At 71.2% G+C, this 57,671-nt stretch carries 41 protein-coding genes, 1 tRNA gene and 2 pseudogenes (2 of these 44 only partly in view); 17 read left to right on the top strand and 27 right to left on the bottom strand.

What is annotated here, in order from left to right; translation table 11 throughout:
- Positions 1-4,056, top strand: partial view of a TIR domain-containing protein gene (locus KIS93_RS55095; RefSeq protein WP_080040975.1) — the 3' portion only. 1,506 nt of this gene lie to the left of the window's left edge; the window shows 4,056 of its 5,562 coding nt (coding positions 1,507-5,562); the start codon falls outside the window, past its left edge; it ends in the stop codon at positions 4,054-4,056.
- A gap of 12 nt (positions 4,057-4,068) precedes the next feature.
- On the opposite strand, the gene coaE is transcribed toward KIS93_RS55095, so the two are convergent.
- Complete coding sequence (gene coaE / locus KIS93_RS55090) at positions 4,069-4,671, bottom strand: dephospho-CoA kinase (protein ID WP_080040976.1); 603 nt, start codon at positions 4,669-4,671, stop codon at positions 4,069-4,071.
- Between the two features lie 33 nt (positions 4,672-4,704).
- On the opposite strand from coaE, the pseudogene KIS93_RS69590 reads away from it, so the two are divergent.
- Positions 4,705-5,016: pseudogene (locus KIS93_RS69590) on the top strand (Clp protease N-terminal domain-containing protein); the annotation flags it as partial.
- A 265-nt stretch (positions 5,017-5,281) separates the two neighbouring features.
- On the opposite strand, the pseudogene KIS93_RS55085 reads toward KIS93_RS69590, so the two are convergent.
- From KIS93_RS55085 to polA, 6 genes and pseudogenes are all read right to left on the bottom strand, one after another.
- A pseudogene (locus KIS93_RS55085) lies at positions 5,282-5,751 on the bottom strand (GNAT family N-acetyltransferase).
- Between the two features lie 13 nt (positions 5,752-5,764).
- The gene (locus KIS93_RS55080) at positions 5,765-7,474 is read right to left on the bottom strand and encodes an alpha/beta hydrolase (protein ID WP_186405025.1); all 1,710 of its coding nucleotides are present in this window, start codon (positions 7,472-7,474) and stop codon (positions 5,765-5,767) included.
- 330 nt (positions 7,475-7,804) lie between these two features.
- Positions 7,805-8,938, bottom strand: coding sequence for an epoxide hydrolase family protein (locus KIS93_RS55075; protein ID WP_080040979.1), 1,134 nt, complete (start codon positions 8,936-8,938; stop codon positions 7,805-7,807).
- Between the two features lie 144 nt (positions 8,939-9,082).
- Positions 9,083-10,564, bottom strand: a complete 1,482-nt coding sequence (gene rpsA / locus KIS93_RS55070) for a 30S ribosomal protein S1 (protein WP_080040980.1) — start codon at positions 10,562-10,564, stop codon at positions 9,083-9,085.
- Between the two features lie 192 nt (positions 10,565-10,756).
- Positions 10,757-11,881, bottom strand: coding sequence for a polysaccharide deacetylase family protein (locus KIS93_RS55065; protein WP_080040981.1), 1,125 nt, complete (start codon positions 11,879-11,881; stop codon positions 10,757-10,759).
- Between the two features lie 108 nt (positions 11,882-11,989).
- The gene (gene polA / locus KIS93_RS55060) at positions 11,990-14,680 is read right to left on the bottom strand and encodes a DNA polymerase I (protein ID WP_080040982.1); all 2,691 of its coding nucleotides are present in this window, start codon (positions 14,678-14,680) and stop codon (positions 11,990-11,992) included.
- Between the two features lie 131 nt (positions 14,681-14,811).
- Here polA and KIS93_RS55055 point away from each other — a divergent pair, with 131 nt between their 5' ends.
- The 6 genes from KIS93_RS55055 to KIS93_RS55030 all read left to right on the top strand — a co-directional run bounded on the left by KIS93_RS55055 (position 14,812) and on the right by KIS93_RS55030 (position 20,166).
- Positions 14,812-15,156, top strand: a complete 345-nt coding sequence (locus KIS93_RS55055) for a PaaI family thioesterase (RefSeq protein WP_080047014.1) — start codon at positions 14,812-14,814, stop codon at positions 15,154-15,156.
- Between the two features lie 587 nt (positions 15,157-15,743).
- Complete coding sequence (locus KIS93_RS55050) at positions 15,744-16,883, top strand: branched-chain amino acid ABC transporter permease (RefSeq protein ID WP_230466395.1); 1,140 nt, start codon at positions 15,744-15,746, stop codon at positions 16,881-16,883.
- 16 nt (positions 16,884-16,899) lie between these two features.
- The gene (locus tag KIS93_RS55045) at positions 16,900-17,901 is read left to right on the top strand and encodes a branched-chain amino acid ABC transporter permease (protein ID WP_080040984.1); all 1,002 of its coding nucleotides are present in this window, start codon (positions 16,900-16,902) and stop codon (positions 17,899-17,901) included.
- Positions 17,888-18,901 (top strand): ABC transporter ATP-binding protein, encoded by a 1,014-nt coding sequence (locus tag KIS93_RS55040; protein ID WP_230466396.1) that lies wholly within the window; start codon positions 17,888-17,890, stop codon positions 18,899-18,901. The genes KIS93_RS55045 and KIS93_RS55040 overlap by 14 nt, the downstream gene beginning before the upstream one ends.
- Complete coding sequence (locus KIS93_RS55035; protein WP_080040985.1) at positions 18,898-19,692, top strand: ABC transporter ATP-binding protein; 795 nt, start codon at positions 18,898-18,900, stop codon at positions 19,690-19,692. Before KIS93_RS55040 ends, KIS93_RS55035 begins: the two co-directional genes overlap by 4 nt.
- Before the next feature lie 63 nt (positions 19,693-19,755).
- Positions 19,756-20,166 (top strand): hypothetical protein, encoded by a 411-nt coding sequence (locus KIS93_RS55030; protein ID WP_080040986.1) that lies wholly within the window; start codon positions 19,756-19,758, stop codon positions 20,164-20,166.
- A 48-nt stretch (positions 20,167-20,214) separates the two neighbouring features.
- Here KIS93_RS55030 and KIS93_RS55025 read toward each other — a convergent pair whose 3' ends face one another.
- On the bottom strand, positions 20,215-21,510 hold the full coding sequence (locus tag KIS93_RS55025; RefSeq protein ID WP_080040987.1) for an ABC transporter substrate-binding protein: 1,296 nt from the start codon (positions 21,508-21,510) through the stop codon (positions 20,215-20,217).
- 336 nt (positions 21,511-21,846) lie between these two features.
- On the opposite strand from KIS93_RS55025, the gene KIS93_RS55020 reads away from it, so the two are divergent.
- Entirely contained in the window at positions 21,847-22,566 is a 720-nt protein-coding gene (locus KIS93_RS55020; RefSeq protein ID WP_186405024.1) for a hypothetical protein, read from the top strand.
- 323 nt (positions 22,567-22,889) lie between these two features.
- On the opposite strand, the gene KIS93_RS55015 is transcribed toward KIS93_RS55020, so the two are convergent.
- From KIS93_RS55015 to KIS93_RS55005, 3 genes are all read right to left on the bottom strand, one after another.
- On the bottom strand, positions 22,890-24,200 hold the full coding sequence (locus KIS93_RS55015; RefSeq protein WP_080040989.1) for an ABC transporter substrate-binding protein: 1,311 nt from the start codon (positions 24,198-24,200) through the stop codon (positions 22,890-22,892).
- Positions 24,201-24,439: 239 nt separating this feature from the next.
- Positions 24,440-25,732, bottom strand: a complete 1,293-nt coding sequence (locus KIS93_RS55010; protein WP_080040990.1) for an ABC transporter substrate-binding protein — start codon at positions 25,730-25,732, stop codon at positions 24,440-24,442.
- Between the two features lie 152 nt (positions 25,733-25,884).
- Positions 25,885-26,469 carry an ANTAR domain-containing response regulator gene (locus KIS93_RS55005; protein WP_230466397.1) on the bottom strand — a complete coding sequence of 195 codons (585 nt, stop codon included), beginning with the start codon at positions 26,467-26,469 and terminating at the stop codon, positions 25,885-25,887.
- Between the two features lie 90 nt (positions 26,470-26,559).
- Here KIS93_RS55005 and KIS93_RS55000 point away from each other — a divergent pair.
- A tRNA-Leu gene (locus KIS93_RS55000) sits at positions 26,560-26,633 on the top strand.
- A gap of 131 nt (positions 26,634-26,764) precedes the next feature.
- Here KIS93_RS55000 and KIS93_RS54995 read toward each other — a convergent pair.
- Positions 26,765-27,523, bottom strand: coding sequence for an SDR family oxidoreductase (locus tag KIS93_RS54995; RefSeq protein ID WP_080040992.1), 759 nt, complete (start codon positions 27,521-27,523; stop codon positions 26,765-26,767).
- 71 nt (positions 27,524-27,594) lie between these two features.
- On the opposite strand from KIS93_RS54995, the gene KIS93_RS54990 reads away from it, so the two are divergent.
- The 3 genes from KIS93_RS54990 (at position 27,595) to dapD (ending at position 30,430) form a co-directional block, all read left to right on the top strand.
- Complete coding sequence (locus tag KIS93_RS54990) at positions 27,595-28,482, top strand: LysR family transcriptional regulator (protein WP_080040993.1); 888 nt, start codon at positions 27,595-27,597, stop codon at positions 28,480-28,482.
- Positions 28,483-28,900: 418 nt separating this feature from the next.
- Positions 28,901-29,323, top strand: coding sequence for a pyridoxamine 5'-phosphate oxidase family protein (locus KIS93_RS54985; protein WP_080040994.1), 423 nt, complete (start codon positions 28,901-28,903; stop codon positions 29,321-29,323).
- Between the two features lie 141 nt (positions 29,324-29,464).
- On the top strand, positions 29,465-30,430 hold the full coding sequence (gene dapD, locus KIS93_RS54980) for a 2,3,4,5-tetrahydropyridine-2,6-dicarboxylate N-succinyltransferase (protein WP_080040995.1): 966 nt from the start codon (positions 29,465-29,467) through the stop codon (positions 30,428-30,430).
- Between the two features lie 277 nt (positions 30,431-30,707).
- Here dapD and pyk read toward each other — a convergent pair whose 3' ends face one another.
- The 6 genes from pyk to KIS93_RS54950 form a co-directional block, all read right to left on the bottom strand.
- Positions 30,708-32,138 carry a pyruvate kinase gene (pyk, locus tag KIS93_RS54975; RefSeq protein WP_080040996.1) on the bottom strand — a complete coding sequence of 477 codons (1,431 nt, stop codon included), beginning with the start codon at positions 32,136-32,138 and terminating at the stop codon, positions 30,708-30,710.
- A gap of 35 nt (positions 32,139-32,173) precedes the next feature.
- Entirely contained in the window at positions 32,174-32,524 is a 351-nt protein-coding gene (locus KIS93_RS54970) for a DUF2784 domain-containing protein (protein WP_080040997.1), read from the bottom strand.
- Complete coding sequence (locus KIS93_RS54965; RefSeq protein ID WP_186405023.1) at positions 32,521-34,221, bottom strand: S8 family peptidase; 1,701 nt, start codon at positions 34,219-34,221, stop codon at positions 32,521-32,523. The genes KIS93_RS54970 and KIS93_RS54965 overlap by 4 nt, the downstream gene beginning before the upstream one ends.
- Positions 34,222-34,447: 226 nt before the next feature.
- Positions 34,448-35,923, bottom strand: a complete 1,476-nt coding sequence (locus KIS93_RS54960) for an MDR family MFS transporter (protein WP_080040998.1) — start codon at positions 35,921-35,923, stop codon at positions 34,448-34,450.
- Between the two features lie 87 nt (positions 35,924-36,010).
- On the bottom strand, positions 36,011-36,592 hold the full coding sequence (locus KIS93_RS54955; protein WP_080040999.1) for a TetR/AcrR family transcriptional regulator: 582 nt from the start codon (positions 36,590-36,592) through the stop codon (positions 36,011-36,013).
- 151 nt (positions 36,593-36,743) lie between these two features.
- Entirely contained in the window at positions 36,744-37,805 is a 1,062-nt protein-coding gene (locus KIS93_RS54950; RefSeq protein ID WP_080041000.1) for an aldo/keto reductase, read from the bottom strand.
- A gap of 91 nt (positions 37,806-37,896) precedes the next feature.
- On the opposite strand from KIS93_RS54950, the gene KIS93_RS54945 reads away from it, so the two are divergent.
- Positions 37,897-38,742 (top strand): helix-turn-helix transcriptional regulator, encoded by an 846-nt coding sequence (locus KIS93_RS54945; protein WP_080041001.1) that lies wholly within the window; start codon positions 37,897-37,899, stop codon positions 38,740-38,742.
- Positions 38,743-38,965: 223 nt separating this feature from the next.
- Here KIS93_RS54945 and KIS93_RS54940 read toward each other — a convergent pair whose 3' ends face one another.
- Together KIS93_RS54940 and gltB are read right to left on the bottom strand one after the other, a co-directional pair.
- Complete coding sequence (locus KIS93_RS54940; RefSeq protein WP_080041002.1) at positions 38,966-40,444, bottom strand: glutamate synthase subunit beta; 1,479 nt, start codon at positions 40,442-40,444, stop codon at positions 38,966-38,968.
- Positions 40,445-40,459: 15 nt separating this feature from the next.
- Positions 40,460-44,965, bottom strand: coding sequence for a glutamate synthase large subunit (gene gltB / locus KIS93_RS54935; protein ID WP_186405022.1), 4,506 nt, complete (start codon positions 44,963-44,965; stop codon positions 40,460-40,462).
- Between the two features lie 259 nt (positions 44,966-45,224).
- On the opposite strand from gltB, the gene KIS93_RS66745 reads away from it, so the two are divergent.
- Positions 45,225-47,042: a bis-aminopropyl spermidine synthase family protein gene (locus tag KIS93_RS66745; protein WP_230466398.1), complete on the top strand. Its 1,818-nt coding sequence runs from the start codon at positions 45,225-45,227 to the stop codon at positions 47,040-47,042.
- A 305-nt stretch (positions 47,043-47,347) separates the two neighbouring features.
- Here the strand turns inward: KIS93_RS66745 and KIS93_RS54925 are convergent, their stop codons facing one another.
- The 6 genes from KIS93_RS54925 to KIS93_RS54900 form a co-directional block, all read right to left on the bottom strand.
- The gene (locus KIS93_RS54925; RefSeq protein WP_186405021.1) at positions 47,348-47,896 is read right to left on the bottom strand and encodes a hypothetical protein; all 549 of its coding nucleotides are present in this window, start codon (positions 47,894-47,896) and stop codon (positions 47,348-47,350) included.
- A 556-nt stretch (positions 47,897-48,452) separates the two neighbouring features.
- Positions 48,453-49,163: a hypothetical protein gene (locus KIS93_RS54920; RefSeq protein WP_080041004.1), complete on the bottom strand. Its 711-nt coding sequence runs from the start codon at positions 49,161-49,163 to the stop codon at positions 48,453-48,455.
- 1,607 nt (positions 49,164-50,770) lie between these two features.
- Positions 50,771-51,475, bottom strand: coding sequence for a VIT1/CCC1 transporter family protein (locus KIS93_RS54915; protein WP_080041006.1), 705 nt, complete (start codon positions 51,473-51,475; stop codon positions 50,771-50,773).
- Positions 51,476-51,494: 19 nt separating this feature from the next.
- Positions 51,495-52,568: a prolipoprotein diacylglyceryl transferase gene (lgt, locus tag KIS93_RS54910; RefSeq protein ID WP_335673944.1), complete on the bottom strand. Its 1,074-nt coding sequence runs from the start codon at positions 52,566-52,568 to the stop codon at positions 51,495-51,497.
- 110 nt (positions 52,569-52,678) lie between these two features.
- Positions 52,679-53,443, bottom strand: a complete 765-nt coding sequence (locus KIS93_RS54905) for a DsbA family protein (RefSeq protein WP_080041008.1) — start codon at positions 53,441-53,443, stop codon at positions 52,679-52,681.
- Positions 53,443-53,919 carry a MauE/DoxX family redox-associated membrane protein gene (locus tag KIS93_RS54900; RefSeq protein WP_080041009.1) on the bottom strand — a complete coding sequence of 159 codons (477 nt, stop codon included), beginning with the start codon at positions 53,917-53,919 and terminating at the stop codon, positions 53,443-53,445. Before KIS93_RS54900 ends, KIS93_RS54905 begins: the two co-directional genes overlap by 1 nt.
- Positions 53,920-54,114: 195 nt before the next feature.
- On the opposite strand from KIS93_RS54900, the gene KIS93_RS54895 reads away from it, so the two are divergent.
- Positions 54,115-54,720, top strand: a complete 606-nt coding sequence (locus KIS93_RS54895; RefSeq protein WP_080041010.1) for a TetR/AcrR family transcriptional regulator — start codon at positions 54,115-54,117, stop codon at positions 54,718-54,720.
- Entirely contained in the window at positions 54,717-55,364 is a 648-nt protein-coding gene (locus tag KIS93_RS54890) for a VC0807 family protein (RefSeq protein WP_080041011.1), read from the top strand. Before KIS93_RS54895 ends, KIS93_RS54890 begins: the two co-directional genes overlap by 4 nt.
- Here KIS93_RS54890 and KIS93_RS54885 read toward each other — a convergent pair.
- On the bottom strand, positions 55,351-57,671 hold the 3' portion of the coding sequence (locus KIS93_RS54885; protein WP_222108028.1) for an endo-alpha-N-acetylgalactosaminidase family protein. 1,537 nt of this gene lie beyond the right edge of the window; the window shows 2,321 of its 3,858 coding nt (coding positions 1,538-3,858); the start codon falls outside the window, past its right edge — the gene reads right to left on this strand; its stop codon occupies positions 55,351-55,353. The two genes, KIS93_RS54890 and KIS93_RS54885, sit on opposite strands and share 14 nt — an antisense overlap.

The raw sequence follows: 57,671 nt of genomic DNA, 5'->3' as shown, positions 1-57,671 counted from the left end.
GAGCTGCTGCTCGACCGCATCACCGAGGTGTGCGAGGCCAGGCACGAGCGGGCGAAGATCCGCAGGTTCGACACGCACCTGGTGGTCACGCAGGCGGAGGACGGGTTCGTCCGCCAGACGATGATCGGCGCGCACGTGGGCCCGCTGGACGAGCGGGCCGCCTCCGCGTTCGCCCGGCTGGCGCACGCCGGCGGCCTGGCCGCCGAGCTGGTCTACCAGGGGCCGCCGGCGCCGCGCTCGCTGCGCGACGACCTGATGCGCATGGGCGTGCGGCTGCGCAGCTTCACCGAGTTCCAGGGCCTGCTCGACCTGAGCGGGTACGTCGCCGAGCAGACCGCCAGGCTGACCAACGACCGGCGCTACCCGCCCGCCCTGTACGTCCCGCAGCGCTACCGCGAGCTCGACCGCCCCGGCAGCCAGGTCCAGCAGGGCCTGACCGACGAGCTGATGCGGCTGCTGGCCGCCGACCACGGCCGGTTCCTGCTGCTGCTGGGCGACTTCGGCCACGGCAAGACGTTCGCGCTGCGCGAGCTGGCCCGGCGCATCCCGGCCGAGCTGCCGCACCTGACGCCGATCCTCATCGAGCTGCGCGCCCTCGACAAGGCGCACTCGGTGGACGCGCTGGTCGCGGCCCACCTGGCCAGCCACGGCGAGGAGGTGATCGACCTCAAGGCGTTCCGCTACCTGCTGCGGCAGGGGCGCATCGTGCTGCTGTTCGACGGGTTCGACGAGCTGGTGACCCGGCTGACGTACGAGCGGGCGGCCGACCACCTGGCCACGCTGCTGGCGGCGGCTGAAGACAAGGCGAAGATCGTGGTGGCCAGCCGCACGCAGCACTTCAAGTCGCACAGCCAGGTGCTGACCGCGCTCGGCGAGATGGTCGGGATGCTGCCGCAGCGGCGGGTGCTCAGCGTCGAGGACTTCACGCCCGACCAGATCCGCTCCTACCTGGCCAACCGGTTCGGCGGCGGCGAGGCGGCCGGCGCCCGCATGTCGCTGATGAGCGAGATCGAAGACCTGCTGGCCCTGGCCCAGAACCCGCGGATGCTCAGCTTCATCGCCGACCTCGACACCGACCGGCTCCGTACGGTGGCCGAGGCCCGCCACACGCTCAGCCCGGCCCTGCTGTACGAGGAGATCCTCACCTCCTGGCTGGTCTTCGAGGAGCGGCGGGCCCGCGTCCCCGGCTCGCCCGCCGGGCTCACCGTCGAGGACCTGTGGCAGGCGGTGACGGCGCTGGCGGTGCGCCTGTGGGAGTCCGGCGAGTCGCTGCTGGCCTTCGAGGAGCTGACGGAGATCGGCGAGACGCTCACCGACCTGGCCGACGGGCAGCTCACGGCCGCGCACGCGGCGTTCCGGATGGGCTCGGGCAGCCTGCTGGTGCGTACCGAGGAGGGCATGTTCGGCTTCATCCACGCCTCGGTGATGGAGTGGCTGGTCGCCCGGCGCATCGCCGCCACGCTCGACGACCCGGTCCTGCTGGCGCGCCGGCCGCTGTCGGCGCTGACCGTGGAGTTCCTGTGCGACCTGGGCGACGTACGCGCGCTGCGGGCGTGGGTGAACGATCCGCCGCCGGACGACGTGTCCAGGGCGAACGCCGTCAAGATCGCCGCCAGGCTGCGCACGCCCGCCCGCGCCGACCTGCGCGGTGCCAACCTCAGGGGCGAGGACCTGTCGGCCCGCGACCTGCGCGAGGTCGACCTCACCGGCGCCGACCTGTCGGAGGCCACCCTGGCCGGCACGAACCTGTCCAGGGCCACCCTGCGCGACGCCAGGCTCGTCGGCGCCCGGCTCGACGGCGCCCAGCTCACCGGGGCCGACCTGCGCGGCGCCGACCTGTCCGGGGCGCGGCTGGCGCAGGCGGACCTGAGCGACGCCGCGCTCGACGGCGCCCGCTGGCACCGCGCCTCGCTGATCAACGTCACCGGCACGCTGCCGCGCCTGCCCGGCGCCGCCGTGGTGCCCGGGCAGCCGGTCGAGGTGCAGTTCGCGCCGGCCGGCATCGGCGTCCCGTACGGCTACCACTTCCAGACCAGCCGCCTGCCCGAGCCGATCGCCTACAGCCCCGACGGCGCCACGATCGCGGTCGGCAACGAGGACGGCGGCGTGCTCCTGTGCGTCGGCGGCGCGCCCGTCCGCACCTTGCAGGGGCACCGGGGCCGCGTGTACGCGGTCGCGTTCGCCGGCGACCTGCTGGCCACCGGCGCCAGCGACGGCGTCGTGCTGCTGTGGGACGCGCTGAGCGGCGAGCTGCTGCGCCGCCTGGAGTGCCACCCCGGCGGCGTCTGGCCGGTGCGGCTGAGCCCGTCCGGCGAGCTGGTGGCGGCCGGCGGCGGCGACGGCGTCGTCCGTGTCTGGGAGACGGCCACCGGCCGGCTCGTCCACGAGCTGGCCGGCCACCGGGCGCCCGTCTACACCGCCTCCTTCGGCGGGTCGGCGCTGGTGACCGGCGACTCCGCGGGCGTCGTCCGCGTCTGGGACCTCGGCTCAGGGCAGGTCAAGGAGACGCTGGGCGAGCACCGCGGCAGCGTCTACCGCGCCGTGCACAGCCCCGACGGGCGGCTGCTGGCCACCGGCGACGAGGCCGGCACCGTCCGGCTGTGGGACACCCGCACGTGGCGGCTCACCCACGAGCTGACCGGGCACCTCGGCAGCGTCTACTGCGTGGCGTTCGCGCCCGACGGCTCGCTGCTGGCCAGCGGCGACACCGCCGGCAGCGTCCGCGTGTGGGAGACCTCCGGCGAGGCCCGCGGCGTGCACACCACGCACGCCGCGGCCGTGTACCAGGTCGCGTTCGGCCCCGACGGGCAGAGCCTGGCCAGCGGCGACGCCAACGGCGTCGTCCGCCTGCAGCGGCTCGGCGCCGCCCAGCGGGTCGAGCTGACCGGGCACCGCAGCTCGGTGTGGCCGTTCGCGTTCAGCCCCGACGGCCGGCAACTGGCCACCAGCAGCAACGACGGCACCGTCCGCCTGTGGGACCCGGAGACCGGGCAGTGCCAGCGCGTGCTGCGCGGCCACGGCCGGCGCATCTCCTCCGCCCGCTTCAGCGCCGACGGCACCATGCTGGCCACCAGCGGCAACGACGGCGTCGTCCGCCTGTGGGAGCCGCGCACCGCCCGCCGGCTGCGCGAGTTCACCGGCACCGCCGACCGGCTCATCTCCGCCACGTTCTCCCCCGCCGGGCCCGCGCTGGCCACCTCCAGCAACGACGGCGGCGTGCACTTCTGGAACGCCGCCACCGGCGACTACGAGCGCGAGCTGCACGCCGAGACCGACCACGTGTGGGCCGAGGCGTTCAGCCCCGACGGGAACCTGCTGGCCACGGCCAACGACGACGACAGCGTCCGCATCTGGTACCGCCCGACCGGGCGGCTGGCGGGCGAGCTGCTCGGCCACCGGGGGCGGGTCCGCTCGATCGCGTTCAGCCCCGACGGCGCCTACGTCGCCACCGGCTGCGACGACCACGCCGTCCGCCTGTGGGAGCCCGGCACCGGCCTGCGCGTGGCCCGCCTCGACGGGCACACCGACCGGGTCTACTCCGTGGCGTTCTCCCCCGACGGCTCGCTCCTGGCCAGCGCCGGCAACGACGGCAAGGTGCTGCTGTGGGAGCCGCGCCAGGGCCGCCTCGTCCGCACGCTCGACCTGGAGGGGCAGCGGCTGTGGAGCGTCGCCTGGGACGCCTCCGGCCGCCGCCTGGCCACCGGCGGCGACGACACGCTGGTCCGCGTCTGGGACGCCGCCACCGGCCGCCTCCTGCACACCCTGGCCGGGCACGCCCGCAGGGTCTGGTCGGTCGCCTTCAGCCCCGTCGAGGACCTCTTGGCCAGCGCCGGCGACGACGGCGCGGTGATCCTGTGGTCGGGCGGCTCCCGCCGCGCCACCCTCCTCGGCCTGCCCGAGGGCTGGGCGGCCCTGGCTCCCGACGGGCGGTACAAAGTGCAGGGGGAACCCGGCGGGCAGTTCTGGCACGTGGTGGGGATGTCGCGGTTCGAGCTGGGCGAGCTGGACCCGTACCTGCCGGGGGTGCGGCAGGTGCCGCTCGACTCGCCGTTCTGAGGGCTGACGCGGTCAGCCGCGGGCGGCGCGGGCGAGGAGATCCTGCCAGACCTCCTCCACCCGCGCGTCCAGCTCCTGCATCGAGCCGTCGTTCGGGATCACGATGTCGGCCGCCGCCAGCCGCTCCTCGCGGGTCGCCTGCGCCGCGATGCGGGCCTTGGCGTCGGGCTCCGGCATGCCGCGGTGCTCGGCCAGCCGGCGGATGCGCAGGTCGTCGGGGGCGTCGACGACGATGACGACGTCGTACATGGGGGCCAGGTTGTTCTCCACCAGGAGCGGCACGTCGTACACCATGATCGTGTCGTCGGAGGCGGCCCGCTGCAGCTCGGCCACCCGCTCCCCCACGAGCGGGTGCACGATCGCGTTGAGCGCCGCCAGCTTCTCGGAGTCGGCGAACACGACCGAGCCCAGCTTCTCCCTGTTGAGCGAGCCGTCCGGGCGCAGCACCTCCTCCCCGAACGTGGCCACCACCCGCGCCAGGCCGGGCGTGCCCGGCTCCACCACCTCGCGCGCGATCCGGTCGGCGTCGATCACCATGGCGCCCTTGGCCGACAACCGCTTGGCCACCTCGCTCTTGCCGGAGCCGATGCCGCCGGTCAGTCCGATCTTCAGCACGCCAAAAGCCTATCCAAGGCGCATCATCGGAGCATGACGAGCTGGATCGTACGGGCCGCCCACGAGCAGGCGGCGGCCGCCGGCGACGACTGGGTGGGGCCGTGGCACGTCGTGCTCGCCCTGCTCAGCGGCGACTCGCTCGCCGCGCGGGTGCTGCGCGAGGCGGGCCTCGACCACGAGCGCGCGCTGGAGCTGCTGCCCCGCCACGGGCGGCCGGGGCACCACCGGGGCGGCGGCTTCGCCAATCCGGCGTTCCACAAGCTGCACGGCATCGCGACCGGCCTCGCCCTGGCCGACGGCGAGCGGGTACCGTCGCCGGAGCACTGGCTGATCGCGCTGGCCCACGACTCCGACGTGGAGCGGGCGCCGACGCCGCTGGAGCCGTTCGGGGTGGCGCCGGAGGAGGTGCTGGCGGCGTTGCGGCGCCACGGGGTCGGGGTGCCGCCGCTCGGCGCGCCCGCGTACGTGCGCTGGCGCGGCCGGCACCAGATCGTGGTGCCCGCCGCCGAGCTGCAGGCCGTGCTCGACCGGCTGAGCGCCGAGCACCCGCCCGGCTCGGAGTGGCGCTGGGGCTGGAACTGGGTGGACGACGACCTGGGCCGCGCCATGATCATCGCGGAGGAGGGGATCGATCTGGCGTCCTACGCAAATACACCACCGTCAGGTGATCGTCCATCCGCTCCCGGCTCGTCTCCCGGTAGCCCAGACGGCGGTACAGCCGCAGGTTCCCCTCCGACAGGTGGCCCGTGAACAGGTCGAACGCCTCGGCCTCCGCCACCTCCTCGTGCAGGGCCCGCAGCAGCGCGGTGCCCACGCCCTGCCCCTGCCGGTCGGGGGCCACCACGAGGCGGCCCACCAGGCAGGTGGTGCCCGACAGCCGCCCCGGACGGCCCCGACGATGCGCGTGCCGTCGAGCGCCTTGAGCACGAGCGCGTCCTCGATGACCTTGCGCACCTGCTCCAGCGACTCGACGAGAGGCGGGATGTACGGGTCGCCGTAGAGCTGGGCCTCGGTGAGGTAGGCGGCGCGCTGCACGGTGAGGATCTCGCCCGCGTCGGCGGGCTCGGCTCGTTCGATCACCACCTGCGGCAGCCTATCTCAGGGCCGCCGTCAGCTCCCCCGGGCAGCGGGTACGCGCGCGCGGCGTCGTGCCGTTGACGAGGAAGTCGTGCACGCGGGTGCGCAGGCAGGTCGCGCGCAGCTTCGCGGCCCCCTGCATCAGGTACGCGCCGTGCCCGTCACCGTGCCACAACACGGCGGCACCGGGGATCCGGGCGGCCACCCGCGCGGCACCCCAGGCCGGGCTCTCGACATCCAGCCGCCCGATCCCCACCAGCACCTTCGGCACCCTGGCCGACCTCGTGGCGGCGGATCTCACCCCCAGGTGGGCCGGGCGTGGCGGCCAGCTCGGGCCCGCGCCGATACCCAGGCAGCGGCCCACCTCCTCCCGGGCCGTCAGCCAGCCCACGCGGGGCGCGATCGTCCGCAGGCGCGCCTCCATCGCCAGGAAACGCCGGTATGCGGGGACCGCGGGCATGAAGTCGTGGCAGTGCAGCGACCGCGCCACCGTCGCCGGCGCCACGGGCTCGGCGGGGGCCGCCATCGCCGCCAGCGGGCCCGCGTCGCCCGCCTCGGCCGCCGCCAGGGCACGGGCCAGCTCGGGCCAGCGTTGGGGGGCCAGGCCGGCGAGCACACCGGTCACGACCTCACGGGCGCTCGCGGTCCGCGCCGGACCGGCGTGCAGGGGCGCCCCTCCGCCCAGCAGCGTCCGCTCCCCCCGGTCACCGGGCAGCGGCGGCGGCTCGGCGAGGCTGCCCGAAACCGGCGCCCGCCCGCCCTGCCCGCCGTGCAGAGGCATGCTTCCGGCCGGGCCGCCGGGCCGCGGCCCACGCTCGGGCTGGCTGCCGGGCAGCGGCGCCCGCTCCGGCCGGTGTCCGGGCAGGGGCGTGTGTCCCGGTTGGTCACCGAACAGGGGCGCCCGCTCGGCCCAGTCGCCGAGCGGAGACACCCGTCCGGCGGGGGCATCGGGCAGGGGGGCGTGGGCGGGCGGGCCGGTGGGCAAAGGGGCGTGGGTGAGGAGGTCGTCGAGGACCTTGAGGGGGTCGTCCCCGGCGAGCGGGCATCCCGCCCGGCGGGCGCACCAGTCGCGGAAGGCGGTGAGCTGCCGTTCGGCCGCCCGCGCCCGCGCGATCAGCCGCCGCCCCACGCTGGGCTGCCCGTGGTCCGGCACCCCTTCCAGGTACATCCGCTCCACCCGCCTCGGGAACAGCTCCAGGTACGCCTGCCCGTACACGGCCCCGTAGCCGTCGCCGAAGTACCGCAGGCGCGGCTGCCCGAGCGCGGCGCGGACGGCGTCGAGGTCGTGGGCGACCTGCCAGGACGTGAGGCCGGCGTAGGAGGGCCCGGCGGCGATGCGGCAGCTGCGGTCGTAGGCGGCGTTGTCGCGGGCGTACCGGCGCCACGCGTCCGCCCCGGGGGTGAGCTGGAGGCGCCGGGGGTCGGGCTGGGGCACGGAGCAGCGGACGGTGGCGGCGCTCCCCCGGTCGCCGATCCCGCGCGCCCCGACGAGCACCACGTCGAACCAGCGCGCCAGCTCGCTCACGCCGTCGGGCCGCGCCCGCGCGTCCTGGATGGTGGGCCCCGCTCCGGTGCTCACGACGAGCGGGCCGAGGCTCCGGGCTGGGTCCCGCGCGGGCATCCTGGCCAGGTCGATCTCGGTACGCGGCCCGCGCGGCCGGCCCCAGTCGACCGGCACGGCCAGCTTCGCGCACTCCAGCCCGTCCCCGCACGCCCACCACCCCACCCGGTCCTCCGGCGCCGCCGAGGGAACCGGAGTCCGGGCGCCGGGTATCCCCGGAGCCGAGGCAGCCGAAGCCGAGGCGGCCCATGCCGCCGGAGGGACCGAAGCCGAGGCGCCCCATGCCGCCGGAGGGACCGGTGCCGAGGCGGCGAGCGCCGCGCAAGGGGCCGAGGCGGCGATCACCGCCGTCAGCACAGCTGTCACCCGCTGAACCATGCCCACTGCGTCACCCCTTGGGAGAGTCGCGACCACCAGCGCCGCCGCCCAGTTTCCCAGTGAGCAATCCCGCAGGTCACAGCCTTGCAAAGGCCTTAGGTAAAATCTCGCGCCCCCTCAGCGAATCGTCCGGAAAAACTCCCTGATGCCCTCCACCAGCGTCTCAGGCACCGCCATGCCGACCATGTGGCTCGGGCTCTGGGCCTTCCCCCAGTACCGGATGTCGTTGCCCCGCTCGGCCACCCGCCGCAACACCTCGGGCCCGCCGTGCGTCACCCCCGTGGGCACGGCCGTCTGGGAGATCGGCAGCCCGGCCGCCCCTTCGTAGTACGTCCAGGAGGAGGACCCGCCGGTGCCCGTGAACCAGTACAGGCTGGCGTTGGCGAGCACGAGGTCCCGGTGCACGGGCTCCTCCCCCGACCCCCACCCGTCGAACTCCTTGAACCTCTCCACGAGGTACGCGAGCTGCGCCACCGGCGAGTCGGTGAACCCGTGGGCGAGCGTCTGGGGCCGGGCGGCGAGGTAGGGCCCGTACCCGCTGCCGCCGCTCATCCAGGCGCTCAGCTGCTCCAGCTCGGCCAGGTCCGCCGGGGAGAGCCCGTCGAGCTCGCCGGGCCGGCCCTGGGGGATGCCGAGCCCGGCGGTGATGACCGAGCCGATGACGTGCTCGCTGTCCAGGGCGGCGAGCTGCGGGGTGACGAGGGCTCCGGCGTCGTTGCCGTGGGCGCCGTACCGGTCGTACCCGAGCCGGCTCATCAGCTCGGCCCAGGTGCGTGCCACCCGTTCGACGCTCCAGGGCCGCTCGTCGGCTGGCTCGGGGAACGGCGAGAAGGCGAACCCGGGCAGCGACGGCGCCACCACGTGGAAGGCGAGGGCGGGGTCGAGGCCGTGCCGGCGCGGGTCGGTCAGCGGCCCGATCACGCCGAGGAATTCGACGACGGAGCTGGGCCAGCTGTGCGTCATGATCAGCGGCACCGCGTGGGGCTCGGGCGAGCGCACGTGCAGGAAGTGGATCGGCTGCCCGTCGATGACGGTGCTGTACTGCGGGAACTCGTTCAGGCGGGCCTCCTGCGCCCGCCAGTCGAACCCGTCGGCCCAGTACGCGGCCAGCTCCCGCAGGTGGCCCACCGGCACGCCCCTGCTCCACCCGCCGGGCAGCTGCGCGGCCCACCTGGTGCGGCGCAGCCGGTCGCGCAGGTCGTCGAGGTCGGGCTGCGGGATGGCGATGCGGAAGGGCTTGATGTCGTCCATGCCCCTCACGGTAGGAGGCAATGCGGCAAGGACCGTTCCGCGTTCAAAACCTGAGGAAAAAACGCGGAAGGCCCCGCACGGCGAACCGTGCGGGGCCTTCCGGACCACCTGTGCCTCAGGCGGCCGAAGTCCTCGAAGAGGACGTCAGCTCTGGCCGCCCGCGAGCTTCTCGCGCAGCGCCGCGAGCGCCTCGTCAGAGGCGAGCGCGCCGCTGGCCGGAGCCGACGAGGAGCTGCCGGACTGCGCCGGCGTCTCGCCCTGGTAGGACGTGGGGGCGGCCTCTCCGGCCTCCGCCTCGGCCTTGCGGGCCTCCTCGATCTGCTTCCTGTGGGCCTCGAAGCGCTGCTGGGCCTCGGCGTACTGCCGCTCCCACTCCTCACGCTGCTTGTCGAAGCCCTCGAGCCACTCACCCGTCTCGGGGTCGAAGCCCTCGGGGTAGATGTAGTTGCCCTGCTCGTCGTACGTGGCCGCCATGCCGTAGAGGGTCGGGTCGAACTCGACCTCGGCGCCGACACCCTCGTTGGCCTGCTTCAGCGAGAGGCTGATGCGGCGACGGTCGAGGTCGATGTCGATGATCTTCACGAAGATCTCGTCGCCGACCTGGACGACCTGCTCCGGGATCTCCACGTGGCGCTCGGCCAGCTCGGAGATGTGGACCAGGCCCTCGATACCCTCCTCGACCCGGACGAACGCGCCGAACGGCACCAGCTTGGTGACGCGGCCCGGCACGACCTGGCCGATCTGGTGGGTGCGGGCGAACTGCTGCCACGGGTCTTCCTGGGTGGCCTTGAGCGACAGGGAGACGCGCTCGCGCTCCATGTCGACGTCGAGGACCTCGACCGTGACCTCCTGGCCGACCTCGACCACCTCGGACGGGTGGTCGATGTGCTTCCAGGACAGCTCGGACACGTGGACCAGACCGTCGACGCCGCCGAGGTCCACGAACGCACCGAAGTTGACGATCGAGGAGACGACGCCCTTGCGGACCTGCCCCTTCTGGAGGGTGTTGAGGAACGTCTGGCGAACCTCGGACTGGGTCTGCTCGAGCCAGGCGCGGCGCGACAGGACCACGTTGTTGCGGTTCTTGTCGAGCTCGATGATCTTCGCCTCGAGCTCGCGGCCGACGTAGGGCTGCAGATCGCGGACGCGGCGCATCTCGACCAGGGACGCCGGGAGGAAGCCACGGAGGCCGATGTCGAGGATGAGACCACCCTTGACGACCTCGATGACGGTGCCGGTGACGATGCCGTCCTCGTCCTTGATCTTCTCGATCGTGCCCCAGGCGCGCTCGTACTGAGCCCGCTTCTTGGACAGGATCAGGCGCCCTTCCTTGTCCTCCTTCTGGAGAACCAGGGCTTCGACGTGCTCCCCGACCTCCACGACGTCAGCGGGATCGACATCGTGCTTGATCGAAAGCTCACGCGAGGGGATGACACCCTCGGTCTTGTAGCCGATATCGAGAAGAACCTCGTCTCGATCGACCTTGACGACGGTGCCCTCGACGATGTCGCCGTCGTTGAAGTACTTGATGGTCTCGTCGATCGCCGCGAGGAAGGCTTCCTCGGACCCGATGTCGTTGACCGCTACCTGCGGGGTGCTCGAGGTGGCCTCAGTGCTGGACGTCATGTGTGGAATTGCTCCGAACGCGGACAGGATGTCGATGTGGCGGATGCGCGGCAGGCCCTCTTCCGCATCAAGCCGAGGAATTACGACATCGACGTGACCGAGCGCGAGCCCGCTCCGTCTGAGGCGCGCGCGAGCCCACAGCGCAGCGATCAGCATATGAGACCTTCGCCACTGGGTCAATCCGGGGAGACGTCAGTAGGCGATGACCTGGAGCCCTCGCTTGGTCACGATATTACCGCGAAGTGACTCCGGTACGGAGATCCGCTCCGGGTCGCCATCGCTGACGTAACGCTCACCAGGGTGCTTGTCCAGCCACTCCAGCCAGTACTGCGAGCACCACTTGCGGCACTCGCCCTTCTTGCCGTTGCTCTGGATGCGCTGGATCGCCCCGGGGTCGAACTTTTTCGCGTAGGGCGAAAGCGACGGCTCGGCCCCGGCGAGGAACACGCCGGCGAAATCATACCGCGTGCCGTCCCAGGACCCGGTCCGCGCGGCCTTCTTGGGCCGGGGCATCGACCCGTACGGCAGGGCCATCGTCTGCGACGGCGGCGCGCCGAGCTTCTTGAGCAGCCGCTCGACGCGCACGATCTGCTCGCTGACCTTCTTGCGCTTGAGCACCCTCAGGTTGGGGTGGCCCCAGGTGTGGTTGGCCACCTCGTAGCCGTGGTCGACCAGCCAGCGCACGGCGCTCTCCTGGGCGGCCCTGTCGCGCAGCCCGAACGGCTCCCTGTTGACCCAGAACGTGGCCACCGGGCGGAAGCCGGGATAGCGGCTCGCCACGTCCTGGATCACGGCCACGGCGGTGTCGGGCAGGGGCTGACCGTCGGCGCCGAGGCCGAACTGGCTGGGGTGCCCGTCGTCGAAGGTGAGCACGACGGGGTACTTACCGGCCGGCACGTGAATGTCACCGGTCACGAACTCCCTGGCGGTGATCGGCACGTAGCCCCGCTCGGCCAGCCGCTCCAGCTCCTTCCTGAGCTGGTCGGGCGTGCGGTCGATCGAGGCCAGCCGCTTGGCCAGGATGCGGTGGTACATCAGGACCGGCACCAGGCCCGCCTCGTTGGCGCGCACCTGCCGGGCGAAGTCGGGGGTGGCCACGACCCCGGGCGGCTGCCCGACCGGGCTCGTGGACGGCGCCGGCGCCTCTGACGGCCCCGCCTCGGGCGACGCGGGGCGCTCCTGGATCCTCGCGGCGCCCTGCGGCGCGGCGGCCGGTCGGGGCTCGCCAGGTAAGAGGCTCAGCCCGATGATCGCCACCGTGATGACGACGGCGTTCGCGATGCCGATGACCCGCGTGAGGGACCCTGGTATCCGCACGAAACTCCCGGCCGCTCGGTAAAAAACGGTCTTCCCAGGCTAGTGGAACATCCGGGACACGGCCCGCCGCACTCCGCCCTTGGAGGGCCCTTGAGGGGCCCCCTCAGGTCAGTGCCCCGCGTCCTCCCAGGTACGCCCCACGCCCACCGAGACCTCCAGCGGCACCCGCAGGTGGTAGGCGGCGTTCATCTGGTCGCACACGAGCTGCGTGAGCCGCTCCAGCTCGCCCGGCGCCACCTCGAACACCAGCTCGTCGTGCACCTGCAGCAACATCCGCGAGGCCAGCCCCTCCTCGCGCAGCGCCTGGTGCACGTTGAGCATGGCGACCTTGATGATGTCGGCGGCCGAGCCCTGGATGGGGGCGTTGAGCGCCATCCGCTCGGCCATCTCCCGCCGCTGGCGGTTGTCGCTGGTGAGGTCGGGCAGGTAGCGGCGGCGGCCCATGATCGTCTCGGTGTAGCCGTCGGTGCGGGCCTGGGAGACGATCGCGTTGAGGAAGTCGCGCACGCCGCCGAACTCCTGGAAGTACTCCTCCTTCAGCGCCCGCGCCTCGGCCACCGGGATGTTGAGCTGCCCGGACAGGCCGAAGTCGGACAGGCCGTAGGCCAGGCCGTAGTTCATCGCCTTGATGCGGGCCCGCAGCTCGCCGTCGATCTGCTCGGGCGGCAGGTCGAAGACGCGGGCCGCGGTGGCCTGGTGGAAGTCGTGGCCCGACTCGAACGCCTCGATCAGCGACTCGTCGCCCGACAGGTGGGCCATGATGCGCAGCTCGATCTGGCTGTAGTCGGCCGTCAGCAGCGTCTCATAGCCCTCGCCGACCGTGAAGCCCTGCCGGATGCGGCGGCCCTCGGCGGTGCGGATCGGGATGTTCTGCAGGTTGGGCTTCTCCGACGACAGCCGGCCGGTGGCGGCGATGATCTGGTTGAACGTGGTGTGGATGCGCCCGTCGTCGGAGATCTCCTTGATCAGGCCCTCCACCGTGGTGCGCAGCTTCTGCTGGTCGCGGTGGCGCAGCATGATCGTGGGCAGCTCGTGCTCGGTCTGGGTGGCGAGCCAGGCGAGCTGGTCGGCGTCGGTGCTGTAGCCGGTCTTGATCTTCTTGGTCTTGGGGAGGTTGAGCTTGGTGAACAGGATCTCCTGGAGCTGCTTGGGCGAGCCCAGGTTGAACTGCTCGCCCACCGAGCGGTGGGCCTCCTCCACGGCGTGCTTGACCGCGGCCCCGAACTCGGCCTCAAGCCCGGCGAAGTATTCGCTGTCGACCGCGATGCCGGCCCGCTCCATCTCGGCCAGCACCGACAGCAGCGGCAGCTCCACGTCGGCCAGGAGCTGGGTGCCGCCGCGCCCGGCCAGGAACGTCTCCAGGGCCTCGGCCAGCTCGCGCACCGCGTGGGCGCGCAGCGCGAGGTCTTTGGCCGGCGCGTCCTCGTCGTCGCCGAACAGCGCGGCCTGCCCGCTGGGCTCCTCCTCGGCCCGCAGGTCGCGGTGGAGGTAGCGCCTGGCCAGGTCTTCGAGGGCGAACGTGCGCTGGCCCGGCATGGCGAGGTAGGCGGCCAGCGCGGTGTCGCAGCTCAGGCCGCGCAGCTCCATGCCCTGCGCCCAGAGGGCCAGGATGGGCCCCTTGGCGTCGTGCACGGCCTTGGGCTTGGTGTCGTCGCCCAGCCAGGCCCGCAGGGCCGCCTCGTCGCTCTCGGTGAGCTTGACGGGGTCGATGTGCGCGGCGGTGCCGCCGGGCGAGGCGATGGCGATGGCGTCGATGCGGCCGGTGCCGCTGCCGTAGGCGCCCTTGAAGGCGAGCCCGGCGCGGCCCTCGGGTAGCGCCGCCAGCCAGCCGGCCACGCGGTCGGGGCCGAGCAGCACGGTCTCGACCTCGAAGCCCTGCTCGGGCTCCTGCTCGCCGGTGCCGAGCACCTTGAACACCCGCTCGCGCAGCTCGCCGCGGATCTGCAGGGTGTCGAACAGCTTGTTGATCTCCTCGCGCTCCCACGTGCCCTGCTTGAGGTCGCCGATCTCGACCTCCAGCGGCACGTCGCGCAGCAGCTCGGTGAGCCGGCGGTTCATCAGGACCTGGGCGACGTGCTCGCGCAGCTTGTCGCCCACCTTGCCCTTGACCTCGTCGACCCGGTCGACGAGCGCGGTCAGGGAGCCGAACTCGCGCACCCACTTGGCCGCGGTCTTCTCCCCCACGCTGGGGATGCTCAGGAGGTTGTCGCTGGGGTCGCCGCGCAGGGCGGCGAAGTCGGGGTATTGGGCGGGCGTGAGGCCGTACTTCTCCTCGACCGCCTCGGGGGTGAACCTGGTCATGTCGCTGATGCCGCGCCGGGTCATCAGGACGGTGACGTGCTCGTCGACCAACTGCAGCGCGTCGCGGTCGCCGGTGACGATCAGGACGTTCATGCCCTGCTCGCTCGCCCGGGTGGCCAGGGTGGCGATGAGGTCGTCGGCCTCGAAGCCCGCCTTGGACAGGCGCGGGATGCGCATGGTGTCGAGCAGCTCGTAGATGAGCTGCATCTGACCGCGGAAGTCTTCCGGGGTCTCGCTCCTGTTGGCCTTGTACTCGGCGTACTCCTCGTGCCGGAACGTCGGCTCCGACCGGTCGAAGGCCACCGCGACGTGCGTGGGCTGCTCGTCGCGCAGGATGTTGGTCAGCATCGAGGTGAACCCGTAGACCGCCTCGGTGTGCTGACCGTCGGTGGTCATCAGGTTGGCGTCCTTGAGCGCGTAGAACGCGCGATAGGCCAGGGAATGCCCGTCGAGCAGCAGCAGGCACGGGCGGCTGGGGGTCACTTCACTCTTCGGCACGTACGCAGCCTAGTCTGCGTCTCCGACAGAAAACCCGAGCTCGGAAGAGTGGAGACGGCACTTTGACGCAGACCAACCCTCTGGACGTCTCGATATTCGGCGACCTGCACGAAGGCACGCTGGCCGACAAGATGGGCATCGAGTTCCTAGAGGTCACGCCCGAGCGGGTGGCAGGCCGCATGCCGGTCGAGGGGAACACGCAGCCGTACGGGCTGCTGCACGGCGGGGCCTCGGCGGTGCTGGCCGAGACGCTGGGCTCCGTGGGCGCGGCCGTGCACGCCGGCCCCGAGCGCATCGCCGTGGGCATCGAGCTGAACGCCACCCATCACCGCTCGGCGTCCTCCGGGTACGTCACGGGGGTCGCGACCCGGTTGCACGGAGGCCGCACTTTGGCGACGTACGACATCGAAATCACCGATGAGCAGGGCCGCCGCGTCTGCACCGCGCGCCTCACGTGCATGTTGCGCGACCGTTGACCGTTCGGTCACGTCCGTCACTTTCGCCGACCCTTTGCGCAGGGCCCCCGCGGGTCGCTACCGTGGTCGCAACAGAGCCCGCGGGGAGGCCCAGTAGAAAACGTGTTCGGCCCCACGATTGCGAGGGTGCTCTCGCAGCCGTCGAGGGGATCCCTACATGGCCCCAAAGGCCGCCTCCGCGGGCTCGCCACGTTTTACCCTCATCGTTACCGATTCGTTCCCTCAAGCGCCAGGCGTCTCCGCCGATTTAGCCCCTGACCAGGCTTGTTGATTCCTCACATGAGTGACACGCACATGTCACTAATTGGTGACGAACGATACTGAACCGGGCGCGGCCGGAATAAGCTCCCGCCATTGCATCCCAGTTGTGCCTGCGATGCGCGCGTGTCGAGATGGAGGGGCACAACCCCGCCTTGACCTACTTTGAGGGAGCACCATTGCGCAGAGCCGTGATCGCGTTCACGGCCTTCCTGGGTGGACTCATCTTCCTGCTGGCCGGGCCCGCCCACGCGGGTCCCGCCGAATGCCAGGGACTGAGGGGAACACTCAAACTCCAAGGCCAGCCAGTGAACGGCGCCAAAATCGCTGTGACCACAGAGGGCGGACAACCCGTCAAGGAGGTCACGACAAACGCGGAAGGCACCTGGGACGTTCAGGTCGACAAACCGGGTAAGTACAAGGTCACGCTGGATGTCAGCAGCCTTCCCCAGAATGCCGAGGTGCGCGGCGGCAACAACGTCCGCACGCCCACGGTCTACGAGGGAAACTGCTCCACCGTCCTGTACGCCCTTCAGGCCAAGGGCGCTGCGAACCAGCAGCAGCAGGAGGGCGGCGAGAGCAGCCCGTTCTGGACGCAGGCCGCGCAGCTCACGTTCGAGGGCCTCAACCTCGGCCTGATCATCGCCCTGGCCGCGCTCGGCCTGTCGCTCATCTACGGCACCACCGGCCTGACCAACTTCGCCCACGGCGAGCTGGTCACGCTCGGCGCCATCCTCGCCTACGCCTTCAACATCGGCTTCGGCCTGCATCTCATCCCGGCCGCGGTGATCGCCGTCATCGTCGCCGGAATCCTCGGTTACCTCCAGGACCGCCTGTTCTGGGGGCAGCTGCGCAGGCGCGGCACCGGCACGATCGCCATGATGATCATCTCGATCGGCGTGGCGCTCTTCCTCCGGTACGTGTTCCTGATCTTCTTCGGCGGCCAGACCGAGGCGTTCGCCCAGTACACCGCCCAGCCCGGCATCGAGATCGGCCCCATCTCGGCCGCGCCGAAGAACTTCGTCGCCATGGGCATCGAGCTGGTCGTCCTGATCGTCGTCGGCTTCGCCCTGCTGCGCACCCGCACCGGCAAGGCGGCCCGCGCCGTGGCCGACAACCCGGCGCTCGCGGCCTCGTCCGGCATCAACGTCGACCGCGTCATCAGGATCATCTGGACCTTCGGCGGCGCCATCGCGGCGCTGGCCGGCATCATGCTCGGCCTCTCCCAGAACCTGAAGTACACGATGGGCCAGGACATCCTGCTGCTCATCTTCGCCGGCGTGACGCTGGGCGGGCTCGGCACCGCCTTCGGCGCCCTGGTGGGCTCGCTCGTGGTCGGCCTGTTCATCCAGGTCTCGACCCTGTGGGTGCCGCCGGAGCTGAAGAGCGTGGGCGCGCTCGCCGTACTCATCATCGTGCTCCTCGTCCGGCCGCAGGGCATTCTCGGCCGCCGCGAGCGGATCGGCTGATCGGGGGAGGATCAGAATGGACTGGATCACGATCATCAGCACCACCATCAAGGCGGCCGTGGGCGTCGAGACGGTGCTGTACGCCATCGGCGCCATCGGCCTCAACGTGCACTTCGGCTACACCGGCCTGCTCAACTTCGGCCAGGCCGCGTTCATGGGCGTGGCCGGCTACGGGCTGGCCGTCACGGTCACCGTCATGGGCCTGCCGTTCTGGGTCGGCATCTTCGTCGGCCTGGTCGCCGCCGTCATCCTGGCGATCCTGCTGGGCATACCGACACTGAAGCTGCGCGCCGACTACCTGGCCATCGTCACCATCGCCGCGGCCGAGATCGTCCGCCTCATCTTCCGCTCGGTGCAGTTCAAGAGCGTCTTCGGCGGCTCCGACGGCCAGCGCGGCTTCTCCGACGGCTTCTACGCGCTCAACCCGTACCCCGAAGGGGAGTACGGCTTCAACCTCGGCCCCGTGCCGCTGCTGTTCGGCCACCGCACCATGTGGGTGCTGACCGTGGGCTGGATCCTGATCGCGCTGTTCAGCTTCGTCGTGTACCTGCTGATGAAGAGCCCGTGGGGCCGCGTGCTCAAGGCCATCCGCGAGGACGAGGACGCGGTGCGCAGCCTGGGCAAGAGCGTGTTCTCGTACAAGATGCAGGCGCTCGTGCTCGGCGGCGTCATCGGCTGCTTCGGCGGCTTCATCTACGGTCTCGGCTACGCCTCGGTGCAGCCCGACGTGTTCGGCACCGAGACCACGTTCTACATGTACACGATGCTCATCCTCGGCGGCGCCGCACGCGTGCTCGGCCCCGTACTCGGCTCGATGATCTTCTGGGTGCTGCTGGTCCTGTTCTACAACGTGATGACGGAGGCGGTCGGCGCCGGGCTCATCACGTTCCTGGACACCAACCAGGTCGGTGCCATGCGCTGGATCCTGGTCGGCCTCGGTCTGATCCTGTTGCTCATCTTCCGGCCGCAGGGCATTTTGGGTGACAAGAGGGAGATAGCGATCGATGCACGACGCTGAGACGACTGCGACCACCGGAGGCGGGATCGCCGACCGCAAGGCGGCCGCCCTGAACGCCTTCAAGGACCTGGCGCGCGATCCCGGCGTGCCCAAGCCCGACCCGATCCTCGTGGTGGACAACGTGGTGCGCCGCTTCGGCGGCCTCACCGCCGTCGAGGTGAACCACGTCGAGGTCCAGCGCGGCTCCATCACCGCGCTCATCGGCCCCAACGGGGCCGGCAAGACCACGTTCTTCAACCAGCTCACCGGGTTCGACACGGCCGACTCGGGCACGTGGACGTTCAACGGGCGGCCCATGAACGGCGTGCCCGCCCACAAGGTGGCCCGGGCCGGCATGGTGCGCACGTTCCAGCTCACCAAGGCGCTCTCGCGCCTGACCGTGCTGGAGAACATGCGCCTGGGCGCCCAGCAGCAGAAGGGCGAGAACTTCTGGCGGGCCCTGATCCCGAGCTTCTGGCGCGACCAGGAGGAGGAGATCACCCAGCGGGCCGAGGAGCTGCTGGTGCGCTTCAAGCTCGACGCCAAGCGCGACGACTTCGCCGGGTCGCTGTCCGGCGGCCAGCGCAAGCTGCTGGAGATGGCCCGCGCGCTCATGGTCGGCCCCGAGCTGGTCATGCTCGACGAGCCGATGGCCGGCGTGAACCCGGCCCTGACGCAGTCGCTGCTCGGCCACGTGAAGGACCTGCGCGAGCAGGGCATGACCGTGCTGTTCGTCGAGCACGACATGGACATGGTCCGCGACATCAGCGACTGGGTGATCGTCATGGCGCAGGGCGCGGTCATCGCCGAGGGCCCGCCTTCGACGATCATGTCCGACGAGCGCGTGATCGACGCGTACCTGGGCGCACACCACGACGCGCCGCTGTCCGAGAGCGAGCTGGAGGCCCAGCTCCAGGAGGCTGAGGCGGCCCTGGAGGCGGAGATCCACGAGACCGAGGGCACCACCCCCGCCCCCGGGTCCGCCCCCGAGCCCGAGACCGCAGAGGAGAGGCAGAAGTGAGCGCCGACGAAGCGCCCGTCCAGTCGAAGGCCGCCGTCACCGACCGCAGCGCCCACCTGGAGGGCGCCAAGGACGCGGTGCTGCGCTGCGACGAGCTGATCGCGGGCTACCTCCCGGGCGTGAACATCCTCAACGGCTCGGACCTGTACGTGAAGGAAGGCGAGCTGATCGGCATCATCGGCCCCAACGGCGCCGGGAAGTCGACCCTGCTCAAGGCCATGTTCGGCCTGGTCACCATCCGCAGCGGAACGGTCCTGCTCAAGGGCGAGGACATCACGAACATGAAGGCGCACTCCCTGGTGGCCCGCGGCGTCGGTTACGTGCCGCAGACCAACAACGTCTTCCCCAGCCTCACCATCGAGGAGAACCTCGAGATGGGCGCCTTCCAGGTGCCGGGGAAGTTCAAGGAGCGCTTCGAGTTCGTGGCCGAGCTGTTCCCCGCCCTCAAGGAGCGGCGCAAGCAGCGCGCCGGCTCCCTGTCCGGCGGTGAGCGGCAGATGGTGGCGATGGCCAGGGCCCTCATGACCGAGCCGTCCGTGCTGCTGCTCGACGAGCCGTCGGCGGGCCTGTCGCCCAAGCTGCAGGACCTCGTCTTCATCCAGGCGCAGCAGATCAACAAGGCCGGCGTGACCGTGATCATGGTGGAGCAGAACGCGCGGCGCTGCCTGCAGATCTGCCACCGCGGTTACGTGCTCGACCAGGGCCGCAACGCCTACACCGGCACCGGCAGGCAGCTCGCCAACGACCCCAAGGTCATCGAGCTGTACCTCGGCACGCTGGCCAAGGCGTAACCCGTTCCAGGAAGGCGAAGAAGGGGCTCCCCCGGGGGCCCCTTCTCCGTTTTCATAGGGAGGGTGAAACGTTCGGCGACGATCGCGCTCATCCTGCCCGTCCTGCTCGTGCTGTTCGTCGGCTGCCAGGAGGGGGCCTCCTCCGCGCAGAAGTACAGCACCGGCGGCGACCCCACCGACCGCCCCTGCGACCGCGTGGTCTCGGCCATCGGGTACGCGGACCTCATCCTGGAGCCCCGGGGCCAGGAGGACCGCCAGAACTTCGAGGACGCCGTCATCGGCCGCCTGGCCGAGGCCAACGGCATCACGAGGGAGTTCGGCCCCCGGCTGCCCGACGCGCTGCGCCCGGCCGCCGAGACCGTGAAGCAGACCACCGCCGCCCTGTCGAAGAGCGACGTGCCCAGACAGCGGCAGGTGGCGCTGCTCAGGCAGTACCGCGCCGCCGCCGACCGGATCGTCGCGGGCTGCCGCTGAACGCGAAAGGGCCCGGCCGCCGTGGCCGGGCCCCTCTAGTGCGCTCGATCAGCCGGAGATGTTGCCGCTGCGGTACTCCAGCGCCTTCACCGGGTACTTGTTGTCGTCGGCGTACTGGTAGATGCCGATGGTGGCGACGGCCGGGTCACCGGCCTCGTTGAACTCCACCGGACCGCTGACGCCGTCGTAGTCGATGTCCGTGCCCGCCTTCAGCAGGTCCACGCACTCCTTGAAGCTCTTGCACTTCGTGCCGCCCTTGCTGACCTCGGCCAGCTTGGCGGCGATGTCCACGCCCGCGTCGCTCTTGGCGGCCTCGGCGGCCAGCGCGATCAGGTTCGCGGCGTCGTACGACTCGGGGGCGTAGGTGTAGTCCTCGAGCTTGGGGTTGACACCCTTCAACTTGTCACGGAACTCGTCGGGGGCGGCGGCGCCGGGGTAGGTGCCCTTGACGCCCTTGAGGGTGCCCTTGGGCATCTTGACGTAGTTGGTGTTCGACATGTTGCCGTCCACCATGTACCACTTGTACTTGCTGGCCGGCATGCCCTGCTTCACCAGCTCCTGGATGACCTTGGCGGTCTCCTCGAAGCCGATCAGGACGATGCCCTTGGGGTTCTTGGCCTTGATCTTGGCCACGTCGGCGGAGAAGTCGGCCGCCTTCGGGTCGTAGTCGACCCGCTCGACCACTTCCGCACCGCCGTCGGTCACCGTCTTCTGCACCTGGTCGGCCAGGCCGGTGCCGTAGGAGTCCTGCATGGCCATGATGCCGACGGTGTCGTTGCCGTCGGAGATGATCAGGTCACCCAGGACGCGGCCCTGCAGCTTGTCCGGCGGCGCCGTACGGAAGTACAGACCCTTGTCCTCCATCGTGGTGAACTTGTCGGAGGTGTTGGCCGGGGAGAAGTGCACCACACCGGCGCCCGTGATCTTGTCGATCACCGACTCCGACACCGACGAGGACGCCGCGCCGATGATGGCGTCGGCCTTCTGCGCCAGCAGCTTGTCCACCGACTGCGAGGCGATGTTGGTGGTCGTGTCGCCCGAGTCGGTGTCGTACTTCTGCACCGGCTTGCCGAGCACGCCGCCGGCCTCGTTGATCTCCTTGAGCGCGAGGTCGACGCCCGCGAACTCCGGCGGGCCGAGGAACGCCAGCGAACCGGTCTGGGGCAGCAGCGTGCCGAGAGTGAGCGTGCCATCGCCCTTCGCCGCGGGCGCGGATGAAGCCGGCGCGGCACTCTGGGAAGCCTGAGTGGCGGTGTCACCGCCGCCACCACCGCAGGCTGTCAGGGCGAGGCTGGTGGCAGCCACGACAGCCAGCGCCCGCCCCACGGGAGCAATGCGGATCATGAAGTGTCTCCTCCGATTCCAGGCCGGGATCCTCAGCACCGCCGAGCGTTCCCGATCGAATGACGGAAACGTACAAAATTGCTGCACACTCGAACCAGGTCCCCTGAGGAACTGTCGGCACTTGGATGCGGAGTCGTAATCACTCCTCAACTTACGAGAGCTGCGCACGGACGCTTAATGTGCGACGGGTGAAGCGTAAAACGCCTCTGCTCGTCACGGCCGTGATCGCCGCCGCTTGCGGGTCCGGTTGCGGCCCCCCGCCCCTCCTCCCCGCCGTCCACGGCACCGCCGCCCGGGGTGTCGGTCTCACTGGCGCAATATCGTTCGGACGAGCCCGTGCACGCGCTTCAGATAGCTGTCCGAAATACTAGTGAAACACCCGTTTATTTCGCTGATGTCCAGCTTGTCGCGCCGTCCTTCGAAACGCTGCCGCCGCGGCGCACCGACGCCGTCATCAAGAAGACCGAACGCACCGACCTGCCCGTCACCTACGGCCCCGCCAAGTGCCTGCCCCAGGGCCTGCCCGAGGTGCGCCCCGCCACCGTCGTGGCCCACGTACGCCCCGCGTCCTCGTCCGAACCGCCCCGCAAGGTGATCTTCCAGGTCCCCCACCCCGACCCGCTCCTCGCCAGACTGCTGCGCGACGAATGCTCCGAACACCTCATCAAACAGAGCGCCGACATCACCTTCGGCCCCACCTGGACCGAATCCGGCCCCAAGTCCGACCTCGTCATGCGCGGCACCCTCGTGATCACCCGCCGCGGCCCCGGCACCGTCACCATCACCGACGTCGGCGGCACCACCCACTACATCGCCACCCCCTCCACCCGCCCCCTGGGCACCCTCTCGGCCGGAGCGCAACGCCTGGAGGTGCCGCTCCAGCTCACGCCAGGGGCCTGCACGGGGCACGCGTTCGCGGAGGCCAAGAAAGCGTTCCTCTTTCCGGTACGGGCGTCGGTGGACGGGGGCACGGAACGCGTCGTGATCGTCACCCCACCCAAACCCCTCCAGGACCGCCTCATCACCTACGCCCACCGCGCCTGCGGCACCCCCTGACCGGCCCCCACCACATCCCGCCTCGCCGCACCGGCGCCAGGGATGCAATGCCGGGCCCGGGCACGTACACCGCGCCGCGCGCGTTGCGCCGCGCTCCGCCGCATGCCTCCTCGCCGCACCGGCACCGGCGGCGTGGTGGGTCGGGCGTGCACCGCGCCGCGCTCCCCGCCGTCCGTTCGCCGAGCAAGCCGTCGCGTGCGTGTTGAGCGCCGCCTCTCAGGCGCCGACCCCCGGAGCGCAGGTGGCCGAAGTGGGTGACGTGGCCCTTCCCCAGGGGGTGTGCGGGGGTGCTGGGGAAGGGATGGGCGTCACGACGGCCGGGGTCAGCCCTCGATCTTGCCGGTGCGGTACTCCAGGGCCTTGCTGGCGTACTTGTTGTCGTCGCCGTACTGGTAGACGCCGATGGTCGCCACCGACGGGTCGCCGGCGTCGTCGAACTCGACCGGGCCGCTCACGCCGTCGTAGTCGATGTCCTTACCGGCCTTGAGCAGTTCGGCGCACTCCTTGAAGCTCTTGCACTTCGTGCCGCCCTTGCTGACCTCGGCCAGCTTGCCCGCGATGGATGCGCCGCTGTCGTCCTTGGCGGCTTCGGCGGCCAGCGCGATCAGGTTGGCGGCGTCGTACGACTCGGCGGCGTAGGTGAAGTCGTCGAGCTTCGGGTCGAGCTTCTTGAGCTTGTTCCTGAACTCCTCGGGGGCCTCGGCGCCGGGGATGGTGCCTTTGACGCCCTTGAGGGTGCCCTTGGGCATCTTGAGGTAGTTGGTATTGGACATGTTGCCGTCCACCATGTACCACTTCACCTTGTCGGCGGTGAGCCCCTGCTTGACCAGCTCGGCCACGACCTTGGCGCCCTCCTCGAAGCCGATCAGCACGATCGCCTTGGGGTTGGCGGCCTTGATCTTGGCGACGTCGGCGGAGAAGTCTGCGGATTTCGGGTCGTAGTCGACGCGCTCGACGATGCTGGCGCCGGCGCCTTCGGCGGTCTTGGTGATCTGGTCGGCCAGGCCGGAGCCGTAGGAGTCCTGCATGGCGAGGATGCCGACGGTGTCGTTGCCGTCGGCGGCGATGAGGTCGCCGAGGACGCGGCCCTGCAGCTTGTCCGGCGGTGCCGTACGGAAGTAGAGGCCGTTGTCCTTGATCGTGGTGAACTTGTCGGAGGTGTTGGCCGGCGAGAACTGCACGACGCCCGCACCCGTGATCTTGTCGATGATCGACTCGGACACCGACGAGGACGCGGCGCCGATGATGGCGTCGGCCTTCTGGGTCAGCAGCTTGTCGACCGACTGGGAGGCGATGTTGGTGGTGGTGTCGCCGGAGTCGGTGTGCACCTTGGTGACCGGCTTGCCGAGCACGCCGCCGGCCTCGTTGATCTCCTTGACGGCCTGGTCGACGCCGGCGAACTCGGGCGGCCCGAGGAAGGCCAGCGAGCCCGTCTGAGGCAGGACCGTGCCGAGGGTCAGCGTGCCGTCGCCCTTCGCCGCGGGCGCCGAGGAGGCCGCCGTGGACGTCTCAGCGGACGGCGCGGTGGAGGCGGACTGCTCGGCCGTGTCACCACCGCCGCCGCAGGCCGTCAGAGCCAGGCTCGCCGCGGCGGCGACGGCCAGCAGGCGCCCCATCGGAGCAATGCGGTTCATAGAAGAAACTCCCCCTATCTCGGCGAAGAGACGATCACCTTCGCCGGGTTTTCCGAGCTCAGCATGCCTGTCCGGCGCAGCGATGGGGAGTTCTTACCCGACTTTTATGCTGGATTGTAATGTCCCAAATACCTAGAGTAATGGTCTGTTTCAGGAGAGTTACGGCTGCATCCGTAAACGAGAGTGCCCTGGCCCGAAATCCGGGCCAGGGCGAGAAATGCCATCGGTGGTGAGGGGCTTCAGCCCGCGATGTTCCCCCGGCGATATTCGATGGCCTTGGCGGCGTTGAACTTGTTGTCCGCCCCGTACCGATAGACGCCGATCGTGGCGACCGACGGGTCACCCACGTCGTTGAAGTCCACCGGCCCGCTGACGCCGTCGTAGTCGATGTCGGTGCCGGCCTTCAGCAGGTCCACGCATTCCTTGAACCCGGTGCACTTCGTGCCGCCCTTGCTGGTCTCCACGAGCTTGCCCGCGATGGCGGGGCCGGTGTCGGACTTGGCCGCCTCCGCGGCCAGCGCGATGAGCGTCACGGCGTCGTACGACTCCGCCGCGTACGTGTACTCCGTGATCTTCGGGTTGACCTTCAGCAGCCGCTTCTGGAACGCCTCAGGCGCCTCCGCCCCGGGCAGGGTGCCCTTGACGCCGTCCATCGTGCCCTTGGGCATCTTCAGGTAGTTGGTGTTCGACATGTTGCCGTCCACCATGTACCACTTGTACTTGTCGCTGGTCAGCCCCTGCTTGACCAGCTCCTGAACGACCTTCGCGGTCTCCTCGAAGCCGATGAGCACGATCGCCTTCGGGTTCTTGGCCTTGATCTTGGCCACGTCGGCGGAGAAGTCGGCCGCCTTCGGGTCGTAGTCCACCCGCTCGACCACGTCGCCGCCCCCGTCGGTCACCGTCTTCTGCACCTGATCGGCCAGGCCGGTGCCGTAGGAGTCCTGCATGGCCAGGATGCCGACGGTGTCGTTGCCGTCGGAGACCACCACGTCGCCGAGGACGCGGCCCTGCAGCTTGTCCGGCGGCGCCGTACGGAAGTAGAGGCCGTCGTCCTCGATGGTGGTGAACTTGTCGGAGGTGTTGGCCGGCGAGAACTGCACCACGCCCGCCCGCGTGATCTTGTCGATGATCGACTCCGACACCGAGGACGAGGCCGCGCCGACGATCGCGTCCACCTTCTGGGTCAGCAGCTTGTCGACGGCCTGGGAGGCGATGTTGGTGGTGTTGTCACCCGAGTCGGTGTCGTACTTCGTGACCGGCTTGCCCAGCACGCCGCCGGCCTCGTTGATCTCCTTGAGCGCCAGATCGACGCCCCCGAACATGGGCGGCCCCAGATACGCGAGCGACCCCGTCTGCGGCAGCACCGTGCCGATCGTCAGCGCGCCGTCCCCCTGGGACGCGCCCGCCGAGGGCGGCTGCGCGCCGGCCGAGCCCGAGGTGACGGTGCCGGCGGTGGTGCCGCCGGACGAGCACGCCGCCAGCGCCAGGAGTGCCGCGGTGGCGGCGAGCGGCGCGCGAAGAATGCGGATCATGAAGAGCGTCTCCGATCGAGAGGAGCGGACCTTCCGTCCGCCCATCAGTTACGCGTCGGGACGCTCTTCGCGTAAGCGGCCGAAGCCGGTTGGATGCCCACTCGTGACCGCACCACAACCCGCCGGGCCGAATCACCTGATATAGCGCTTTTTCAGGATCGCTCCGCGGCGTCGTCTATAACGATCTGAGCAACCTCGCGCATGCTCAGCCGCCGGTCCATCGACGCCTTCTGGATCCACCTGAACGCCTGCGGCTCCGTCCAGCCGTGCTGCGTCATCAGCTGGCCCTTGGCCCGCTCGACCAGCTTCCTGGTCTCCAGCCGCTCCGACAGGCTCGACACCTCGGCCGCCAGCGCCACCATCTCCTCGTGCCGGCTGACCGCCATCTCGATCGCCGGCACCAGGTCCGCCTTCGTGAACGGCTTGACCAGGTAGGCCATCGCCCCCGCGTCCCTGGCCCGCTCGACCAGGTCGCGCTGGGAGAACGCGGTCAGGATGAGGCAGGGGGCGATCCGCTCGGACACGATCCGCTCGGCCGCCGAGATGCCGTCGAGCACCGGCATCTTCACGTCGAGGATGACGAGGTCGGGCCGCAGCTCGGCGGCCAGCCGGATCGCCTGCTCGCCGTCACCGGCCTCGCCCACGACGACGTAGCCGTCCTCCTGGAGCATCTCCTTGAGGTCGAGGCGGATCAGGGCCTCGTCTTCCGCGATCACTACTCGCCGCTGCGTACTCACGAGCAGAAGAGTACAGACGTCCGGTAGATTAGATCCACGCCGGTGCGGCTCGGAGCGCTACGCTACGAGATCACAGCCCGGACATACGCCGCCCCGGTAGACCAATCGGCAGAGTCGATGGCCTCAAAATCCATTCAGTGTGGGTTCGAATCCCACCCGGGGCACCGATCATGGCCCTGACATGACCGCCCGGCTCTCGAGCCCGGCGGTTTTGTCGTACCCGGATGCTTCACTCTTCGCATGCACGATAGCGCACGCCGTCACCGCCGACCGAAATGCCGGGCCGAAATTCGCGTCACCAGGGCACGGGCCCGTCCTCGTCGAAGAAGCCGCCGGTCGGCCCGTCCGGCCCCAGCGTGGCGAGGCGGATGACGACGGCCGCCCCGTCCGCTGCCGTGCGCGTGATGGTGAGCGGCAGGCCCTTGGTGAGATCGGTGGCGCAGGGGCCGGGGGCGGCGGCGTTCACGAGGAAGCCGTCGCCGCGCAGCTCCTTCGCGTACTGGACGGTCAGGGCGTTGAGCGCGGCCTTGGACGGCGGATACGTCGCCGACGGCGGCAGGGCGGACATGTAGTGGGCGGGGTCGGTGTGGTGGCGCAGGGAGCCGACGCCGCTGGAGACGTTCACGATGCGGGGGGCGGGTGAGCGCCTGAGCAGGGGCAGCAGGGCGTTGGTGACCATGAGGACGCCGATCACGTTCGTCTCGAACACCTCACGCATCGTCTCGGCGGGGGTGCGGGCCGGCGTCAGCTCGGCGGGGCCGGAGATGCCGGCGTTGTTGACGAGCACGTCCAGCCGGTCCAGGGAGCCGGCGACGGCCTCGATCGTGGCGGGATCGGTGACGTCCAGGACGACGGCGCGCACATCCGGCTCGACGGCCTGTGCCTCGTCGGCGGTGAGCTGGGCGCGCAGGCGGGTGGCGGCCTGTTCGCCTCGGGTGCGGTCGCGGGAGCCGAGCAGGACGGTCATGCCGCGGGCCGCCAGCCCGGCCGCGATCGCGTACCCGATGCCCTTGTTCGCCCCGGTCACCAGGGCGGTGGTGGTGGTTTCGGTCATGTCGGGAAGCACACCACCGGTTCCGGTCCGCGGGCCAACACCGGATGGGTTGCGGGCAATACCCTGAGGGTATGGAGACGCGCGAGCTTGCCTACTTCGCGGCCGTCGCCGAGGAGCTGCACTTCGGACGGGCGGCGGCGCGGCTCGGCATGGCGCAGCCGCCGCTGTCCAGAGCGATCCAGAAGCTCGAACGGCGGCTCGGGGTGCGCCTGTTCGAGCGGAGCAGCCGCGGGGTGTCGCTCACCCCGGCCGGTGAGGTGCTGGCCAGGGAGGCGGCGAAGGTGCTCGACGCGGTCGCCGCCGCCACGGCCCGCACCCGGCGGGCGGGGCTGGCCGAGCCGCGGCTGGTGGTCGCGCTGAAACCCGGCGGCGACGGCGGCCTCCTGCCGGACGTCCTGGCCGCCTACCGGGAGCGGCCCGGTGCGATCGGGGTGGAGCTGGCGCTGTGCGGGGTGGCGGAGCGGGCCCGGCTCGTCCGCGACGGGACGGCCGACGTGGCGTTCCTGCACAGCCCGTACGAGGACCTGACAGGGTTCGACAGCGAGCCGTTGCGCGTCGAGGGCAGCGTGGCGATCATGACGGCCGCCCATCCCCTGGCCGGCCGCACCCACCTCCACCTGGCCGACCTCGACGCCGACCCCACACCCCGCTGGCCGGGAGCCCACCCCGAGGTGAGCGACCCGGCGATGCTCATGCAGCTCGTCGCGCTCGGACGGCTCGTCGTGGTCGCTCCGGAGTCCGTACGGGACCAGATGCGGCGGGACCTGGCCTGCGTGCCGGTCCTGGACGCGCCCCCGACGACCGTGGTGCTGGCCTGGCCGGAGGGCACCCGGTCACGTGCGCTGGCCGAGTTCGTCCACACGGCGACGGAGGTCGCGACCCGCCACTCGGTCCCTGCACAGAACACGGCCCCCCACGCGAGCCCAGCCCTGCCCGCGAGCCCGGCGCCGGGGTCGTGACCCGCCGCCACGCAAGCACGGCCCCGCGCTAGGGCGAGGCCGACGTCACGGGCCGTCGCCTGGATGCGGCGCCGGACTTGCGCGGGACGGGAGGTGGCGGGCCGCCGCCTGGGTGCGGCGCCAGACTCGGTCGAGCCGGCTCAAGGTCGCAGCTCACCGCTCCGGTGCGACCCCGGACTTGCGCGGGGCGGAGGTTGCGGGCCGCCATCCGAGTGCGGCACCGGACCCGGGCGGGGGGAGATCGCGGTTGGTCGCCCAGGTGCCGCGCCGGGCTTGCGCGGGGCGGAGGTCGCGGGCCGCCGCCCGACTTGGGCGGGGCGGAGATCGTGGTCGCCGCTGGGTGTGGTCGGGACTTTTCGGGATCGCTCCTACCGGGAATAGCCGTTTCAAGATCGGTGAATACGGGGGGTGGGGCGGGATGCCGTTGAGCGTGGCGGAGCGGGAGGCGTTCCTGGCGGAGTCGCACATCGCGAGCCTGGCGGTGGAGGCGGGCGACGGCCGGGCGCCGCTGGTGGTGCCGGTCTGGTACGACTACAGCCCCGGCGGCGAGATCCGGTTCCTGACGGACGGCGACTCGCACAAGGCCAAGCTGATCGCGAAGGCGGGCCGGTTCTCGATCCTGGCGCAGCGGACCAGCCCGACCTACCGGTACGTGTCGGTGGAGGGCCCGGTGGTGCGCTCGGGGCCGACGACGCTCGACGACCTGACCCGCATCTCGTCCCGCTACCTGCCGCCGGACGCGGTGTCCGGCTACGTCCAGGGCTCCGATCTGCATGTGCTGGTGACGTTCCGGATGCGGCCGGAGCACTGGCTCTCGGCCGATCTGGGCGCCCTGAGCTGACCCAGTCCTCCGCCCTGCCCTGCGCACCGCCCTCGGCCCCGCCGTGCGCACCCCCGGCCACCGCCTTCCGGCCTGGTGGGCGCCGCGCAGGCCGGGGGCCGTGCACTGCGGGTCGACCTGGGAAACGGTATTTTTGGGGCCGTGACTGCTATCGATCCCACCTCGACCGGCGCGTTCGGCGTCGGCCTCGCCACCATCGCCGCCGACGGCACCGTACTCGACACCTGGTTCCCCGCCCCCGAGCTGGGCGAGGCGCCCCATGAGGGCACCCAGCGGCTCTCCGCCGAAGAGGCGGGCGAGCTGGCCGAGCTGGCCGGCCCCGACGCGGCGCGGGGCGTGGAGGTGGTGGCCGTGCGCACCGGCATCGCCAAGCTCTCCGAGGCTCCGGTGGACGCGCACGACGTCTACCTGCGCCTCCACCTGCTCTCGTCCCGGCTGGTCCAGCCGCACGGCGTCAACCTCGACGGCATCTTCGGCCTGCTGGCCAACGTGGTGTGGACGAACTTCGGCCCCTGCCCGGTGCCGGACTTCGAGCGGACGCGGCTGCGGCTGCGGGCCAGGGGCGCGGTGACCGTGTACGGGGTGGACAAGTTCCCCCGCATGGTCGACTACGTGCTGCCGTCGGGCGTGCGGATCGCCGACGCCGACCGGGTCCGGCTGGGCGCGCACCTGGCCAGCGGCACCACCGTCATGCACGAGGGCTTCGTGAACTTCAACGCCGGCACGCTCGGCAGCTCCATGATCGAGGGTCGCGTCTCGGCGGGCGTGGTCGTCGGCGACGGCTCCGACGTGGGCGGCGGCGCCTCCATCATGGGGACGCTGTCGGGCGGCGGCAAGCAGGTCATCTCGATCGGCGAGCGCTGCCTGCTGGGCGCCAACTCGGGCCTGGGGATCTCGCTGGGCGACGACTGCGTGGTGGAGGCGGGCCTGTACGTCACGGCGGGCACCCGGGTCACGCTGCCGGACGGCACGGTCGTCAAGGCGGCCGAGCTGTCGGGCTCCGACGGCATCCTGCTGCGGCGCAACTCGCAGTCGGGCGCCGTGGAGGCCCTGCCCCGCAAGGGCGGCGGCATCGAGCTCAACGCGGCCCTGCACGCCAACGACTGAACGGCCCAGAAGCACGCAAATGGGGCAGCGCACCACCTACGCTGCCCCATCGCCATTTCAAGGCCGCCACTTGTGCGGGTCGCGCCGGCTGGGGAGCGGTCGGCGGGCGGGCCAGGGGCAGGCCGCGTGCCCGGCCGTTGCTCGGCGACGCGGATGGCCCACGGGGGCTCGCGTAGCGGCGGCCCGCTTGTGAAGGGTCAGCGGCCGTTACATGGAGGGCCACCCGCCGGAGTGCGGCGGGTGGCAGACCACGGCAGCGCGTAAAGAAAGAAAAAGATCAGTGCGCGTGCGAGACCGCGGACCCGATCGTGTGGACGCGCAGGGCGTTGGTGGAGCCCGGCGTGCCGGGAGGCGAGCCGGCCACGATGACCACCTTGTCGCCCTTCTCCAGCCGCCCCAGCGACAGCAGCGACGCCTCCACCTGCCGCACCATGTCGTCGGTGTGGTGCACGAACGGCACGTGGAACGTCTCCACCCCCCACGTCAGCGACAGCTGCCCGCGCACGTGCGGCGCGCTGGTGAAGGCGAGCAGCGGGATCGGCGAGCGGTAGCGGGCCAGGCGGCGCGCCGTCTCCCCCGACATCGTGAACGCCACCAGCGCCTTGGCCCCCACGATCGCCCCCACCTCGGCGGCGGCGCGGGCGATGGCGCCGCCCGTGGTCTCGGGCATGCGCTCCAGCGTGTGGGTGGCGTGCAGGGACGACTTCTCCGCGGCGCAGGCGATGCGGTCCATCGTGGAGACGGCCTCGATCGGGTAGTTGCCGACCGATGTCTCGCCCGACAGCATGACCGCGTCGGCGCCGTCCATGACGGCGTAGGCGACGTCGGACGCCTCGGCGCGGGTGGGCCGCGGCGCGTTCATCATGGAGTCGAGCATCTGGGTGGCGACGATGACCGGGCGGGCCTTCTCGCGGCACAGCTCGATGATGCGCCGCTGCACGATCGGGACCTGCTCCAGCGGCAGCTCGACGCCGAGGTCGCCGCGGGCGACCATGATGCCGTCGAAGGCCTCGACGATGTCGGGCAGGCGGTCGACCGCCTGCGGCTTCTCGATCTTGGCGAGCAGCGGGAGGCGGACGGCCTCCTGCTCCATGATGTTGCGCACCACGTCGGCGTCGGACGGGCGGCGGACGAACGACAGAGCGATCATGTCGAAGCCGGTGCGCAGCGCCCAGCGCAGGTCGGCTTCGTCCTTGTCGGTGAGTGCGGGGGCGCTGACGTTGACGCCCGGCAGGTTGAGGCCCTTGTTGTCGGAGATCATGCCGCCGATGACGACCCGGGTGGTGATGCGCTCGCCGTCGACGCGCGTGGCCTCCAGCACGAGGCGGCCGTCGTCGACGAGGATCGTGTCACCGGGGCGGACGTCGTTCGGCAGCCCCTTGTAGGTGGTGGAGACCTGCTCGCGGTCGCCCGGCACGTCTTCGGTGGTGATGGTGAAGACGTCGCCGAAGCCCAGCCTGACGGGGCCTTCCTCGAACGTGCCGACACGGATCTTGGGGCCCTGCAGGTCGGCGAGCACGCCTACGCCGCGGCCGAGGTCGGCCGCCACCTCCTTGACCCGGTCGTAAACCTCTCTGTGCATGTCGTGGTTGCCATGGCTGAGGTTGAACCGTGCCACGTCCATGCCCGCGGCGATCAGCTCGCGGAGGCGTTCTTTGGAGGAAGTGGCGGGGCCTAGGGTGCAGACGATTTTCGCGCGACGAGTCACGAGTCCTACCTTAATTGGTACAGACCACTTGGCAGTCACTGACGACGGAGAACGTACCCGACGTAAGAGAACAGAACGAGAACGGCGACCCCAAGTCGCGCCAAGTTCGTGTACTCCTCCGGGTAGATCACGCCTTCGATGTAGTGGTCGATGAAGCCGCTGGCGGGTAACCCCTCCAGGCCCGCGCGGCGGCGCGCCCAGTCCTCGGCGAGGCTGAGGGGGCACTCGACGCCGGTCACGACCGAGACCAGGCCCCAGGCGGCGACGGCGAGGTGCGCCCAGATGGTACGCCTCCAGCGCCACGCCAGGAACCCGCCCACGGCCAGATAGGCCAGAAAGGCGAAGTGCGCCACCATCACGGCGTCCGCGAGGAGGCGATACATCATGGTTCGACGGTAGCGGCCTTCCAGGCGTCCACGATGCCGTGGCCGTAGAACCCGTTGTCGGACGGGCCGCCCTCGCACGCGTGCGTCTCGGTCTGGCCGAAGATCTTGTACACGTACTCGCGGGGCGTCGGGCACGCCTTCTGCGTGGCGGTCTTGTAGAGGAGCTGCTCGACGGTGGCGGGGGCGAGGTCGACCCCGCCCTTGCCGGGCTTGCCGAAGCGGCTGACGAGGATCGCGGCGACCCCGGCGGCGTGCGGCGAGGCCATCGAGGTGCCTTCAAGGTACTGGTAGTAGGCGCAGGTGCCGCCCGTGCAGTCCTTGAGGACGTCGGCGCCCTTCGGCTCGCCCTTGGCGTCGATCCGGCCGGCGGCGCGCAGCACGTGCTCGGGCGCGGCGGCCAGGATCGAGCGGGTGGCCTGGGTGCCCTCCCCGTCGAGCGTGTCGCCGCCGGGCGCCGCCAGGTCGGTCTGCTCGTCGCCGTAGTCGCTGTAGATGGCCTTGCGTCCGGACGGCCCGACGGCGGAGACGGAGATGACGCCGTTCGACTCGGCCGGCACGTTGATGCACGAGTTGTCGATCTGCCGGTCCTTCTCGTCGCCCTTCGGGTAGCCGGGGCTCTGCTTGTCGACCGTGGGATGGCCGAGGTCGGTGGAGCCGTTGCCGAGGGCGGAGATCAGCGTGACGCCGCGCTGCCGGGCGTAGTCGAGGGCGCGCTGCATGCCGGTGATGATGGCCTGCTGCTCCAGCTGCTGCTTCTTGGTGTCGGACTTGTTGTTCACGCAGTTGAACAGCCACGGGTCGACGAAGTAGCTCATGTTCACGACGTCCACGCCGATGTCGCCGGCGTAGGTGAGGGCGTCGAGGCTGGGCTTGAGGAAGAAGAAGCCGGAGTCCTGGCCCGCCCTGAGGTTCACGATCTGCACGCCGGGGGCGACGCCGGCGATGCCCAGGCCGTTCAGCGGGGAGGCGATCGTGCTGGCCACGTGGGTGCCGTGGCCGTCGTCGTCCACGTCCACCGGGTCCTTGCAGCCGGCCGCCTCGCAGGGGCCGTCCAGCGTCTCGCCGTACTCGTCCTTGGGCTTGTCGGTGACGAAGTTGCGGCTGAGCTCGCGGTTGAAGTTGGGGGCGATATCGGGGTGCTTGCCGTCCACGCCGGTGTCGATCACGCCGACGAGGACCTGCCGGGTGCCGGGGGCCTTGGCGTGGGCGCGGTCGGCGCCGATCATGCGCATGTCCCACTGGCGGCTGGCGAACGGCTCCCCCTTGGTCTTGGTGAACGCCCTCTCGTCCGGGAATCCGGCCGTACGGGCGGCTTCGTCCGTACGGGCGGCTTCCTTTGTACGGGTGCTTCCGCCGGTACGGGTGGCTTCGGTGGGGCGGGCCGTGGCGGGGCGGGTGGTGGCGTAGCCGATGCGGCGGTCCGGGGAGATGCCGACGATCGACGGGTCCGCGCCCACCGCCTCCTCGAACCCGGCGCCCGAGCCGGCCGCCATGAGGTAGCCGAGCTTCGTGTCGGCGGAGACCGTGGTGCCGCCGGCGCGCTCCACGGCGGCCTCGGCCTGGCCCTGCTTGCCGTAGTCGTAGAAGACGAGGAAGTCGGCCCGTGGCGCGGCGCGCTCGCGGGGGGCGGACGGCGTGCAGGCGCCGAGTGCGACCACGGCGGCCAGCGCCGTCAAGCCCGAGGCGACCCGCCGCATTCTTCCCCCATCCGCCGACTTGCCGCAGAACCTGAATCTTCCCGACAGTAATCCGGTGATGCAACTTAGTCATGAAATTTCGGTCGATAGATGACGAAGTGGACCCCCTTTCGGAGGTCCACTCCTCATCGACGGGCCAGGCCGCCGCGGCACCCCACGACCGGGGCGCGTCAGGCGCGTCGCGTCAGGCGCGGTGCGTCAGGCGCGGTGCGTCAGGTGCGGTGCGTCAGCCGCGGGCCTGCGGGGTGGGTGTCAGGCGGACGTCCTTCAGGCAGGCCAGGAGGAGGGCGCCGCCGATCAGGATGGGGCCGAGCCAGGCGAACACGCCCGTGATCGCGTCCGAGAAGGCGAGCTGGGCGGCGTGCCGGGCCGCTTCGGGCAGCGCCTGGATGGCCTCGGGGCTGACCGCCGTCTGGCCGCCCGCCACCCGTCCGCCGAAGATCGCGCCGAGGATGGCGACGCCGAGGGCGCCGCCGACGTTCCTGGCGAAGGTGACGGCCGAGGTGGCCGCGCCCCTGTCGGCCTCGGGGGCGGTGGTCTGCACGGCGAGGATGAGGTTCTGCCCGACCATGCCGAGCCCGAGCCCGGCCAGCACCATGTACGCGCCGGACACGAACGCGCTCGTCCCGAGCCCCATGGTGGAGAACAGGAACCCGCCGGCCGCGGCGACCAGCGAGCCGACCACCATCACCCACTTGTAGCGGCCGAGCCGGGTGACGACCCGTCCGGTCAGCGTGGAGGCCGTGATCATGCCGCCCATCAGCGGGAGGAGCAGCAGCCCCGAGTCGGTCGCGCTCGCGCCGGAGGCGAGTTGCAGGTACATGGGCAGGAACGTGGCCATGCCGAGGATGGCGGTGGCGATCAGCACCGTGGCGGCCACGGGCAGGGCGAACGACCGGTCGCGGAAGAGCCGCAGGGGCAGCACGGGCTCGGCGGCCTTCCGTTCCACCAGGATGAACAGCCCGGCCAGCAGCACGGACGCGGCGGCCAGCCCGAGGATGACGGGTGAGGTCCACGCGTAGGTGGTGCCGCCCCAGGAGGCGAGGAGCGTCAGGCTGGTCAGCAGCGCCGAGATGAGGCCGGCGCCGAGCCAGTCCACGCGGTGCGGGGAGGTGCGGCGCGGCAGCTTGAGCACGCTGAACGCCACGGCCAGGGCGAGCGCGCCGAGGGGCAGGTTGATGTAGAAGATCCAGCGCCAGGAGACGTGCTCGGTGAGGTAGCCGCCGATGATGGGGCCGGCGATGGAGGCCACGCCGAAGACGGCGCCGAACAGGCCCTGGTACTTGGCGCGTTCCCTGGGGCCGGCCAGGTCCGCGGAGATGATCATGGTGAGGACGAGCAGCCCGCCGGCGCCGAGGCCCTGGAAGGCGCGGAAGGCGATGAGCTGGCCCATCGTCTGGGCCAGGCCGCACAGGGCCGAGCCGAGGACGAACAGGGCGATGGCCCACAGGTAGAGGTTCCTGCGGCCATACATGTCGCTGAGCTTGCCGTACAGGGGCGTGGCCATGCCGGACGTCAGCGCGAACGCGGTGACCAGCCACGACAGGCTCTCGATGCCGTGCAGCTCGCCCACGATGGTGGGCATGGCGGTCGCCACGACCGTCTGGTCGATGGCGGCCAGGAACATGGTGAGCATGAGTGAGGCCATGCTCACCCACAGTGAGCGCGGTGGCGCGTCCTTCTGGGTGATGGTCGATACCATGGGTGGGCTCCTTGCTTCCTTTCGCGAGGGCAGGAGAAATCGGCGGCGATCGGGGGTGCCACCCCGGTCGCCGCACTTCCTATGGGGTCAGAGTCCGCGCTCCAGCAGCGTGAACGCCTCTTCGAGCAGCTCCTCGGCCGGCTCGCCGCTCAGCACCGACTCCTGCACGGCCGAGATCGCCGCGCCGAACGTGGCGATGACCAGCAGCCTGGCGTGCATGGGGCCGGTGACGCCCGGCCGGCTGCGCACCGCGCCGAGCAGGCTCTCCAGCACCTTCGTCTCGTCGACGGCCCTGGCCTTGGCTGCCAGCTCGGGATGGCGGCGGCGCAGCTCCACGAACGGCTCCAGGTCCTCCATCGCCGGCCGGATGCGCACCACGAACTCGCGCGCCACCGCCTTCAGCGACTCGAAGACCGGCTCGTCGCCGGGCCTGCCGGTGAGCAGGCCGACGAACTCCTCCGGCCGCCACGGCGGGTCGGGGCTGAGGGCTTCCTCCTTGGAGGCGAAGTAGTTGAAGAACGTGCGTGGCGAGATGTCGGCCGCCGCGCTGATCGCCTCCACGGTCGCGGCCTCGACCCCTTGATCGAGCGCGATGCGCACCGCCGCCCGCCGGATGGCCTGCTGCTTCTCGGCCCGGCGGCGGTCGCGCCGCTGCTGCGGACTCTCCATGCCTTGCACTCTATGCAACGATTGCACGGACTGCAAGGTCTGCACGGTATGCAATTCCAGACAAGACCGAACGCCCGCCCCCACCAGGGGACGGGCGTTCGGTGCGGCGGGCAGGCGGGTCAGCCGGTCAGCAGGTCAGCGGGTCAGCGGGTCAGCGGGTCAGCTCCAGCGTGACGCCGCCCGAGATGACGCCCCGCGCCATCGGCCGCCGCAGGAACTCGTGCGGGAACCCCAGGTCCACCGCGCTGGCCTCGGCGAGCGTGGCCCGCTGGGCGTCGCTGAAGCGCACGTCGAGCGCGCCCAGGTTGTCCTCCAGCTGGGCGAGCGTGCGGGCCCCGACGATGGGCGCCGTCACGCCGGGCTCCAGCAACGTCCACGCGATCGCGACCTGCGACGGGGTGGCGCCGAGCTCGTCCGCGACCCGCTTGACGACCTCGGCGATGCCGAGCGAGCGCTCCGTGAGGGAGCCGTTGGCCGCCGCCACGTTCTTGCGGGTGCCGGACGGGTCGGCGGAGACCTCGTGGGTCAGGTCGGCCCGCGTGTACTTGCCGGTCAGCACACCGCTGCCGAGCGGCGACCACGGGATGACGCCGAGGCCCAGCTCGCGGCCCATCGGGATGAGGTCGCGCTCCCCCGTCCGCTCGATCAGGCTGTACTCGATCTGCAGGGCGATCAACGGCGACCATCCGCGCAGGTCGGCGATGGCCTGCATGCGCGACACCTGCCAGGCGGGCGTGTCGGAGATGCCGACGTACAGGACCTTGCCCATCCTGACGAGGTCGTCCATCGCGCGCAGGATCTCCTCCACGGGCGTGGTGAAGTCCCAGGCGTGCAGGTAGAGCAGGTCGATGTGGTCGGTGCGCAGGCGGCGCAGGCTCGCCTCGACCGACTGGACCATGCTCTTGCGGTGGTTGCCGCCCGAGTTCGGGTCGCCCGGGCGCCTGGCCATGCTGTACTTCGTGGCCAGCACGAGCTGCTCGCGCCGCCCGGCCGCGAACTCGCCGACCAGCGTCTCGGCGGTGCCCTCCGTGTACTGGCTGGCGGTGTCGACGAAGTTGCCGCCGCGCTCCACGTACGCGTCGAACACCCGGCGGGACTCGTCCTTGTCCGAGCCCCAGCCCCAGTCCGTCCCGAACGTCATCGTGCCCAGGGCCAGCGGCGAGACCCGCAGCCCGGAACGGCCCAGCAGGCGGTAGGTGTCAAGAGTCGTCATGCGTCCAAGCCTGCTCGGGCCGCGAGCCATGGGTAAGGGAAGAGCCTTCCTGGGATCGGCCGTACCAGGCACGCGCCGTAGGATCGAGGCGATGAGCACCGTGGACCAGACCCGCGAGCTCGCGGCCTTCCTGCGCACGCGCCGCGAGCGGCTGCGCCCCGGCGACGTCGAGCTGCCGGCGCGCCGCGCCCACCGCCGCACCCCCGGGCTGCGCCGGGAAGAGGTCGCCGAGCTGGCCGGGGTCAGCGTCGACTACGTGATCCGGCTGGAGCAGGGGCGCGGGCTGCGGCCCTCGCCCGAGGTGCTGGAGGCGCTGGCGGCGGCGCTGCGGCTGAGTGAGGACGAACGGCTCTACCTGTTCGACCTGGCCCGGCAGCGGCCGACCAGCAGGCCCGAGCGCGAGGGGCCCGCCGACGACGAGGCGGGGCCGCTGGCGCGGCTGGTGCTGGACCTGTCGCCGCTGCCCGCCATGGTCCTCAACCACCGCTTCGACATCATCGCGTGGAACCCCGAGATGGCCGGGCTGATGCTCGACTTCGGCACGCTGCCGCCCCGCCAGCGCAACAGCCTGTGGCTGTGCATGCTCCACCCCGGCCTGAAGAACTTCTTCCGCGACAGGGAACGCACCATCCGCGAGGGCATCGCCGACCTGCGGGCCTCCTGGGCGGCCCACCCCGACGACAAGGGCCTGTCGGACCTGGTGGAGGAGCTGACGTCGGGCAACGAGGAGTTCGCCCGGCTGTGGGCGATGCGCGACGTCCGCGTCAACGCCAGGGGCCGCAAGCGGCTGCGGCACGCCGCCGAAGGGCCGCTGACGGTCGAGTACGAGGTGCTGGCGCCGCTGCAGGCACCGGGGCAACGGCTGGTCATCTACCGGGCGGCGGACCCGGAGTCGCAGCGCGCGCTGGACGCCATCGCACGGTCCTGCGCGCCCTGACGGCCCAGGAACCCGGCCACGCGGACGGCCAGGGGCTGACCACCCGGATGGTCGAGTATGCGCGCGTAACGGCGGCCGGCCACGTGCGGGGTCAGCGGGCGTCTTCCTGGAGGCCCTCAGCCACGTGCGGCGGGTGGCGGTGACGTCGGCTCTGCCGTAATGAAGGGGCGGGGTTGAAAAGGACGACGGCCCGGCCGGAAAGGCCGGGCCGCACCCAACTACCTCAGACGAGCGGACGAGCCGTCGGAAGGATCGGGTAAGGCAGGGCCGTGTCGCCGGTGAGGAAGCGGTCGACGCCGCTGGCGGCGGCGCGGCCTTCGGCGATCGCCCACACGATCAGCGACTGCCCGCGCCCCATGTCGCCCGCCACGAAGACGCCGTCCACCTTGGACATGTACGTCTTGTCGCGCGCCACGTTCCCCCTGGCGTCGTAGAAGCCGTCGCCGGCGACCTCCGCCAGGTCCTGGAGCAGGGCGCCCTTCTCCGGCCCGAGGAAGCCCATGGAGAGGGTGACGAGCTCGGCCGGGATCTCGCGTTCGGTGCCGGGGATCGGCTTGAAGCCGTTCTGCGGCCCCTCGACCTCGACCAGGCGCAGCGCCCGGACGTTGCCGTCGGCGTCGCCGACGAACTCGGTGGTGGAGACGGCGTAGACGCGCTGCCCGCCGCCCTCCTCCAGCTCCTCGTGGGCGCTCTCCATCTTGAACAGGATGGGGAAGGTCGGCCACGGCTGGCTGCCGGGCCTGGACCTGGGCGGCTGCGGCATGATCTCGAGCTGGGTGACGGACTTGGCGCCCTGCCGGATCGCGGTGCCGATGCAGTCGGCGCCGGTGTCGCCGCCGCCGATGACGACGACGTGCTTGCCCTCGGCCGAGATGGGCGAGGTCTCGTAGTCGCCCTCCTGCACCTTGTTGGACAGCGGCAGGTACTCCATCGCCTGGTAGATGCCCTTGAGCTGGCGGCCGGCCACCGGCAGGTCGCGCCACTGGGTGGCGCCGCCGGACAGCACCACGGCGTCGAACTGCTCGCGCAGCTCGGCGGCGGTGATGTCGACGCCGACGTTCACACTGGTGCGGAACTCGGTGCCTTCGGCCCGCATCTGCTCCAGGCGGCGCTCGATGTGCCGCTTCTCCATCTTGAACTCGGGGATGCCGTAGCGCAGCAGCCCGCCGATGCGGTCGGCCCGCTCGAACACGACGACGTCGTGTCCGGCGCGGGTGAGCTGCTGGGCGGCGGCGAGCCCGGCCGGGCCCGAGCCGACGACCGCGACCTTCTTGCCGGTCTTGACGGCCGGGGGCTGCGGGGTGACCCAGCCCTCGGCGAACGCGCGGTCGATGATCTCGACCTCGACCCGCTTGATGGCGACCGGGTCGGAGTTGATGCCGAGCACGCACGCCGCCTCGCACGGAGCCGGGCAGAGCCTGCCGGTGAACTCCGGGAAGTTGTTGGTGGCGTGCAGCCGCTCGATCGCCTCGCGCCAGTCGGTGCGGTAGACGAGTTCGTTCCACTCGGGGATGAGGTTGCCCAGCGGGCAGCCGTTGTGGCAGAACGGGATGCCGCAGTCCATGCAGCGGGCCGCCTGCTTGGTCAGCTTCTCCTGCGAGAAGTCCTGGTAGACCTCGCGCCAGTCGCTGATGCGGACGTCCACGGGGCGGCGCGCCGGCAGCTCCCGGTCATGCGTGAGGAAACCCTTCGGGTCAGCCATACGGTTACGCCTCCCTTAACCCTTGACCGCGGCCGCCATGACGGCCTCGTCGATGTCCCTGCCTTCGATGCGGGCGGCCTCGGCGGCCTCCAGCACCCTCTTGTAGTCGGTCGGCATGATCTTGCCGAACCTGGTGAGCGCCGCGTCCCAGTCGGCGAGCAGCGCCTTGGCGACCGGCGAGCCGGTCTCCGCGAAGTGCTTCTCGACGGTCTCCTTCAGGAACTCGGCGTCCTGCTCGGTGAGCGCCTCGATGGCGACCATCTCGCGGTTGACCCGCTCGGGGTTCAGGTCCAGCAGGTACGCCACGCCGCCCGACATGCCGGCCGCGAAGTTGCGCCCGGTCGGGCCGAGCACCACGGCCTTGCCGCCGGTCATGTACTCGCAGCCGTGGTCGCCGACGCCTTCGACGACCGCGGTGGCGCCGGAGTTGCGCACGCAGAACCGCTCGCCCACGACGCCCCGGACGAACACCTCGCCGGACGTGGCGCCGTAGAGGGCGACGTTGCCGGCGATGATGTGGCCGTCGAGCGGGGCCTCGTCGTGCGGCCGGACGGTGATCCGCCCGCCGGACAGGCCCTTGCCCAGGTAGTCGTTGGCGTCGCCGGTCAGCCGCAGCGTGATGCCGCGCGGCACGAACGCGCCGAACGAGTTGCCCGCCGAGCCGGTGAACGAGATGTCGATGGTGTTGTCGGGCAGGCCCTTGCCGCCGTACCGCTTGGTGACCTGGTAGCCGAGCATGGTGCCGACTGTGCGGTTCACGTTTCGGATGGGCAGCTCCAGCGTGACCGGGGTGCCGTCGTTGATGGCGCCCTCGGCGAGCTGGATGAGCGTGTTGTCGAGCGCGTGCTGCAGCCCGTGGTCCTGCTCGACGGTGCGGCGCAGCGGGGTGCCCGCGGGCAGCTCCGGCCGGTGCAGGATCGGCGACAGGTCGAGGCCACTGGCCTTCCAGTGGTCTTCGGCCGCCGTCGTGTCGAGCATCTCGACGTGCCCGATCGCCTCGTCGAGCGAGCGGAAGCCCAGCTCGGCGAGGTACTCGCGGATCTCCTCGGCGATGAACTCGAAGAAGTTGACCACGAACTCGGGCTTGCCGGTGAACCGCTTGCGCAGCTCGGGGTTCTGCGTGGCGACGCCCACCGGGCAGGTATCGAGGTGGCAGACGCGCATCATCACGCAGCCGGACACGACCAGCGGAGCGGTGGCGAAGCCGTACTCCTCGGCGCCCAGCAGGGCGGCGATGACGACGTCGCGGCCGGTCTTGAGCTGGCCGTCCACCTGTACCACGATGCGGTCGCGCAGGTCGTTCAGCAGCAGCGTCTGCTGGGTCTCGGCCAGGCCGAGCTCCCACGGGGCGCCCGCGTGCTTGAGGCTCGTGAGCGGGGACGCGCCGGTGCCGCCGTCGTGCCCGGAGATGAGCACCACGTCGGCGTGCGCCTTCGACACGCCGGCCGCGACCGTGCCGACCCCGACCTCGGCGACCAGCTTCACGTGGACCCTGGCCTCCGGGTTGGAGTTCTTCAGGTCGTGGATGAGCTGGGCCAGGTCCTCGATCGAGTAGATGTCGTGGTGCGGCGGCGGCGAGATGAGGCCGACGCCGGGCGTGGAGTGCCGGGTCTTGGCCACCCACGGGTAGACCTTGTGGCCGGGCAGCTGGCCGCCCTCGCCGGGCTTGGCGCCCTGCGCCATCTTGATCTGCAGGTCGTCGGCGTTGACCAGGTACTCGGAGGTGACGCCGAACCGGCCGGAGGCCACCTGCTTGATCGCGGAGCGGCGCTCCGGGTCGTACAGGCGCTCGGGGTCCTCGCCGCCCTCACCGGTGTTGGATTTGCCGCCCAGCCGGTTCATCGCGATGGCGAGCGTCTCGTGCGCCTCCATGGAGATGGAGCCGTACGACATCGCGCCGGTGGAGAACCGCTTGACGATGCTCTCGACCGGCTCGACCTCCTCGATGGGGATCGGGTTGCCCTTGCGCAGCTTGAACAGGCCGCGCAGGGTCATCAGCCGCTCCGCCTGGGAGTCCACGAGGTTCGTGTACTCCTTGAAGATCTCGTAGCGGCGGGTCCTGGTGGCGTGCTGCAGCTTGAAGACGGTCTCGGGGTTGAACAGGTGCGGCTCGCCCTCGCGCCGCCACTGGTACTCGCCGCCGACCTGGAGCCTGCGGTGGGGGTTCTCCACGCGCGGGTACGCGTGGCGGTGCCGCTGCGCGACCTCCTCGGCCAGCACGTCGAAGCCGACGCCGCCGAGGCGGGAGGTGGTGCCGGTGAAGCAGGAGTCGATGACCTCCTGGCTCAGGCCGAGCGCCTCGAAGATCTGCGCGCCGGTGTAGGAGGCGACGGTGGACACGCCCATCTTGGACATGACCTTGATGACGCCCTTGCCGTACGCCTTGATCAGGTTGCGGACCGCCTTGTGCTTGTCCAGCTGCAGCGCGCCGGCGTCGACCAGGTCCTCGATCGTCTCGATCGCGAGGTACGGGTTGATCGCGGCGGCGCCGTAGCCGATGAGCAGCGCCATGTGGTGGCACTCGCGCGCCTCGCCGGTCTCGATGACCAGGCCGATCTTGGTGCGGGTCTTCTCCTGGATCAGGTGGTGGTGCACCGCGCCGGTCAGCAGCAGCGACGGGATCGGCGCGAGCGCGTCGGAGGAGCCGCGGTCGGACAGCACGATGATGCGCGCGCCGTCGGCGATCGCCTTTGACGCCTCGGCCCTGATCTCCTCCAGCCGGCGCAGCAGCGCCTCGCCGCCGCCGCCGACCTCGTACAGGCCGCTGATGACGTACGGGTGGAAGCCCGGCAGGTCGTGCTCGTCGTTGATGTGGATGATCTTGGCGAGCTCGTCGTTGTCGATCACCGGGTACGGCAGCACGAGCTGGCGGCAGGAGCTCGGCCCCGGGTCCAGCAGGTTGCCCTCGGGCCCGAGGGTGCTGGCCAGGGAGGTGACCAGCTCCTCGCGGATGGCGTCCAGCGGGGGGTTCGTGACCTGCGCGAACAGCTGCGTGAAGTAGTCGAACAGGAGCCGCGGCTTCTCGCTCAGCACGGCGACGGGCGTGTCGGTGCCCATGGAGCCGATCGGCTCCTGGCCGGTCTTGGCCATGGGCGACAGGATGACGCGCAGCTCTTCCTCGGTGTAGCCGAAGGTCTGCTGCCGCTTCACCAGCGCCTCGTGGGTGGGGATCTCGCGCGAGCGGGCGGGCAGCTCCTCGAAGCGGACGAGCCCGGCGTGCAGCCACTCGCTGTAGGGCAGCTCGGCGGCGAGCTCGGCCTTGATCTCGTCGTCCTCGATGATCTTGCCACGGGCGGTGTCGATGAGGAACATGCGGCCCGGCTGCAGGCGGCCCTTGCGGACGACGTCCTCGGGGGCGATGTCGAGCACGCCGGCCTCGGAGGCCAGCACGACCAGGCCGTCGGCGGTCACCCAGAACCGGCCGGGGCGCAGGCCGTTGCGGTCGAGCACGGCGCCGGCGAGCGTGCCGTCGGTGAACGTGATCGAGGCGGGGCCGTCCCAGGCCTCCATCAGCGTGGAGTGGAACTCGTAGAAGGCCCGGCGGGCCGGGTCCATCTCGGTGTGGTTCTCCCACGCCTCGGGGATCATCATCAGGACGGCGTGCGGGAGGCTGCGGCCGCCCATGTGGAGCAGCTCAAGGGCCTCGTCGAAGCTCGCGGTGTCGCTGCCGTCCGGGTCACAGATGGGGAAAAGTCGCGAAATATCGCCCGGGATGTTGGCGGAGGCCAGCATCGCCTCGCGGGCCCGCATCCAGTTCCGGTTGCCCTTGACCGTGTTGATCTCGCCGTTGTGCGCGATGTAGCGGTAGGGGTGGGCCAGCGGCCAGCTCGGGAACGTGTTGGTGGAGAACCGCGAGTGCACCAGCGCGATCGCGCTCTCGTAACGCTCGTCGCTCAGGTCGGGGAAGAACGGCTCGACCTGGTCGGGCGTCAGCATGCCCTTGTAGACGACCGTCCGGGACGACAGCGAGGGGAAGTACACGTCGGCCTCGTGCTCGGCCCGCTTGCGCAGGCAGAACGCCAGCCGGTCCAGCTCCAGGCCCGTGCGCCCCTCAGGGTCGGACACGAACAGCTGGGCGAAGTGCGGCATGACCGCCCGGGCGCTCGGCCCCGGCAGCTCCCGGTCGACCGGCAGGTCGCGCCAGCCGAGCACGGTCAGGCCCTCCTCGGCCGCGATCTCCTCGATCAGGCGCACGGCCGTGGCCCTGGCCTGCTCGTCGAAGGGCAGGAAGGCGATGCCGGCGGCGTACGCGCCGGCGTCGGGCAGCGTGAACGGCACGACCGCCCGGTAGAACCCATCGGGGATCTGCGTCAGGATCCCGGCTCCGTCGCCGGTGTCCGGCTCGCTACCCTTGGCCCCCCGATGATCAAGATTGCACAGCGCCGTCAGCGCCTTGACCACGATGCCGTGATCACGGCGCCCGGCGACGTCGGCGACCATGGCGACACCGCAGGCATCGTGCTCGTTGGCGGGGTGGTACAGGCCCTGGGGCTCGGGGAACCCGAGGTGGGCAGCAGGCATTGAATCCCTCCCGTCGTCTTCGTCTGTCGAGAACTGCTTCACAGGCGAGGGACGACGTTGGCCCTGCTGCATATCGTGGGTAGAGGTTACCTCACCCTGCCGGATTGGTGCCCGCCGCGTCCGCATTACGAACTTCGTGCCCCGTCTCGGCATCCGAACTCGCTATCCCAAACCCTGAGCCTGGCCGCCGAAATTCCCGATCCCGGCGACGATTTTCCGCCAGGAGGAGCGAGTGCCCGCGAGCCGATAGGGTTTGCCCATGGAGCGTGACGGGGTCGAACGCCTGCTCACCGAGGCCGGGGCCGACAGCAGGCGGCTCAGGCACGCCCTCGGCCTCCTGTGCGACGGCCAGTGGTGGTCCCTGCCCGATCTGGTCAGGGATACGGCCACGTCGCGGCGCACCATAGAGGCCCTGCTGCGCGAGCTGGTGCTGGAGCACGACGGCGACCGCTTCCGCGTGCCGCTCACCGACACCCCCGCCTACCAGCATCTCATCGCCGTCGCCCCGCCCCCCGAAGACCCGGTCGCCCACCTCCTGCCCCACTACCGCCCCGCCCTCGACCGGCTCACCACCCTCATCGCCAAGGCCCCTCGCGCCCGCCACGTCCTCGACCACGTCTCCGCCACCCCCGACACCGTGCTGCGCCGCGCCCTCCTGCTCGGGGCCCGCTTCTGGCTGCCCGGCACGCGCCTGCTGTGCGTCGGCGACCACGACCTCACCTCCCTCGCCGTCAAGCTCGTCCACCCCGAGACCGACGTCACCGTCGTCGACGTCGACGAACGCATCCTCGCCTACATCGACGAGCAGCGGCTCGGCGTCCGCACCCGCTGGGCCGACCTCCGCCTCGGCCTGCCCGCCTCCGCCAAGGACCACGACCTCGCCCTCACCGACCCGCCGTACACACCGGAAGGCATCGGCCTGTTCGTCGCCCGCGCCGTCGAGGGCCTGAAGGACGGGGGGCGGGTGCTGCTGGCGTACGGGGCCAGCGAACGCACGCCGCTGCTGGCGTTCAAGGTGCAGCAGGAGCTGTCGGAGCTCAACCTCGCCTACGAGGCCATCTACCCCGACTTCAACCGATACTTCGGAGCAGAAGCCATCGGCTCCGCCGCCGACCTCTACCTCCTCCGCCCCACCACCAAGACCGGCCCAGCCGTCCAATCCCGCCTCAGCCGCCCGACCTCCACGGCCATCTACACGCAGGGGCCACAGGCAGTGGAAAGCGCCTCGGCCACCGCCAAGGGCGGCCCCACCTCACCAACGTCCCCGAACACGCCGCGCGCAGCGACCCCGGCCCCGCGGACGACGGCCTCTCGGGCGCACGAAGACGCTGGAAGCCCGCACGCCGAAGCCCCGGCCGCGCGGGCAGCCGGTCCAAGCGGACAGGCAGCCGAAGTGGACGCGCAGGCAGCCAACGCAAACGAACCGGCGGGTGTCGCGGACGCGCAGGCGGGCCGTCCCGACGCGCTGGCAGCGCGGGCGATGCCCTCCGGATCGCGTGCGGGCGAATCGGACCCGCTGGCGGGGTTCGAGGCCGAGCTTCTGGTCGGTGAGTGGCCCAAGGCCCTGACCCAGCCCCGGGTCAAGCTCTCGACCTGGCTCGCCAAGCCGTACGCCGCCTCCCCCGCCCGGGTGGCCGTGGCCGTCCCCGCCGGTCTGGAGGCCGCGCTCCCCCGCCTCCTGCTGGCCTCCCGCGCCGCCCACCTCCGCGTCGTCGGCCCAGGCCTCACCCCGCGCCTGCCCGCGGCGCTGTCGCCCGTCTACACGCTCGCGGAGGCCCGCGAGGGCGTCCTCGACGTCGTACGCCTGCCGCAGCCCGAGGGCGAGGTGGACACGATCCTGCGCAGGATCCTGGACAACGGCCACGGCAAGCTCGCCAACACGTGGCGCGAGGCCCTCATCGCGCTGGCCAGGGCCCAGGGCACGACGCTCACCAAGAACGAGGCCCGCACCCTGATCCGCGAAGCCGCCGACTGGTCCGACGACCTCACCCCCCTGGAGGCCCCCCTCCACCGCCTGACCGCCCTCAGAGACGCGGTCACCACCACGGTCAGAGCCCTCACCGGTACGGCTTCCTGATCCAGCCCTCCCACCGCCGGTCACCCTCCACCCTCCCCAGCCGGTCCTCGCCCCACGGGACCCGCAACGCCTCAGAGTGGCCAGGCACATCTCACGGAACTGTCACCGGGTTGCCAAACCCCACCGCCCAGACCCGCCACACCCTCATACTGGCCGGCCCGCATCGCACGGAACCGCCACACCCACACGCTGCCAAGCCCAACCGCAGGGCCCCACCAGCAGGCCCGGCCCGCCGAACCCTCACGCTGGCCAACCCGTACCGGCGACATGCACCCGCGTCCTCAGGGCCCTGGAGCGGGATGGGGTCAGGTGGCGGCGACGATGCGGCCCTGGACCACGCGGCCCAATCCGTCGAGGGCGACAAGGGCCGTGACCTGGTCTTGCACAGAGGTCGTGGCCTGGTCCTCGGCGGGGGCGGTGGCGCCGACCCAGCTCACCGTGACGTAATGCCCCATGGCGCGCGCCTGGGCGCGGCTGCCGGCCGCCTCGAACGCCACGTCCTGCCGGACGAACCCGTCCTTGCGCAGCGCCGCCACCAGCGCGTCGGCCGCGCGCCCGTCGGCCAGGTTGAAGATGACGAACTGCCCCGCCATGGACCCGCCCTGGTACGTGGCCTGGAGCGCCTGCGTGCAGCCCGTGGTCGTGACGCCCCAGAGCGCCTCGTCGCAGTCGGTGTACTGGCGGGTCGCCGTCAGGCTCAGCTTGCCCAGGGTCTTGGTGGCCGGGGTGAAGACCTCCTGGAGGGTGAGCGGGGAGGCGTCGTTCTGGCGGGAGTCGATGGCGGCGTAGAAGGCGGAGGTGGGCTCGGCGTGGAACGTGGCGGGACGAGGCTGCTCACGCCCAGCCACAACCATCCGCCCACGCCGACGGCCGCCGCGACGATGATGACGGCGGCGATGACGAGGAGCCGACGCCTCGGACGCCCGTCCCGCTCCTCATCCCACGGATCGTCGGCCGATGTGCGTTGTGCCGGGGTGCGTTGTGCGCGGGTGCGGTCGTCGGCCGATGTGCGCCGCGCCGAGCCAGGATCGCCGACCGGCGTGTGCCGCCCCGAGGCAGCTCCGCCGGCCAGCATTTGCAGCTCCGGGGCGAGGTCGGTGATCGGTGTATGCCGTTCCAGGGCGGAATCGTCGATCGGCGTGTGCCGTGGCGACGCGGGGTCGCCGGTCGGCGTGGGGCGTGCCCGGCCGGGATCGCCGGCCGGCGTATGGCGTGCCTGGGCGGGATCGCCGGAAGGGGTCGATCCAGTGCCGGGCCGGGCCGGAGCAGGGCCCCCAGGCGGCGTGTGTCGCGTCGAGACGGGGTCGCCGGCCGGCGTGTGCCGTGGCGACGCGAGGTCGCCGGTCGGCGTGGGGCGTGCCGGGGTGGGGTCGTCGGAGGGGGTTGGTCCGGGGCTGGGGCGTGCCATCGTCAGCCTGCCGATCCTGTGATCGCGACGACCCGGCGGTAGACGGCCTTTTCCGCCCCTCGCAGGGCCAGCGTGAGGGAGACGAAGTCGTCCTTCGTGGTGGGTTCGGCGCCGTCCAGTTTGCCGATCCACACCAGCCCGACGTAGTGGCCCAGTGCGTAGCCGCCTGCCTCCGAGTAGCCGCCGCCGGGGAAGGACGCCTTGGTGGAGGTCAGGGGACGTGCCCAGCCGCCGCGGTAAAGGGTCTTCAACGACTCGACCAGTTCGGCGGCCGACTTGCCGTCCTTGAGGTTGAGTAGCGTGTACTGGCCGACGTACCGGCCGTCGGAGCTGGCGTACAGCCCCCGGGCGGCCTGGGTGCATGCGGCGTCCGAGACCCGTTCGAGGAGGGTGCCACCCCACAGCGCGGCCGAGCAGTCGGCGTCGAGCTGCTTGGCGACGAGCTTGAGCTTGAGCTTCTTGGAGACGGCCAGCTCGCTCTGGCTGAACACCTCCTTCTCGGTCAGCGCCTTCGCGTCCTTGGTCCGCTCCGCCAGCGGGTCGAACAGCTTGGGCGAGCCCCACCCGTGGAACACCTGCGGCACGGCCGCGTCCGGGCCGAGCACGGCGGCGCTGGACTGCCGCTCCGGTGCGTACGTGCCCAGGTTCGCGATGGCCACCACCAGGCCGGTGCCGCCGGCCAGCACGGCCACGACCGTGGCGATGATGACCATCAGCCGCTGCTGCTGCGGGCGGAAACCCCAGTCGGTGAGCAGGGGGAGCTGCCAGTCCGAGCGAGGGGTACGACGCCGCTTCCGCGACCCCGCCGCCGAAGCCTCGTCGCCCTTTCCGGCCCCCTCACCTCTACCGGATCCGTCACCTCTACCGGATCCGTCGGCTCTGCCGGGCCCGTCGGCTCTGCCGGATCCGTCGCCTCTTTCCGCTTCCTCGCCCCTTGTGCCTCCGTCAGCCCTTCGGGAACCCCTGCCTCTTCCACGCCCATCGGTCGCAAAGCCCTCTGCGGCTGCGTCTTCCTGGGCATTCCGCTTGGGCCGGATGTGCGGGAGGTCTCTGGGCGGCCAGGTGCCGTCGGCCTCTCCCGCCAGCCACTCCTCGCCACCGTCGTCATGAACGGCAGCGCTGCCACCGCCCTCAGCATGACCGGCGCCCCGGCCCCGGCCCCGGCCGCCCGCACGAGAGCGCGAACGCCCGCCACCGTCCGTGTCGGCAGCGGACCGACCACTGCCGTCCGTGCCCGCAGCCGACCAGCCACTGCTGTCCGTGCCCGAACCCGACCAGCCGCCGTCCGTACCCGCGCCCGGCCGGCCACCGCCGTCCGTGCCCGTTGCCTGGCGGTCGTCGCTGACCGGCTCCGCAGCACGCGTGCCACGCGAACGGGCTCTGCGGCCACCGCGACTCCCCGCCGAGCGCCTGCCACCCTCCGGCTCGCCCCCGGCCCGGCCACCACCGTGTGCGCCGCCCGCAGCCGAACCTCCGCCGTGCGCCCCGCCCGCGACCGAACCTCCGCCATGCGCGCCGGCCACAGGCCAGCCACCGTGGTCGGTGCCGCCTACGGACTGGCTGCTCCCGGCCACAGGCCAGCCGCCGTGGTCAGTGCCGCCTGCTGCTTGGCCTCCGCCGTGTGCGCCGGCCACTGGCCAGCCACCGCCGTCAGTGCCGCCGACCGCCTGGGGGCCTACCGTCTGGGGGCCACCTTGCCCGCCCGGAGCCTGGCCACCGCCGTGGTGCCCGGAGGCAGGCCAGCCACTAGCGTCGGTGCCGCTTGCCGCCCGGCCGCCCCCGGCGTGAGCCCCGGGCCAGCCGCCGGCGTCGGTGCCGGTCGAGCGCCAGCCGTGCCCGTCGGTGCCCGCCGACCGGCCATCACCCGCCGACCGGCCACCACCCACCGATCGGCCATCGCCGGCCGGCCATCCGGGCTCCCCGCCTGAAGCCTGCCGGCCTCCCCCGGCGGGCCAGCCGACGCCGTCGGTGCCGCCCGCGTGCCGATGGCCGCGCTCGCCGGTCGACCAGGCATCGGTGCCGGAGGCATGTGAGCTGCCGGACGCATGCGAGCCGCCCGACGCATGCGAGCCCCCGGGTGCGTGCGAGCCGCCGGACGCATGCGAGCCACGAGAGCCGCCGCTGCCCGCCCCGGGAAAGCCTGCGCCGTCAGGCCCTGGCGCAGGGAAGCCGCCATCAGCCCCGGCCCCGAAGAAGCCGCCGCCGTCAGGCCCGGACGGGTGCAGGTCGCCGGGCGGGGTGGAGTGGGTGCCGCGAGCGCGGCCGGGGCGGTCGCCGTTGGACCGCCCGCCGGAGCCCGACGGGCCTCTTCGACGTGCCATCACAGCCCCGCCGCGCCGATGAGGTTGCCGACGCCGAACGTGACGCCCGCCGCCACGGCCCCCACCAGGAGCTGGCGTAGCCCTGAGTACCACCAGGTGCGGGCGGTCACGGCGGAGACCAGCGCCCCGGCCGCGAACAGCGCCACGCACGAGACGGTCGCCGGAACGCCCAGCCCCTGGGCCCCGAACAGGTACGGCAGCAGCGGCAGCACCGCCCCCACCGCGAACGACAGGAACGACGAGACCGCGGCCACCATCGGCGACGGCAGCTCCCCCGGCACGACGCCCAGCTCGTTGCGTGAGTGGACCTCCAGCGCCCGCTCCGGATGGGCGGAGATCTGGCGGGCCACCTCGGCGGCCAGGTCGGGAGCCACGCCCTTGTCGACGAAGGTCTGGGCCAGCTCCGCCTGCTCGTCGTCGGGGTGGCGGGCCAGCTCGCGGCGTTCGACGGCGATCTCGGCCTGGGCCAGCTCGCGCTGGCTGGCCACCGACACGTATTCGCCGCCCGCCATGGACAGCGCCCCGGCGGCGAGGCCGGCGACGCCGCCGAGCGCGATCACCCTGGTGTTGGTGGTGCCGCCCGCGACACCGGCGATGAGCGCGAAGTTCGACACCAGGCCGTCCATCGCGCCGAACACCGAGGGCCGCAACCAGCCTCCGGTGACGTCGCGATGTTGGTGGTGGATCTCCGCGCGACCGCTCATCGCGAGTTCTTCTCCTTCGTCACGGGCTCGGCGTCAGGCTCGGCGCCGGGCTCCTCGGCCCGCTCACCGTCGTCATCGCGAGCCTCACCGCCGGTGTCGCCGGTGTTATCCCCGGCGGGCGAGGCAGGCGCGGCGGGCGTGTCGTCCGTGGCCCCCGCCTTCGTCTCCGGCCCGGTATCCGCCGCAGTCTCCGCCCCAGTATCCGTCTTCGTGTCCGTGCCTGAGCCCGCCGGATCGGCCCCGGACTCCCCGGGCTCCTCGGCCGCCCCCTTCTCTGGGGTGTCGGAGGGCTCGTCGGGGCCGGGTCGGCCTGGCCGGTGGAGTGGGCGGGGTCGGGGTCGGCGGACGGCGGGACGACGATCTCCTCGCCCGTCTTGTTCCTGGTGGCCCAGAAGTACACCAGTGCGCCCACGAACAGCACGATGGACGTCCACTGGTTGAGGCGCAGCCCGAGGAGCGTCACCGCGTGGTCCACGCCGCCGACCGGGTCGATGCGCAGCCCCTCGATCCAGAAGCGGCCCAGCGTGTAACCGGCGACGTAGAGGGCGAACAGCCGCCCGTGGTGCAGCGCGAGGCGGCGGCCCAGGAAGATGAGCACGAAGCCGAGCGCGACGTCCCACAGCGACTCGTACAGGAACGTGGGGTGGTAGAGGACGCCGGGCTCGCCGCCGTGGTCGACGTCGATCTCCAGGCCCCACGGCAGCGTGGTCGGCGAGCCGTACAGCTCCTGGTTGAACCAGTTGCCCCAGCGGCCGATGGCCTGCGCGAAGGCGATGCCGGGGGCGATCGTGTCGGCGAGCGCCGTCATGGACAGGCCGCGCCGGCGCGCGGCCCACCAGACGCCGACGCCGCCGAGCGCGATCGCGCCCCAGATGCCGAGGCCGCCCTCCCAGATGAACAGGGCCTGGATCGGCTCCTTGATCGCGCGGCTGCCGAAGTAGGTCTGCCAGTCGGTGATGACGTGGTAGAGGCGGCCGCCGATCAGGCCGAAGATGACCGCGGGGACCGCGATGTCGATGATCGTCCCCCGCTGGCCGCCGCGCGCGCGCCAGCGGCGCTCGCTCAGCCAGACGGCGACGATGACGCCGAGCACGATGCATAGCGCATAAGCCCGGATCGGGATGATTCCGAGATACCAGACCCCTTGGGAAGGGCTGGGAATCGAGGCAAGGGGCATGTCAGGTGAGGGTAGCGGAAGCGAGCCTACTTAGCCGCCCCGGTAATCTCATCACGCAGTTGCGACGGGCTGAACAGTACCTGATTGTCTATTTCTGTGCCGTTCAATTTCACTGTCGGCGTGTGATCGAGCTTCTGCTCGTCGCTGATCTTCTTGCTGTACGCGAGGTGCGCCTCGGCGTTCTTGTTGGAGGTCACGCACTGGTCGAAGTCGGGCGAGCTGACCCCGGCGTCCTTGCCCCACTGCTTGAGCTGGTCGACCTTGAACCCCTCCTCGGTCTCGGAGGGCTGGTTCTTGAAGAGCAGGTCGTGGAAGGCGAGCCACTGCTTGCCGTCGGCGACGCAACGGGCGGCGTTGCCGGCGCGGACGGAGTTGGACTTGGTCGGCTCCTGCGAGAAGATCGTGATCGGGTGGTAGACGACCTTGGCCTTGCCCTCGGCGGCGAGGTTCTTGAAGGTCTGGCCGCTGACGCGCTCGAGCTCCTTGCAGGCCGGGCACTGGAAGTCCTCGTAGATGTCGACCACGGGCGCGGTGACGCCGCTCTGGGCCATCACGGCGGTGCCGTCGGGCTGCACGGTGACGGGGGCGAGGGCGCCGGTGGCCTCCTCGGAGCGGGAGATGCTGGCGGCGTACCAGACGCCGAGCCCGACCGCGGCCACCGCGACGGCGCCCGCGGTCACGTACGTCACGGTCTTGCGGCGCTTGTCACGCGCGCGCTGGGCGGCCTGCTGCGCCTTGATCTTGTCGCGCGCCGACTGCGACTTCGTCTTCGTCCGCTCGCCCTTGCTCATCAGTGGTCCCCCTCGTCATCGTCATGAGTATCGCCCCCGAGACCGAGGGCTCCGTCGAGCGCGAAGCGGCCCGGCGGGAAGCGCACGGCCCACGCGCCGAGCAGCACGAGGCCGAAGTCGCGCAGGATGTCGAGCAGGTAGGCCGGCTCCTGCCCGACCCCGAGCTGGCCCCCGCCGCCGAAGCAGCCGCAGTCGATCCGCAGGCCGTTCGCCCAGGCCCAGCCGATGCCGAACACGAACGCGAACATGAGCAGCGCGGCGATCACCGCGGCCACTCTGGTCAGCAGACCGACGACCAGCAGCACGCCGACCACGATCTCCACGATCGGCAGGGCGTAGCCCACCGCGACGGCGATCGATTCGGGCAGCAACTGGTAGGCCTTGACCGCCACGACGGAGTCGGCCGGATTACCGATCTTGAGCGCACCCGCCGCGATCAGCACGCCGCCCAGAACCAGCCGGGCGACGGTCGTCACCCAGGGTATCGCCGATCTCGCCCAAGGTAGCGGTAGTGACGCGGCCACAAGTGTTCTCCTCTGTCTCTGCGCCGGAATGCGCACAGTACCTCGGTTTCCATCGCATCACGTCGCGGATAAGCGTCAGCTAAGCGAGTTTTCCACCGTTGAGCTGGGAGGGTTGCCACATTTACTCACCTGAGTTAAAAATTACTCATGCCAGTAAAACAGGGCGAGTCGGTCACCAGCTCCGCCAGGCGGGCGCAGATCGTCGCCGCGACGATCGAGACCATCGCCGAGCTCGGCTACCACCACACCTCCTTCGCCCGGATCGCCGAGCGCGCCGGGCTCAGCAGCACCCGGCTGATCTCGTACCACTTCGACGGCAAGGACGAGCTGATCGGCCAGACCATCGCCACCATCTACGGCGATCTGAGCAGGTTCATGCACGAGCGCGTCAGCACCCGCACGACCGCCTCCGCCGCGCTGGAGACGTACATCCGCTCGCTGGTGGAGTACCTCGACGGGCACCGCACCGAGATGCGGGCGGCCACGGAGATCTTCCTCAACTTCCGGCCGGAGGGCGGCACGGCGGCGCGGGACGCCGCCACCGACCTGTCGTCGCTGTCCCACGTGGAGCGCCTGCTGGCGTGGGGGCAGGAGAGCGGCGAGTTCGGGCCGTTCAGCACGCGGGTGATGGCGATGACGATCCAGCGCTCGCTGGACGGGCTGCCGTTCCTGCTGGAGGCCGACCCGGAGGCCGACCTGGCCGAGTACGCCGACGAGCTGGCGGCCCTGTTCGCCCGGGCGACCCGCGCATGAGCACCCGGCTGCGAGGGCTGCTGACGCTGGCCGTGGACGTCGGCCTGACCGTGGCGCTCTACTACGTGCTGCGCGCGAGCGGCGTCGAGCCACACCTGGCATTCGTGATCAGCTCGTTCGTCCCCGGCGTGAGCGTGGTCTCCGACCTCGTCCGCCGCCGCAGGCCGGACCGCCTGGGCCTCTACATGACGGTCATGATGCTGGCCAGTGCCGCCGTGTCCGTCCTCGTCCACGACCCGCGGCTGCTGCTGGCCAAGGACGGCTGGTTCACGGGGGTGGCCGGCCTGTGGTTCCTGGTCAGCGCGCGCGGCGAGCGGCCGCTGGCGTTCGTGTTCACCCGGTTCATCCTGGAGGGCCGGATCGGCCCCAACCGCGAGTCGTGGGACGTGCTGTGGGCGCGGCTGCCCGCCTTCCGCCGCATCTGGCGGGTGGCGAGCGTCATCTGGGGCGTCGGCCTGCTCGCGGACGCCGTGGTGCGGATCGTCATCGCCTACGCCCTGCCGATGGACGCGGTGCCGGGCGTCAACACCGCCCAGTACGTCGTCTTCCTCCTGCTCATGCAGGTCGCCATGAACGTCTACCTGGTGCCCAGCGGGGTCTACAACCGCTGGTCCCCGCTGTACGCGGAGCTCAGGAGCAGCTGAACCGGGCCTCCCCCCAGTCGGCGTGGTCGTTGCCGATGCCGTCGCCCCCGTCGCCCACCACCAGGTCCGCGTACCGGGCGCCGGTCAGGTCGGCGCTCAGCTCGTACGCCGCGTCGGCGGCCCGCAGCACGGGGCTGCGCGCCCGCTCCACCCCATCGGCCAGCACGCTGAACTGCACCGATCCGCGCGTGGCCTGCACGTCGTCAACACCGACGAAGGCCGTGAACGCGGTACACCGCCCTCCGAGATAGAAACGCAGTTTGGCGGGCGCGTGCGTGCCGAGCCCCTTTGCGAACGTCCGCCCGCCGATCACGATCGGCCCGCCGTCGCCCGCGCCGGTGTCACCGTTGGACCGGTCGCGCTCCACCGGCCCCCAGCCGTTGTCCGCGCTCACCCACTCCAGGTCGCTCGCGTAGGCGTCGCCGGTGGGCGGCGGCGGCAGCGTGCGCACGGAGGCGGTGGCGGTCAGCGTCCTGGGTGCCCCGCCCACCGTGTACGCGGCGGTGGCGGCCAGCTCGTACGCGCCGTACGCCGCGCCGGCGGGCGCCGTGACCCGCCACGTCGTGGCGAGCCTCCCGCCGGGCTGCACCGTCCCGGTGCCGTCACCCTCGGCCGTCCACCCCTCGGGCACGGTCAGCCGCACCGCCACGTCCTGGAGCGCGACGTCCTCAAGGTTGGTGAACGTGGTCGTGACCTCGCCCGCGACCCCCTGCTCCAGCACCGCCGGGGGCGTCACCTCCAGCGTCCCGCACGCCTGCGCGTCCGGCACGGGCCCGAGGTCGGTGACGGCGAAGTCGTCGAGGACGAAGTCGGCACCGGCCAGCTCGGGCCGCAGCGAGCGCAGCCCCACCCACACGTCGCCGCACCCGGCCACCACCCGCTCGGTGAACCGGGCGGTCGTCCGCTGAGCGGGGATCGGCGTGCGGCGGGTCTCCACGGCGGCGCCGCCCTTGTCGTAGCCGGTGACCCACTGGTAGGTGCCGTCCAGCGCGTTCTGGTAGGCGAAGGAGACCTCGTAGGCGTGCCCGGGCTCGAACGGCACGGTCTGCGGCACCGTACGGTAGATCAGGCCCTGCCGCTCCTCGTGCGCCTTCAGCGACCAGTCGCCGTGCAGCACGTCGTCGACCGCCTTGCCGTTCCAGCCGGCCTGCGTGTACGGCTCGTGCCGCTCGGACAGGTGCGTGCGCGCGTCGAACGACCCGCCCGCGTCCCCCTTCACGAACGGCCCCCACCCGGGCTCCACCGACTCGAACGTCTCCACGTCACCGGCCGGCTCGCGCTCGAACACGCGGACGTCGTCCACCCGCACCTCCCCTTCGGCGGGCGCGGCGGTGATGCGCAGCACGGCGGACGGGGACGATGCCCTGAACGTCACCTTCACCCGCTGGAAGTAGGTGTCGTGCTTCTCGTCGGAGGCGATGTAGTTCTTGGCCGTGGACCGCAGCACGGTCACGGCCGCACCGCCCGCCTCCAGCGTGGTCGCGCGCGTCCTGCCCGGCTCCACCTCGACGAACGCCGACGCCGTGTAGGTCCGTCCCGGCCGGAGCCCGGTCAGCGGCTGCTCAAGCCGCGCCTGCGCGCCCGCGCCCAGCAGGGCGACCCGGCGGCCCAGCGCGTCGCGCTCCACGCTCACGGGCCCGCTGACGCTCCAGCCCCGGAGGCGGTCGTCGTTGAACCCGGGGTCGCGCACGCCGCTCCCCTGCCCCCGCTCGGGATCGGCCTGCCTGGGCGCTTTGCCGGGATAGAGCACGTACGGCACGCCCGCCTTCGCCTTCAGCGTGATCCGCCCGCCCGACGGGGTGACGGTGCCGGCGGGGACGCGGCCCTGGTCGGTGAGCTCGTACACGCTCATCGGCCGGTCGGCCTCCCAGGTGCTCTCGCCGCCCGCCGCGTTGTAGTGGTAGTACTTGCCGTGCCACGGCAGCAGGTACGTGCCGCCGTCGAGCACCTTGCGCCCGCCGGCGAACAGCTCGCGCCTGCCGTCGCGGTACGTGCCGCGCACGCCCCCGGTGAACACGATCTCGTCCGCGTTCCAGTCCATGATCCGCTGCTGCTGGAGGAACTTGGCCGGCAGGTTGTTCTCCCAGACGTTGCGCAGGAAGGCCGTGAAGTCGTTCTCCGCCGTCCAGCCCTCGAACTCGACGATGCGGGCGTTGCCCAGGATGGGGTGGGCGTTCCAGACGTCCTTCTCGTGGTTGCGCACGAACCGGATGATCTGCGAGTTCAGGCCCTTGTTGGTGGCGCCGCCGTAGCCGAGGTCGTTGGCCCAGTGCGACCACAGCGACGAGCGCTCCAGCTTGTCCGACC

The organism is [Actinomadura] parvosata subsp. kistnae, from assembly GCF_900323885.1.
GTDB classification, from domain to species: Bacteria; Actinomycetota; Actinomycetes; order Streptosporangiales; family Streptosporangiaceae; genus Nonomuraea; species Nonomuraea composti.
Note: the sequence above shows the minus strand (reverse complement) of the source record. Positions and strands in the feature narration are given on the sequence as shown.

What these genes read in the sequence shown, in the direction of transcription:
- gltB (WP_186405022.1), bottom strand. Translation starts at nt 44,965, where the DNA reads ATGCCTGCTGCCCACCTCGGGTTCCCCGAGCCCCAGGGCCTGTACCAC.
- KIS93_RS54945 (WP_080041001.1), top strand. Translation starts at nt 37,897, where the DNA reads ATGAGCACCGTGGACCAGACCCGCGAGCTCGCGGCCTTCCTGCGCACG.
- KIS93_RS54990 (WP_080040993.1), top strand. Translation starts at nt 27,595, where the DNA reads ATGGAGACGCGCGAGCTTGCCTACTTCGCGGCCGTCGCCGAGGAGCTG.
- KIS93_RS54955 (WP_080040999.1), bottom strand. Translation starts at nt 36,592, where the DNA reads ATGGAGAGTCCGCAGCAGCGGCGCGACCGCCGCCGGGCCGAGAAGCAG.
- KIS93_RS54905 (WP_080041008.1), bottom strand. Translation starts at nt 53,443, where the DNA reads ATGAGCAAGGGCGAGCGGACGAAGACGAAGTCGCAGTCGGCGCGCGAC.
- KIS93_RS54950 (WP_080041000.1), bottom strand. Translation starts at nt 37,805, where the DNA reads ATGACGACTCTTGACACCTACCGCCTGCTGGGCCGTTCCGGGCTGCGG.
- KIS93_RS54890 (WP_080041011.1), top strand. Translation starts at nt 54,717, where the DNA reads ATGAGCACCCGGCTGCGAGGGCTGCTGACGCTGGCCGTGGACGTCGGC.
- KIS93_RS55015 (WP_080040989.1), bottom strand. Translation starts at nt 24,200, where the DNA reads ATGAACCGCATTGCTCCGATGGGGCGCCTGCTGGCCGTCGCCGCCGCG.
- KIS93_RS55055 (WP_080047014.1), top strand. Translation starts at nt 14,812, where the DNA reads ATGGGCATCGAGTTCCTAGAGGTCACGCCCGAGCGGGTGGCAGGCCGC.
- KIS93_RS66745 (WP_230466398.1), top strand. Translation starts at nt 45,225, where the DNA reads ATGGAGCGTGACGGGGTCGAACGCCTGCTCACCGAGGCCGGGGCCGAC.
- KIS93_RS54915 (WP_080041006.1), bottom strand. Translation starts at nt 51,475, where the DNA reads ATGAGCGGTCGCGCGGAGATCCACCACCAACATCGCGACGTCACCGGA.
- KIS93_RS55010 (WP_080040990.1), bottom strand. Translation starts at nt 25,732, where the DNA reads ATGATCCGCATTCTTCGCGCGCCGCTCGCCGCCACCGCGGCACTCCTG.
- KIS93_RS54960 (WP_080040998.1), bottom strand. Translation starts at nt 35,923, where the DNA reads ATGGTATCGACCATCACCCAGAAGGACGCGCCACCGCGCTCACTGTGG.
- rpsA (WP_080040980.1), bottom strand. Translation starts at nt 10,564, where the DNA reads ATGACGTCCAGCACTGAGGCCACCTCGAGCACCCCGCAGGTAGCGGTC.
- KIS93_RS54920 (WP_080041004.1), bottom strand. Translation starts at nt 49,163, where the DNA reads ATGGTCATCATCGCCACGGTCGTGGCCGTGCTGGCCGGCGGCACCGGC.
- KIS93_RS55025 (WP_080040987.1), bottom strand. Translation starts at nt 21,510, where the DNA reads ATGATCCGCATTGCTCCCGTGGGGCGGGCGCTGGCTGTCGTGGCTGCC.
- KIS93_RS54925 (WP_186405021.1), bottom strand. Translation starts at nt 47,896, where the DNA reads ATGGTTGTGGCTGGGCGTGAGCAGCCTCGTCCCGCCACGTTCCACGCC.
- KIS93_RS54985 (WP_080040994.1), top strand. Translation starts at nt 28,901, where the DNA reads ATGCCGTTGAGCGTGGCGGAGCGGGAGGCGTTCCTGGCGGAGTCGCAC.
- KIS93_RS54970 (WP_080040997.1), bottom strand. Translation starts at nt 32,524, where the DNA reads ATGATGTATCGCCTCCTCGCGGACGCCGTGATGGTGGCGCACTTCGCC.
- KIS93_RS54995 (WP_080040992.1), bottom strand. Translation starts at nt 27,523, where the DNA reads ATGACCGAAACCACCACCACCGCCCTGGTGACCGGGGCGAACAAGGGC.
- KIS93_RS55075 (WP_080040979.1), bottom strand. Translation starts at nt 8,938, where the DNA reads ATGGACGACATCAAGCCCTTCCGCATCGCCATCCCGCAGCCCGACCTC.
- KIS93_RS55045 (WP_080040984.1), top strand. Translation starts at nt 16,900, where the DNA reads ATGGACTGGATCACGATCATCAGCACCACCATCAAGGCGGCCGTGGGC.
- KIS93_RS54940 (WP_080041002.1), bottom strand. Translation starts at nt 40,444, where the DNA reads ATGGCTGACCCGAAGGGTTTCCTCACGCATGACCGGGAGCTGCCGGCG.
- KIS93_RS54895 (WP_080041010.1), top strand. Translation starts at nt 54,115, where the DNA reads ATGCCAGTAAAACAGGGCGAGTCGGTCACCAGCTCCGCCAGGCGGGCG.
- KIS93_RS54965 (WP_186405023.1), bottom strand. Translation starts at nt 34,221, where the DNA reads ATGCGGCGGGTCGCCTCGGGCTTGACGGCGCTGGCCGCCGTGGTCGCA.
- KIS93_RS55040 (WP_230466396.1), top strand. Translation starts at nt 17,888, where the DNA reads ATGCACGACGCTGAGACGACTGCGACCACCGGAGGCGGGATCGCCGAC.